This is a genomic window from Aneurinibacillus tyrosinisolvens, from assembly GCF_001015055.1.
GTDB classification, from domain to species: Bacteria; Bacillota; Bacilli; order Aneurinibacillales; family Aneurinibacillaceae; genus Aneurinibacillus_A; species Aneurinibacillus_A tyrosinisolvens.
In genome coordinates, this window is record NZ_BBWZ01000031.1 from 1 (window position 1) to 56,946 (window position 56,946).

Genomic DNA, 56,946 nt, shown 5'->3' on the forward strand with positions numbered 1-56,946 from the left:
TATGTTCTGTTGATTGCGGCTCTTAAATTCTTCCCGGTACGCGGCAATCTCCTGTTGGAGCGCCTCATTCTGCCGTCCGTTAGGCAGAAGTTTCTTCGCTACGCGGTTCAACACGGTCAGCGCCTGTTTCAAATCCGCCACTGCGCCGATGTCCACCGGATAATTTCTTCCGATTTCGTTCGGGTCAATGTCAATGTGAATGAGTTTGGTCGGCGGGAAATTGAAAGTATACGCCGGCTCCCATGAACTGGAATCGGCTTCCGCAAAACGAGTGCCCAGCGCGAAAATATAATCGGCCTGCTTGCACTGGTCATTGATGAATTTCGTGCCCCAGAACCCCGTCATGCCAAGGGTGAAAGGATGGTCATCCGAAACGGCCCCTTTTCCCATGAGCGAATAGGCAACCGGAATGCTGAGATGGTCGACGAATTCCCTTAGTTCTTTGGAAGCGTCGGCCAGCATAATCCCGCCCCCTACATAAAGAAGCGGATGTTCAGCCTTCACCAGCGTTTCAATGATGCGGGTGGCCGTTTCGTCATCAATGGATGGTTTGTGCAGGGTTTTCGTATGGTGAGCCAGCTTCTCAAATAAAGCGACCTCCACCTCTTTCGAGAAAAGATCCATCGGGACCGAAACCAGCACAGGACCCGGTCTTCCGCTTTCCGCTAACTGGAACGCCTTCTCGATAATTTCCGGAAACAAATCCGCCCGTTCCACACGCCAGGCCCGCTTGACAAACGGGCGGTAGATTTCAAACTGGGAAGCATCGGCGTGCAGATTGATTTCCTGGTGCGGGTGTTTTCCGTAATAATGGGTGGGAACATCCCCGGCAATAACCACCATCGGAACGGAATCCAGCGCGGCGTTGGCGACCCCTGTGGCTGCATTCGTTAATCCAGGGCCTAAGTGACTTAAGACAACGGCCGTCTGCTTTTTCGCCCGGGCATAGCCATCCGCCATATGCGCCGCGATTTGTTCATGCCGGACATTGATAAATTGAATGGAGCTATTCTCCAGGGCAGACAGTACGGCAATATTGGTATGTCCGCACAGGCCAAAGATATGTTCAACCCCTCTGTTTTCGAGGTATTTTACCAGTTGGTGAGAAATCAAATCTTTCATTTTCCATCCTCCTTAAAGTTTAAAATGATGTTTCCATCATCTTGCGAGAGAGCGCTTTCAAACAAGCTTTTTTAACTTTTTTAATTGTTTCTTCTTATCTGAATTATAATTTGTTTTAATCTATTTATAAAATGAATAAAAATCATCGAATCGATGATTTTTAGTAATGGTTATCTATGTGAATTGAACTCTCGTTTCCTTTACAAAATTCTTAAAACGTACAAAAGCGGGTGACATGTACCCGTTCGATCGCCAGGCCATTTGTATCACTCTTCTACATTGAGGTTCCCTTATGTGAAGAAGTGAAATTTTTGTCATATCAAGACCTGGCAGGAATGGAATAAGGGCAACTCCAAAGTTAGCGGCTACCAGCCCGGCGATCATCGTATCTTCTGAACCTTCGAAGTACACTTCAGGTTGGAATCCCGCTCTTCGGCATAATTTATCAATAACCTCACGCAATCCCGTTTCATGTTTATAATGGACAAAGGGCTCATGCGCCACCTCGCTCAAATCAACCTCCTTCTTATCTGCCAGGTGGTGGTCTTTCGGAACAATCAGAAATAGTTCCTCGTTAATTACCGGAACCGTACTTATATTTTCCATCTCTTCATTGGGGGAACAAAATCCGAGATCGATTTCTCCGGATTCTAGTTGATTCACGATTTTCCTGGTTGCATCTTGAGTCAATTGAAACTGTATGCCTGGGTACTGTTCTCGAAATGCACTAATTAAATCGGGTACGAAGCTTTTTCCTAATGTGTAAATGAACGCAAGTGATATGGTTCCACGGAATGGGTCTACCATATCCTGAAGCTCTTGTTTAGCTAAAGTCATTTCCATCATGGCTCGATTTACATGTTTAAGGAAAGCTTCCCCGTATCGATTTAAAATCACGCCACGGATTTTCCGTTCAAACAACGGAACCCCTAGTTCCTCCTCCAGCCGGGCAATCGACCGGCTTAGTGCTGATTGCGTAAGAGCCAGTTCATCTGCTGCTTTGGTAAAGTTCTGAACTTTGGTTAATTTTCGAAAATATTCAAGCTGATGCCACTCCAATTAGAATCTCCCCCTCACCATATCGCATCAAGTTTTAAATGGATACTTTCTTAATGTCTCGTGCAGGAGGTATCTGTTCCCATCATAAAAATAAAATAGCAAAAGGCTCGGTATCCCTATCCTATCGATAGAAATGCTGAGCCTTTTTGAAAGTGCGGATACAACAAACTTAACCGATACCTCCCCGCATTTTTATACCGACAATTAGTGTCTTGATGCACGCCCGGTATATCGTTTCGGTTCGGACCGTACATATGCGAATTAAGCGTATTGTTGGTACAGAACGTTTCATATACATGGTGTTCGCATTCAGCATCCGCGTCAACCAGGACAAGAATTTCACCCTCTTCAGTTTGATTGATCGTGGCACTTCGCTGATCTGGGTGGACACCCTCCCTCTACCCTTCTCCTTTTATCTTTAAACAAGCCATTGAGAATAGGATGGCTTGTTTATTGCGGGAGAGCCGTATAAATTCGTTCCTCTTCTACCTTTCCCTGTCTTGAATAAATAAGGAGCCGGCTGGGTTTATTCTTCTCCGCCATATCTTCGGCTAAATGAATCGCTTTGCCTTTCTGTGAACACACATCAATGGTATCGCGCCCATGCTTTTTCTTGAAAATCCATTGATTGTGTGCTTCGTCCTTTGCAACAATATAAACCGTCTCCCTTTCACCGCTCGACCTGTTTCGCAGCAGATTCAAAATGACCTTTCCATCACTGTAGCTGCCATCCGGATAGCCCATAGGAAAAACGGCGAAGAACACAAAGTAAAAGGAAAAATAGACAAATTGATAATACAGCGTCTCGTTTGCAAGCACATGATGCCGCACCAGCAGTTCAACGGCCAGAGCCGAAATGCTATTAAATACAATGCCGCCAGAATAGACGAGGATATTCGTAAAGCGGTTGTTATACCGTAGCCTTTCGTAATGGCATATTCCATACCAAAAATAATATTCTCGAATCTCAAGAGCCCCTATTTTACATACGACATCGCCTGATCCAAGCACCACCTTAATGTTTTTCCCGCCCAGAACCTTTGCGAAAAACACATGGCCGGCTTCATGCAACAAGGTAACAACCGGAAGAACGACAAAAAAAGCAGTTAGAAACTTCATGACGTCGGAGAGACCAAACATCGTATTCCCCTCCTTTGGTTTCCTATACTGTTTTAGCAATTCCTCGGGAGGCTGCGGGTGAAACACCTTTTTTCATTTTGATTTCATTTATTTATTAAACTTACAAGTTTTACCGGTTTATTCTGAGAAGAACTACACGTTATAGTAACACTAAAGAATCTTGTTACATAAAGGTGGAACCAAACTCACGAAAAGGATGTGTAACCGGTGAAAATTCGCTTATGTGCCCGTCGCAAACCGTTCATCGATGAAAGAACAGAAACAGCACAAAATGAAAAAAGACCCCATATCCTGTCGCCCGGTCTCCCAAATAGCAGGGCCCGAACAAAAGGACTTCAGTGCGATGCTGAATCGTATACGTAAAAAAGTCATGAAAAGGATTTTGAAAAGCTGAACAACCAATATAAAGGGGGAAAAGGAATGAAAAACTCCGATTCAAACCATTCGATTCTAAATGGATGTAAAGAGAATATTTCCAGATATGTAAAAATAAAAACAAGAGATAATCAGATATATGAAGGCTATATTACCAATGTGGACCACGAGAATGTTCACCTGGCTATTCCAAAGATAAAAAACCTGGTAGCAAAACTCTACCCTTATTCTTTTCCACCAAAATGCTTTAAACAAGTCGTATTGCCTTTACTATCTGTGGTTAGCGTTTTATCCATTAATTACTTTATATAAAAACGTGGAAAAAAGCCAAAAAGGAGAGGATTCAGATCCCGTCTAATCCTGTCCTTTCTGGCCCTTTTACATAGATGGCAGATGAATCGATATCCATAATGTGATTTGCTTGTACATTTATTCTCTACCGAGTTCCCATTCATGAAATCGCCACCAGGCGCAGAGGTGGCTGTTTTTCATTTCGCAAACCACCGGCCGTTGATTAAATTTGGTTTGATAGGTAGGAGCCAGACCTTTATAGATGTAAAATTCAGTTATTTACAGCGTTCACTAAAAACATGATAATAATGAAAGAAAATTAAATCTAATTAGGAAAGGAGGAAGAAACATGTCCTTTGCTGATTTTAGTGATATTAATATGATTTGCTGTGAATTATGTGAGGAAGAAGGGGAAAAGAGTAGAAAGGATCCAGGGGAGATAACACCTTTCCCGATTTACAGCCAACGTCAAGTGAATAAATCCTCTCTGTTTTTTGAAAATCAACATGATTATCTTTCGTACGATCCGGGTATCAAGATAACCTACTAGATATATAAAGGAGTCCACTTCCTTTACCTTTATGAATGAGAAAGGCACTGAAAACAAATTGGTTATCGATTCGCTTACGTCTTAGGCTCACCTCTTCATGGTGTTATAGAACGAAACGGCTCCACCTTGCTTAACAAAAACGGTTATAAAATGACATTTACAATCCATTTTAAAATTTAAGGTTTACCTAATGGAATTTCCTTTTTATTTAGCCGATGAATCTACGATTCGTATAACTCCCCACAATAGGACCGTAACAATGACCATAAAGTTTTAAAAAAGACAGTAGAAAACCTCATGTGAATAACCACATGAGGTTTTCCTTTGCTTCAGATAGCGAATCGATACACAAGCCGGGGAGTTAAACGGTTTCCTTTTGGGTACCCTTTAATTTTTCTAACTCCTTTTCCACTTCTTGTTGCAGGACAGGGTCAAACGAAAAAGTATGAATGTCTTGTGGATGATGGAGGAGCCGGTTGCTGGCCTCTACTTCTGCTTCCAGCAGTAAGACACGTTCTTCGGCACAAGCAAAGCCTTTGGCGATGTTATCTGTATTGAAGGAGACCACCATATGATTCATTTGCTTAATCGATTGAGCCACGTTGGCTCTTGAAAGTAAAAGGAGTCTTCTGTTTTGCAGTTCACTATACTTGTCTTTTAGCTCGTTTACCTTTTCAACCAGGCTCTTTGTCTGGTTTATAATAGTTTCATATTGTTCCTTATACAGGTTTAGGGTTTTCTCCTGGTTTATTTTTTCTTGTAACGCCATTTTGGCAATGGGTTCTTCCCCCTTATCGACAGCCAGTTTTGCCTGGCGCTCCCTTTTCGCAATGATTGCGTGTGTATCCGCGATTAACGCCATTTGTTTCTTCTCAAGAAAGAGTTGATGAGCATACGCTTGCTGCCCTTTACTGACTTCTTCCTCCATTTCCCGCATCGATTGATTCAACATGCTAATCGGATCCTCCACTTTATCAAGCAGATCGTGTACCTCATTCATTGTAATGTTCTTAATTCGTTTAAAAATTCCCATCTTATTCTTCCTCCTTATGATTTTTTTGGTTTGTTTGCTTTTTTTCCCATTCATCCAAGAAATCCGGCTGGTTCTGGTTTACGGTATAGACCGGATAAGAAATCGGCGTATCGATGATGGATTGGGTAAACGGATGCATTGTTCTTCTTTTTCGCACCCATCTGATTAAAACAACAAGGGCAGCTAATCCAAAAACAAAGGATATAGCAGGTTCAATGAAGTGGAATCCTCCCTCATGATGCTCACGCATCGCATGGTCTCCATGCTGGTGTCCATACATTGAATAATCTCCACGTCCTGGATTATTTCCTTGTACAACCGGGCTTTGGTTATCATTGTAATTTGAGTTTATTATAGGCGGGGCATACCCCCTCTCATGAAAACCATCTCCCAATGTATTTACAGCAAAGGCGATGGCTGCCAGGATTAAGAGTGTAGTTAAAATCCATGGTAAGCCTTTCCTTAGTTTTGCTTTCATCTGTTAGCCTCCTCTTCCTTGTCCTTCTGACAGATTTGAGTATAGAGAAGAAAAGTGAAAAAACGGTGAAAACGAAGTAGGCCGTAAAGGTGTTCCCTTTCCCTAATGAGCTCCTATGATCCATTTAACATAAAATAAAAACAGACCCTAAAATTAGGGTCTGTTTACTGTTTTGTTCCTTATACTTTACGTACGTTTGTTGCTTGGGGTCCGCGTTGACCTTTTTCAACGTCAAATTCAACTTCTTGACCTTCATCTAATGATTTGTACCCTTCGCCTTGGATGGCTGAAAAGTGAACGAATACATCCTCTCCACCTTCACGCTCAATGAATCCAAAGCCTTTTTCACCGTTAAACCATTTTACTTTTCCACGTTCCATTTAAATTGCCTCCTAATTATATAAAAAATAAATTTTTCAAATATTCCTTATTCATTATAGCAAAGATAAACACTTTTTGTAAACTTGAATCGGTATATCTAACCTCTTGAATAAAACAAGTTCAAATTGCCCGTTAGTCAACAAACTAATTTAATAATAGGGGGGTATTTTTCAAATCATTCTTATATTAATCGCTTCAACACAACTCTATCTTTTTTTTCTAGGACCTAAAATTAATTTGATTGCTGTTCTTTTTTCATCATTAATTAAAACATCTGCAAATGCAGGAACAAAAACTAGGTCAACACCGGTGGGAGCTACGAATCCTCTTGCGATCGCAATGGCCTTAACCGCTTGATTTAAAGCACCCGCTCCAATTACTTGAATTTCCACATTACCACTTTCTCTTAATGTGCCTGCAATTGCACCTGCAACCGAATTTGGATTTGATTTTGATGATACTTTTATTACATTACCCATATAAATTGTTCCCCCTATATGTGAATTTTTATTCTCTGCGATAAGTTTAAGCAGCATATTAACTAAATTTTTGGAGGTCCTTCATGAACACAGGTACAGTAAAATAGTTTAATGCAGACAAATTGGCGATTAGAAGTGCAAAATTGTATTCAGTCTATTCTGATTTTTTTAAATAAAATCGATTTATTATCAAGTTCTAAAGAATCGTTTAGCCTGTCATTTTTAGTCATCAAAGTCTTCATTTAAAAAATCAATGGCCTGATTTTCAGTGAATCCTTTGACTAACGCGAGTTCACTAATTAAAATGTTCTTCGCACTGTTCAGCATTTTTTTTTCATTTGGATTAAGTTTTTTTGTTTTGTTCCTACACATTAAATCACGGATCACTTCAGCGCCTTCTTGTATATCACCTGTTTTCATTTTAGCTATGTGTAGGCGATACCTTTGACTCCATGGAAGTGATTGATCGGATTCCCCATGATGGAAAATAAATAATGCCTTCTCCAATGTAGGCATATCAACAACCAGGCGTATGCCTACATCTGATGCTTTCCCCATAGGAACCAGTACTTGCATATTACCAATGGGCATTTTTATGACATAGTATTGCTGCTTCTCTCCCAGGATTTCCTTTTCTTCTGTGGCTTCAATTACACCTGCACCATGCATTGGATAAACAATCTTGTCACCAACTTGGAACAAAAAATCCACCTCCAGTAAGTCTCTTCTTTAAGGATACCACACATAAGTTATAATAGAAAATTTTAAATGTTATCATAAATAAATAAGTGAAGTCAAGAATTTTTTAGGAATAAATATCGATTTATGTGTAGAAATATGTAAACATAAAAGTGAGGATAAAAGAACTGGTTAATTAATTGATTGATACAATTTTTGAATAATAGTTTGTTTTTAAGGAAACAATAAGTTGCTAATGTATTGCGTTATTGGAAAAATATGACAAACGGAGTTGCTATCGTGAGGGCTATAACAATCAATGAACAACAATTTGAAGTAACAGATGAACAATTTCAACTCATTACCTCTCCTCGTAACCGTAATAAATGCATGCAAGCAATCAAAGATTTGGGAGCGAAAGGTAAATCATCCAAAGGAAAGAAATTACAGGTAAAAGGCGTTCCATTTAAAGAGGTTAGTTATTTTACTTATGAAATAGAATATGATGGAGAATTCCAAAAGAGTGTATTTGAATGGCCTGAAGATTAGAATGGAATTATGCTTAGAGATATGACATACACCTTTTATGACAAATAAAAAAGACCGTTTTTACACGGTCTCTCCTGGCTAACGCTGACGCATTTCGAGCTCAGCCAATCTGATCAACCTCTTGACCATTTCTCCACCAACTGAACCATTTGCACGGGCTGTCTGGTCTGCTCCTAATTCAACACCGAATTCCTGAGCGATTTCATTCTTCAGCATATCAAGTGCAGCTTCGCTTCCTGGCACTAATAGTTTGTTACGTGGCATGAAATCAGTCCTTTCAGTCAATCTAACTTAGTATGCGCTAAAAAAACAGATGTTATTCGAGGAAGTTATTTGGGTAAATGTAGTTTTTAATGAGTAATTATGAAATTGATTCATCTATGGTATTATTTTATTTTAATAATTTATCTCCTAAATGGTATCCTAGGAAAGGGTATTCTATTGGAGGTGGATTTTTTGTTCCAAGTTGGTGACAAGATTGTTTATCCAATGCATGGTGCAGGTGTAATCGAAGCCATAGAAGAAAAAGAAATCCTGGGAGAGAAGCAGCAGTATTATGTCATAAAAATGCCCATTGGTAATATGCAAGTAATGGTTCCTGTAGAAAAAGCATCTACTCTCGGCGTACGCCCCGTTGTTGATATGCTTACAATGGAAAATATATTGCTTGGTTTTCATCACGAAGGATCAGAACAATCACTCCCGTGGAATGAAAGGTATCGCATAAACACGGATAAAATGGGAACGGGTGATATACAAGAAGCTGCTGAAGTCGTCCGTGATTTAATGCGTAGGAACGAAGAAAAAAATCCTTAGCTCAAGCGAAAAAAGAATGCTAGACAATGCAAAGAAAATTTTAATTAGTGAACTCGCGTTAGTCGAAGGACTTACTGAAAGTCAGGCAACAGATTTGTTAAATAAAGAGGTCAATGGATAGAGATAACAGACTGAAAAATTGTTTGGTTATAGTGGTGTTTCGATTAAAAAGGTGTTATAATAAATGCCTGAGCCGATATTTGCGCTACGTCTGTTGCAATCGGGTTGTGGAACCTGAATAGACGTAATGAAAAAAAGAACCCTTTTTAAGGGTTCTTTTTTTATTACCTTTAAATTTCCGTAATTTTCTTCGATTGCTTATGCTAGTCAAGCGCCTCCACGATAATAGCTGCAGCAGGACCCCCGCCTGCACACAGAGACGCACAGCCGTATTGGACGCCCCGGCGCTTCATTTCATTGAGCATTGTCACGATTAATCGGACACCTGTCGAGCCAACCGGATGACCGAGGGATACACCGGAACCGTTGGCATTTACGTTTTCGATATCGATCTTTAATTCTCGGTTCACCGCGAGGAACTGAGCGGCAAACGCTTCGTTGATTTCCCAGTAGCCAATGTCTTCAAGGCTCTTGTCCGCAAACTTTAGCGCACGTTCAACCGCCGGAACAACGCCAATTCCCATGATCTTCGGATCGACCGCAGCAGACGCCGTTGCGACGATGCGAGCGAGCGGCTTGAGACCGAGCTCTTTTGCCTTATCTGCAGACATAATGATAAGAGCGGCTGCCCCGTCATTAAGGCTGGATGCATTGCCGGCTGTCACTGTTCCGTCCTTTTTGAAGACGGGGCGCAGTTTAGCCAGGGCGTCCGGATCGGCCTCGGCATTCGGGTGCTCATCGGTATCAATGATGCGCGTTCCTTTTTTCGTTTTCACTTCAACCGGAACAATTTCATCTTTGAATTTCCCTTCTTTGATAGCCTGGCAGGCGCGCTGATGACTGAGCAGCGCATGCGCATCCTGCTCCTCGCGAGAAATGCCATACTGCTCGGCAAGATTTTCAGCCGTTACGCCCATGTGGTAATTGTTGTATGGATCAATGAGTGCATCGTACAGCAGCGAATCGACGATTTCTCCGCCACCCATACGGAAGCCGTCACGTGCTTTGGGCAGCAGGTGCGGCACGTTTGTCATACTTTCGAAGCCGACTGCCGCCCCGATTTCAACCTTACCAAGCATAATCTCTTGCACGAGAATTTCCGTTGCCCGTATCGAAGACGGGCACTGCTGATTGATCGTAGCTGCCACTGTTTCCACGCTGCAGCCCGCTCCGAGTGCGACCTGGCGGGCCGGATTTCCTTTGCATCCGGCCTGGTATACGTGACCGGCGAGCACTTCTTCGATTTGATCGGTGCCAATACCCGCTTTCTCAATCGCTGCTTTCAGCGCAATAATCCCCAGTTCTACCGCAGTCAAGCTTTTTAATGCTCCTGAGAAATCCCCAATCGGTGTCCGAATCCCACTTACAATTACGACTTCACGCATGAAAATCCCCTCCGTTGTTTTATAATCCCAGACTTTTGGCAATGATTGTTTTCATAATTTCGGTTGTGCCTGCATAAATCGCTGCTACCGGAATGTCGCGGTATCGGCGGGCAATTTCATATTCCTCCATATAGCCATAACCGCCATGCAGTTGCATGCATTCTGATGCCACCTGCTTGGCCATGTCAGTTAACCACCATTTCGCCATGGAGACCTGTGTAACGACGTCTTTGCCTTCCATGTGATTCACGATAAGATCATCCAGAAATGTACGGCCAATTTCAATCTGCGTTGCCATTTCCGCAATTTTGAAACGAGTATTCTGGAAGCTGCCGATCGACTGCCCAAATGCTTTCCGATTTTGTACATATTCAATTGTCAGCTTCAGCATTTCCTCCGCTGCGATCTGCGCTGCGATTGCGACAATCAGCCTCTCCTGCTGCAGCTTATTCATTAAGTAGTAGAATCCGTTCCCTTCATCACCCAGCAGGTTTTGCACGGGAACGCGTGCATCATCAAAAATAAGTTCGGCTGTATCCTGACTGCGCAGGCCCACCTTATCCAGCTTTTTGCCGCGTGAGAATCCAGGCGTACCGCGTTCCACGACGAGAAGGCTGATACCTTTATACGCAGGCTTGGCAGCAGGATCAGTTTTGCATACGACAACGACTAGATCAGCGTGAATACCGTTTGTAATGAAGGTTTTCTCCCCGTTCAAGATATAGTGGTCCCCGTCACGCACCGCTGTTGTCCGGATTCCAGCAAGATCTGATCCGGCGCCAGGCTCGGTCATGGCAATCGCTGTGATTAACTCACCACTGATACAGCCAGGAAGCCAACGCTCTTTCTGCTCTTCTGTACCATATGTATCCAAATAGGGCACAACAATATCATTGTGCAGTCCAAGCCCAATCAGGCTTGAACCGACGCGCTCCAATTCTTCATTAATAATGACCTCGTACACAAAATCGGCGTTCAACCCGCCGTATTTCTCATCAATCCACGGGCACAGAAAGCCGTTCTCCCCCATCTTCGTCCAGAATTCGCGGGGGATGATGCCATCTTTCTCCCATGCATCATAATGAGGATATGCTTCCTTTTCTAAAAATTTACGGAATGCATCACGAAATATTTTATGCTCGTCCTGAATGTATCGGCCGGTCATATGAACCCCTCCAAACATGATGTGCTGTTTCTCCACATATAAATAACGCAAGTTCCATGCCAGCCGTGAAACCCCCTATTATGGTGCTTTATCTGCAATTTTCAGTACAAAATGTTGAGAATCCAGACAGTTCTGGAACAAACAGCGTCCTGATTACGGACACTTCGTCTGGTACTTCTTTAATTTTTCGTATAGAACAGATCGGCTAATGCCCAGTAGACCGGCTGCTTTGGATTTATTGCCGTTTGTTTTTTGCAGGGCCAGCTGGATGACATCCTGCTCCGCCTTGTTTAATAAATTTTGCTGCAAAACAGGCGGCTGACTGGATGGCAGAGGCGTTTTTTTCAACACATAATCCGGCAGATCATCCAACTGGATTTTACCTGACTCGGCAAATACCATGGCCCGCTCCAGCACGTTGCGCAGTTCCCGGACATTGCCGGGCCATTCGTACCCAAGCATCACTCTCTCCGCCTCCGGATCCATACCAGTAATGCTCGTCCCGTTTATCTTATTTAAATCCTTAATAAACAAGTCACATAATAAAAGAATATCGCCTTTTCGCAGGCGCAGGGGCGGGATCTCAAAGGAAATAACATTAAGACGATAGAATAAATCTTCTCGAAACGTCCCCTTTTCTGCCATATCCTCAAGCGGACGGTTCGTCGCGGAAATAATACGAACATCGACATGAATGCGATCCGTCCCGCCGACCCGGTAAAACTCCCCTTCCTGTAGAACACGCAACAGCTTCGCCTGCAGCGGAAGGGACATGTCCCCCACTTCATCAAGAAAGAGCGTGCCGCCATGCGCGAGATCGAATTTGCCGACCTTCCCTTTATGCTTCGCCCCCGTAAAAGCGCCTTCATCATAGCCAAAAAACTCAGATTCTAATAGGTGCTCTGGAATGGCAGCACAGTTCACGGTCACAAATGGCTTTTCATCGCGTGGGCTCAGGCTGTGGATTGCATGGGCGAACAGCTCCTTGCCCGTTCCGCTTTCTCCCCGGATTAAAATGGTGGAACGTCCTTTTGCCGCTTTGCTTACACTTCGGATGAGCTTCTCCATCTGATAATCGCCCGTAATGATTTCGTCAAACGTAAACCGGGATGATTCCGACTGCCTCTGCTGCTGCTTAACCATATTGTTTTTCGATTCATGGCTATCAAATCGCTTAAAACGTTCCCGCACTTCCTGCAGCTGGCGGAACATAATTTTTCCGATCGCGCCCACCACCTGTTGATTCTGAAGGACCGGGATGCGATGGACGATATACTGGATGCCGTTTACCTCCATAAAATCGCTTATATCAGCAAGCCCGCTTTTGACGACTCGCGTCAGGCCGAGCTGGGGCAGCAGCTCATCAATCGGTTGATGAATCGCCTGGGATTTATCCAATTCAAACAATTCAATAAGCGACGGACTTAAAAACGATATGCTTCCTTTTTTGTTGATCATCACAATGCCGTCGTACGCCTTATCAATAACCGTCTGGAGCAGTGTCTTCCATCGTTTGACCGATTCGAGCTCCTCGGCCATCCGCTCTACTTCCGAAATATTTTGAAACAAAGCGATGAACCCTTCCTGGCCTTTGACTGTCTTGTATTTGGATAGGCGGACGATGGTGCTGTGGCTTCCGATCTTCAGGCGACGGTGAATATCATGTTCCATCTCTTTCAACTCAGTTGTATGGATACCGGGAATCACATCCTGTATATTTTGCTTGATCATCTCCTCATCTGCACATCCCAGCATGTCACAAAACCGGGCATTCATAAAAATGACCTGATTTTTTTCGTCGGTCATGACTGCCCCTAACTGAGAGGTAGCCAGTATGGCTTCGAGCTGTTCCCGCAGAGAGTAACTTGTGCGAAGAAGCGTCAACACAATATCAGTCGTTGTAATTAAACCGATTGGCCTCTTCTCCTCGTCAAGCACAACACCTGATCCCACGTTGCTGTTTTCGACGACTTTTTCGATGATGGAGTAAGGTGTATCAACCGGGAACGCTACAACATCGGTTCTCATATATGCACCAATTGGGGTGTGCAGTTCGCGGCTATCCAACACCATTTGATAAAGAATACTCCGCGTAAACACACCAACCAGACACCCGGCTTGATTAATTACCGGGACAATGTTCCATTTTTTTCGCTTCATAATCTCGATTGCCTGATACAGCGTACTTTTATGACTCAGACATTCGTTAACAGGGGTCATAATCTCTCGTAGTTGAATCACATGCCATCACACCTATTCTGTCTATTGAAATCGTGATTGTATGTATATACTCTATTATAAAGTAGAAATCACATATGTACCTATTCCTTTTCAGAATAGAATGAAAAAAGCCGTCAGTTCATAATCGACGGCTTTCTTGTGCTTTTTGTTTCTATGATGAGGAAAACTTGATTTCGCCACGCAGCACGGTCTTCAGAACTTTGCCGCTTGCATTTCGCGGTAGTGCACCCACGAATTCTACGATGGCTGGCACTTTATACTTTGCCAGGCGCTCCCGGCAAAAATCGAACACCCGCTCCTCTGCCAGTACACATCCTTGTTTTACTACCACGCATGCCTTCGGTATTTCACCGTATACTTCATGCGGAATTCCCACTACAGCTGCTTCGAGCACTTCTGGCATCTCATATAATACTTCTTCCACTTCAATCGGATAGATGTTTTCGCCGCCGCGAATGAGCATATCCTTCTTGCGGTCTACGACATACAGAAACCCTTCCTCGTCAAACTTGCCCAAATCTCCGCTTAATAGCCACCCATCCCGCATCGCGAGTGCGGTAGCTTCCGGATTTTTCAGGTAGCCTTTCATCACCTGATTACCCTTGACGGCAATTTCCCCGACCTGTCCTGTCGGCATTCCATTTCCCTCTTCATCCACAATACGCACCTCGGTGCGCGGCAGCGGCTTCCCTACCGATCCGACTTTGCTTAATGCATGTTCATCTCCTAATGTGGTCGCACCCGGCGCGTTTTCTGTCTGGCCGTACAGGTTCTGCACCTCGGTCTGCGGGAACAACTGCTTAATTCTTCTAATGAGCTCATACGGCATCGGCGCTGCGCCATACATAAACTTGCGAAGATGCGGGGCTTCCATGCTTTCAATCCCCGTCGTGTTTAATAGAATCATATACATAGCCGGAACCCCAAAGAAGATGGAAACATTATTCTTCTGAAGCGATTCGACTGCTTCTTGCGGATGAAAGCCCGGCTCAATTACAAGGGTGCCGCCCCCGTAAATCCCCGGTAGCATAAAACAGTGCGCCGCTGCGCAGTGAAACAGCGGAGCGACAATCATGACACGATCTTCCTGCTGCATGCCAAGTGCCTCGTGCCAAATGGAGGCTATGGAGACACAATTGCGATGCGTCAGCATAACCCCTTTCGGCTTCCCGGTTGTACCCGATGTATAAAAAATGACAGCGGTATCATCTTCCTGCTGCTGAAGCTTTGGAATCTCGCCTCCGAGCTTGATGGCCTCTGTCAGTTCGAATCCGCCACCACCTTCTCCTACATGAACGAAATGCTGTAGATTCGGAACCTGTGGAATTAGCTGCTCTACCACGTCGGACAGCTCCTGATTATACACAAGCAGTCGGGCTTCGGAATGATTCAAAATGTATTCGATTTCTGGCGGAGCCAGGCGAGTATTAATCGGAAGGACAACGAGCCCAGCCAGTTGACATGCGAAATAGCACGTCACAAACCAGTCCGAGTTATTGAGCAGTAGGGCGACGACATCTCCCTGAACAAGCCCCTGTCTATGGAAATAGCCTCCAAGGCTGCGGCAGTTCTCCTGCATGTGCTGATAGCTCGTTTCACATCCTTGAAAAACGGTAACTGTTCGGTCTGGCTGATTCACAGCGTGCTGCTGCAGTATATCCGAAAGTAGCATATACATTTCTCCTCTCTAGTATGTGTAAAATCCTTTGCCTGTTTTTCGGTCATGATGTCCGGCCCGGACGAGCTTCTTCAAAAGAGGCTTGGCCGATACTTCGAATCGCCTGTCTCCGTATGTAAGGTTTCAATGACCAGCAGCAATGTATCCAATCCGACTACGCGATCAGGGCGGATGACGTCTGCCTGTGCAATTCCACTTCCCATAATTCCTGCGCCTACTACTCCTACTATTTTGACCATAGTTACTTCTGCTCCTTTTAGTCCTTGTCTTTTCTCTGATACTTTGAAGCAAATAACATGCCAGTCTAAATAGTCATAGATTTATAAACTGCATACGAAAAAAATATATAGTGTACGAAATACAGACATACACTAGAACAAAAAGCGTCCTGATAACAGACAGTTAATCAACTTCACTCCGTATCATATTTCGTGCCGAACGGCCTGAGCTATTTATCCAGCTTGTTTATCGGTTCTGGTGCAAAATCTATCAAACTCAGACATACTAATACTGCTACAATGAATAACGCCCTTCTTGCATGTACTCGAAGCAAATGGGCCTTTATGAACACACTCCATCATTGACAGGCAATTATTTATTCATAACGAAGAGCATCAATCGGCCTTAAACGAGATGCTTTATACGCCGGATAGACACCAAAAACTACACCAACAAACATAGAGAAGAAAAAGGCATACAGAATGGGCGCTAGCTGAATGCTGGTCATTAAACTTGTCGTCTTACTCACTAGCATTGCCGCTCCCACACCGAGCAAAATACCAAACAACCCACCTAATAAACTTAATGTTACCGATTCGATTAAAAATTGCTGAAGGATCGCACCCCGTGTTGCTCCGATCGCTTTTCTGATTCCTATTTCACGAGTCCGTTCCGTAACGGAGACAAGCATGATATTCATAATTCCAATGCCACCTACTACTAAAGAAATAGCGGCTATACCAGATAGCAGAGTGGTCATCGTCCCGCTCACGCTTTGTGCTGTACTTAATATTTGGGCTTGCGAATTAATTTGAAAATTATCCTCGTCTTTCGGTGACAAATTGTGCTCAGCGCGTAAAACCTGTCTAATATCAAACTGCGCTTTGTCCATGACAGCAGCAGATGCAGCTGATATATAAATACTTCTTACTTTGGTTTTTCCATATAAACGGTTCATAACTGTAGTAATCGGAATGAGAATGCGATCATCATTATTTGCCATTCCTTGACTGCCCTGGCTTTCTAAAACCCCGATAATTTCGAATGGCAATTGATTGATTAGAATCATTTTCCCTACCGGATTGGCACGTTCATCTCCGAACAAAGCTGCAACAACCTGTGTTCCAACGACCGCAACATTGGACTGTCCTTTGACTTCAAACCGATTAAAAAATCGTCCGGATTGGACCGTGGTATTTCGAACTTCGGTGTAGCTTTCCGTCGTCCCTTCGATTGTCGTGGCACTGTTTTGATTACGCCATACAACCTGTCCCTGCGTTGTTATATCCGGAGCAACTGCGGAAATGGTATTTTGCTTGGCAATCTCATCCGCATCCTTTAACGTTAACGTATTAAGAGAACCTGCTCCTAATCTGACTCCTCCCTGCTGTGCTTGACCCGGTGTCACAATGAGTAAATTGCTGCCAAGTCCGTTAATTTGTGAAGCTACATTTGAAGAGGCTCCCTGTCCAATGGCTACCATTGCAATCACAGCAGAAACCCCGATAATAATCCCAAGCATTGTTAAAAACGAACGCAGCTTATTGGATTTTATACTTCGCAGAGAAATCCGTAGACTCTCCCAAAAGCTCATCCTGTTTGCACCTCCTCGCTTGCGATTCGGCGCTGAACAACAGGCTCGCTTGCGACGATCTGTCCATCACGAAATCGAACCACACGTTTCGCATATTCAGCAATCTCCGGTTCATGTGTAACTAAAATCACTGTTTTTCCTTCATTATTTAATCTCTGAAAAATATCCATAATTTCAATGCTTGTTTTTGTATCTAACGCGCCCGTAGGCTCATCCGCTAATAAAATAACTGGATTGTTTATACGTTCTTTTGACATATTGTCTGGCATAACAAAAATCGCTTTGTACCCTTTAGCAGCCGCGTTCATGGCAAGACCAATGCCGGTGTTTCCACTTGTCGGTTCAATGATGGTATCACCCGGTTGAATTAAACCCTGCTCTTCTGCAACTGCGATTAGATTATAAGCCGCGCGATCCTTTACACTACCTGAAGGATTAAACATCTCTAATTTTACAAATACATCCGCAGCTCCTTCTGGAACAATACGACGCAAATGAACAACAGGGGTTTTTCCTACCAATTGTGTAATATTCTGATATACGTTCATGACATCCTCCTGGTGATATCTCGTTATGTTAAGAATGTGATGCCCAAGAAACAAAACGTTTCTTAAGTGGTTTTAATAATATAAATTCAAAAAACATGGCTAATACCCCAATCGTAATAATTCCTACCATGACAAGTGAGGAATTACCGATCTGTCCAGTTGAAGCAATGAGCCAACCAATCCCTTCATTGCCCCCAATCATTTTCACCAAAATCGGGAAAAATGCAGCAAGCACAATGACCGCAATCATGGGAGCATTCCCTAAATCAAGCATTAAAATCAAAAGAGGCGCCCATGCCATCGGTGGTGTTGCTTGAAAAAACATAACCATCGGACTCAAAAATTTACGAAATGGTTCACTTACACCCGCCAAGGTGCCTATCAAAAAGGCACTTGCTGCTGCAATAGCAAATCCAATGGCAAGGCGGTATAGACTGACCCCGATATGATGATAAAATTCAAAGGAAATCAATTGCTTTTGCATTTCCTTAAAAACTACCAAAGGACCTGGAAAAATAAGGGCGGTATAACGACTCGAAATGACCATCCATACCAGAATAATAAAAGGGATGGACAAAATACCCCCTTTAAATTGCTTCATATCTTACCACCTTACATCAGTGGAACATTAAATGCTTTGGCAAGAATGTCAGCTGCTTGCTTTTTATCTTGCTCAACAAACTTAATCGAATCACGGTGTCCTTGTGTAAATTTCTTTACTGCACCCGGATGTTGTTGTAAAAATTCACTGCGTGCAACGACAATAATCGCTGGATCCGGCAATTCTTTTCTTCTCGGCAATGATAGCAATGGACAGCAACATTCCCACCAGTCGGTTTTATAAATCCTGCAACCACATTTAACAGCGTACTCTTCCCACAACCACTGGCACCAATAATGCTGATAAATTCACCTTTTTCAACAGATAATGTGATCCCTTTCAATATTTCTTTATTTCCATCATAAGAAAGAGACAGATTATTAATCTGTAAAATAGAAGGTGATGTAATGGCATAAGCCTGATGAGTAGAAGTATTTTCTTTCACTGTGTTTTCCATATTACCCCCCTCTATTCCTAATAACGGTACAGGAATATTTAATTTCCCTCCTGTTTACAGCAGGGAAATCCTGGCCCTGTAACCCAAACAATAAAACCCCCCCTTCTGAAACAGAAGAGGAGGTATAATAATCAATTTCCATCTTCTTATCCGCCAGAAAACCTTTCTGCTGGAAGTAGCACCTTGTATATACCTACAGGTTGCTGAGATTTCATTGGACCAGAACCCTCAATCTCTCTTGATAAGAATTAATTTAGTATTAAATTATTTATAATAGTAAACTCATTATTTCTAGCTGTCAATTTTATGTGAAAGGTAGGGATAGAAACCATAAATAACTACAAATAAATCAAATTGACAACCCAAGGCATCGAGTTTTATCGAATCAATTCAAAGGATTCTGTCACTTGGATACTGTCTTTAACGGATTGCACCATGGCACAGTTTTTCCGAGTTAGTTCCAAAACTCTCTCCATCTTTTCCACTGGGATGTTTTCCCCTTTAATAATAAAATGCAAATGAATTTTTTCAACCCGGTTCGCTTCTTTTTCATTTCTTTCTACATTTGCAGTCACTTTAATATCGTCATATGGAATACGCATTTTTTCCAGTACTTTTCTTAATACACCCCCACTGCATACTGCAACGGAAGACACCAATAATTGGTAGGGGCGGAATCCATAATTTTCGTCTCCCGAAATATGTAGTTCACCATATGAAAAATTTGTCGCAAATCCGTTTTCTTTCATATTAAATTCCATAATTTTATTTACTCCTTTTTCATCACATAAGTTCAACTATGGCTATTGCCTTGCCTTAATACCAAGCAAGACCTAAGTTTTCTACTAATCATAGCAATACTTTTTATAGATGTCACTATTACATCATGCAGAATAATATAGATGACAGCCAAGGTTTTATATAAACACCAAATCAAACCATTTCCTTTCCCATTCGCTCTTATAGTCTCCTTTTTATGCCGGCTTATGCTTTAGGACTTGGAGTCACCATTACATTTTTTATTTGTGCCTACTGTATAGTGAAACTACTTTTATTTTGTGTTTATTTTTCCATTCTACGCACAAACAAGAAATTTACTTTTACCAAGTTAAAATGTTATTTATATTCATCCCATTTATAACTCTTTACCCCAAAATATCAATCCATATCTTTATGGCGGTTAAACTAATTAATAAGGCTAATACGATCCTTAAACCTTTAGCACTGATACGGCGACTTAGATACGAACCGATGGGGGAACCAATAAGACTTCCTACAATCGCGTAAAATGTTGCCCAAACAGGGATATGATCAGCAGTCAATTTCCCAACAATACCAGCTGCCGCCGAGATAAACACGATGGCTAAAGAGGATGCAATGGTTACCCTGGTAGGGATTTTAAGTACCGTTAGCATAATGGGAATTAAAATAAAAGCTCCCCCTGCACCCACAATTCCAGAAACCACCCCTACCAGAAAGGCAGAAACAGAAGCGATCCATTTATTGAAAGGAATGTCATTTATCTCATTGTCTTCCCGGGAGCCACGGTTTGGAATGAGCATTAAAATAACAGCAACAATAGCAAGCATTCCATAAATAATATTAATGAGATAACTCGGTAAAAGTGCAGAAACCCATCCACCTAATAAGCTTCCAAATAAAATACTTCCTCCCATAACTAGAACGAGTTTTTTATGAACAAGGGAATTGCCACTCTGTTTTTGTTTACGAAAAGCAAGGACCCCGGCTAGGGATGCAAAGAAAACTTGAAACATGCTGATCGACGAGACTTCTTTAGGCGTAAATTCAGTTACCTGAAACCAATGGGGTACATATAATAATAAAGGATAATTAATGATGCCGCCGCCTATACCAAGCAAACCTGAAAAAAACGAGCCGACAAGTCCAATAAATAGCATCACAATACGCTCTAATAATGCCATAAGGGCTACCCCTTTCCACAAATTAGAAAAATCTTCCTAGCTGAAAAAAATACATTGTATAAAGATCAAAAAGTAGAGTATAATACCAAGTAAACAAATGCGAATTTAAGGAGGTATTTATGCTCCGTTCACTAAAGAAATTATTTACTGATGATTGCCCTGAGTGCAACCAATCTTTGGAATATAGTAGCAATCATCTTTATTATACTAAATCCTGCCCCAATGGGCATTTTTCAGAAGAAACCTATCCTCATCTTGGGGTAAGTATTATCTATAAAAATTAACAAAAGAAATTCAAGCACCCCAAACAATGGGGTGCTTGGTTATTTACAATCAGCATTGGGCAAGCAAGCCCTTTCGCATCAAGTACCTTATCACTTTTCATATTTGCTCCTCCTTACTTATCATTTATCGTGTATAGCACAGCGGTTGGGCCCGATTTCCATTTCGCGCTGTTCCTCTTCGCTTGGGTCCAGTTTCCCCATATTGGTTTGGCGAATTTCCTGGTATGCATTAGGTTGGGGAGGTAAGTTTTCCGTGACAGCTTTTCTAAAAGCAGTCTCATCAGGAATATTAAGTCCAGGATTTTGTTGATAAAGGTCCCCTAAGCTTGCTGACACTTTTCCATCTTCACCTAATTCATTAATATTACCGAAATGCGCAGGAAAGACTTCAAGGTCTTTGGACAGTGAGGCGTACAAGTTGTAAAGGGTATTTCTTAAATCTCCAACCCAGTCTTCTGCCTTTCCTGCCAAATCCGGGCGACCAATGGAGCTAACAAACAAGATATCTCCGGTTAAAAGATAACGTTCATCCACAATTAACGATGTACTTCCAATGGTATGCCCTGGCGAATAAATCGGATAAATTTTCACTTGGGTATTTCCCACCGTAATTTCATGACCTTCTTCAAGCTTGTCAAAGGCAAAGGTCACCTCGGTTGCATCTTTAGGGGGAAGCCAGTACGAGGCTCCTACTTTCTCTGCAAGTTTTCTACCGCCGGAAATGTGATCCGCATGAAGATGGGTGTCAATCGTATGCTTAATTTTTGCATTGTGCTGTTCGGCAAAGGATTCATACGCATCCATCATTCGCATGGTGTCCACAATGGCTGCCTCTCCATTCGACAGGATTACATAAGATAAACAGCCTTTACCAATCCGTACAAATTGGTAGATTTCTCCGCCATCCTTTAAATCCCCAACTTTAACAGGCTCTAGGTGCTCGCTCCATGCCTTCATTCCACCTTGAAGGTAATAAACGTTCCCCCTGCCCGCTTCGGCAATTTGCTCAGCTATGAATACGGAGGAACCCTCTTTCGCACAAACCACAAGGAGTTTTTTATCCGCTGGGATTTTTTCTAAAGCTGGATCAACACCATCTAATAAATCAAAGTAGGGAATGTTAATAATTTCAATACTTTCCCCTTCGATTTTCCAATTGTCAAAATCACTCTCATTACGAACATCAAGGATAAACAATTCCTCTTTATTTAAAACAATCCGAGTCAATTCCCCGGCGGACATCCCTTTTATTTCATTGTTATCTGCCATGAATCATTCTCCCCTTTTCTCTTTAGAAAGTCGCAATATTGAACACTTTATAGGCATCAAACAAACTTCCGTTACTTGCAATAATCGCTACTTTTGTGCTCATTTCGATTTCCTCCTTGGTTAGTTAATCTTTTTCGATGTTTCCTTTCCACTCTGACATCCCAGGTAGTACATTTTTTACACGTTGGAATCCCTTTTCACTTAATAACTGAGATGCTAAATCGCTACGGGTTCCTGTACGACAAATCACGTGTATTTCTTCTTCTGGGTTCAGTTCGTGGATGCGTTTTTCTAATTCACCTAAAGGAATGGATTTTGCACCCGGAATCCGACCGAAAGTGTATTCAGCAGGCTCACGAACATCCACTACGGTGATGTTTTCATTTCCCTCAAGTTTTTGTTGCAGCTCTTCATTTTGAATCGTATGCGGATATTTCGTTTCTTCTTTTGTTTCCCCTGGATTCGCCTTTCGAAGGTAGTGTTTTAAAACATCTCCCTCTTCTCTTGTACCTAAATATTGATGTCCCGTGTTTTTTGCCCAACCTTGAATATCAGCCAGGGAACCTCTATCGGTAGCCTGCAATTCTAAGACTTGTCCAGGCTCGATTCCATCCATGGCTTTTTTTGTTTTTACAATGGGCATCGGACAAGCAAGCCCCTTGGCATCAACCGTTTTATCTACTGTGATTTGCATATTCTCCCCGCCTTTACTCTGTTTTTGTTTGACCCTTCCAATTCAACATCCCGCCGGTCATATTCTTTAGCCGTGAGTGACCAAATCCAGAAAGGTATTCACATGCTTTTTTCACATCTATATTTCACACATATACCCCTATAGGTATTGAGTAAACCAAAAAAATAATGTGCTGAATCTGTTAAATAAATAAATTGACTTGTCCCTCTTCTGCATCAGCTAGATAAGCAGCGACACCTGCATACACAATATCATCCAGCAACTCCTCTTCTTGCAATCCAAGAAGGTCCATGGTCATGGTACATGCTACAAGTTTAATCTCCTGTTCCTGTGCCATTTTAATTAATTGGGGAAGCGTCAGAGCGTTGTGCTTTTTGATGACATGTTTAATCATTTGTGGACCCATTCCTGCAAAGTTCATTTTTGAAAGTGCCATTTTATCTGCACCACGAGGCATCATTTTCCCAAATATCTTTTCAAGGAATCCCTTTTTTACAGGGACCAATTCATCTTTACGCAAGGCATTTAATCCCCAAAAGGTGTGAAAAATCGTTACCCCATGATCGTAGGCTGCTGCACCGTTTGCGATAATGTAGGCTGCCATTGCCTTATCATAATCACCGCTAAACAAAATAATGTTTGTTTTTTTCTTATCTTGACTCACCTTGTATTCTCCCCTTTATATACCCTAGTAGGTATTAATAAAAATAAATTTTTTAAAGATGTTTTTATCCTTTTTTAATCCAAAATGTAAATACTCCGCCTTCTTCTTTAAAATCTAACAGCTCATGTCCGCCAGATTTCGCCCATGCAGTAAGGTCACTTTTTGCACCTTTATCTGTCGTCTGTACTTCTAACACTTGACCCGATGTTAATCCATCTATTGCTTTTTTTGTTTTTACGATGGGCATCGGACAGGCTAAGCCTTTTGCATCTACAATTTTGTCAACATTCATTCAAATACCTCCATCACTTTCACCTATACCCGTATAGGTATTAAATGTATTAAAAAACTTTTTAATCAATACTTTACACTTGTTACTTAACCTTCATCCAAAATACCCTCAGGGGTATAATATAGGATAAATAAAAATTTGTCTGGCTAGAAAATTAATGGCTGTTATTTATCTGCTTTTTACAAGCAAATTAACTGCTTCTTTAATCAGTTGTTCTGTGTCCTCGCCTTTTTCAATTTGCTCCCGAATACATTGTTCAAGGTTCGAACTGACAATGACACCAATTGTACGATCAATTGCGCTACGTGCAGCTGATAATTGGGTCACAAGATCTCTACAGTCTTTCCCTTGTTCCATCATGCTTAAGATACCTCTGACTTGTCCTTCAATCCGCTTCAACCTATTTTTCATTTGCTCATTATATTCCATTCATAACTCCTCCTTCCATACAGCATTTATTTAAAAACTGTTGTTTATTGTCCCCAATGAATGAATATCCTACAACATGGAATCCCTTCCGACGAAGAAATCGAATCCCTGTATTTTTTGACATTTCATCCGCAACAAGGATGATGATATCGTGATTCTTAATCGTACGATAATGTCTTTTCAAATAAGCAGACGGTAAATTATACGCTTCATTTATAGGCTCTTTTGCCGCCTCATTATAATCCCTCAAATCGAGTAATACGAGATTTTTATCTAATACCACGTTGCCCATGTTAATGCAACGTACACCTCGAATTGAAACATATCGTTTATAAAACATATTCACCATTGTGATTGCTATTATAAGGGTTAGGAAGTACAGCATGCTCCTCACCTCTTCTTTCTATACCCCAGGGTGTATTATAATCCGATTGTATACTCCCAGGGGTATAATGTCAAATACCTAAATATAAGTAATTACTAAAAAGAAGTAGAAGATTTTTTTACAAAGCGTGAAATTGAAACCTTTTTTCTAGAAATACGTAATAAAACAATAACAAAAAATTAATTTCTGTCGGAAAAATAACAGAGAAGGAGAGATAAATATTATGAGAAAATTGATGTTACTATTTTTAATTCTTTCATCCATGATGTTGAGTGCGTGTTCTTTAATAGAAGGAGCAAATAACTCATTAGAATATGTAAATCAAGCTACGGAACACATAAATAAATTGAGTAATTTTGCTGAACAAGCACCGCAAATGATGAAAGATGCCGCTTTGAATCCAGAAGCAAAGCAGGAACTTGAAAATCAATTAAACGGATTAAAAAAGGAAATCGAACAATTTAATCTGATAAGTCCCCCTTCGATTGCAAAAGATATTCATCAACAATTGGTAGACAAAAATGAAGTATTGTTACAAGAGATAAATAAAGTGGTAGAAAACGGTCACCTAGCACTCGATAAACTTGAAAATTCACAGCTAGTTAATACAATTAATGATATAACAGGTTTAATTGATCGAATTAAAAATCTAGGGTTGTAAGTGCTCCACCAATAGGTGGAGTTTTTTTAATTGCTTAAAAAGCAGCATCAGTTTTTTAGTAAAGTACATATAATTTCCCTCCAAGGAAACACTTTATTTAGTTGCGAATATGGAGGGGAAAGATGAAGACAGAAGCAAAGCATCATACACACCATGAAACGAAACATAATACAAAATTAACATCAGCAGAAATAGCAAACCTTTGGAGTACATACCAAAGTGACAGTATGGGGAGATGTGTCCTTTCTTATTTTTTGGAGAAAGTTGAGGATACCGAAATCCGTCCTGTATTGGAATATACTCGGAGTAATTGTGAAAAACACATAAAAATGGTGACAGAAATTTTCCATCATGAAAAGTATCCAATTCCTCATGGTTTTACAAATGAAGATGTACATGTAGACGCACCTCGGCTTTATTCTGATGTGTTTTTTCTTTATTACGTTAAACAAATGGCAAGAATGGGATTAGTGGCGTGTAGTCTAGCTTTACCTATGTCTGCTCGTTCTGATGTCCGTGATTTTTATAATGAGTGTCTTTCTTCATCAGCAGAACTTGAAAATAAAGTAACAAAGATTCAGTTGTCCAAAGGACTTCTTGTTCGCCCACCGTATATTTCAACTCCTAAAGAAGTGGATTTTGTTGAGAAACAAAGCTTTCTACAAGGTTTCTTTGGAGACCAACGACCATTAAATGCAATCGAAATTACACACCTTTTTGGAAACATACAAAAAAATACATTAGGAAAAGCCCTACTTATTGGATTTGCTCAAGTGGCAAGAACGAAAGAGGTTCGTGAATACATGCTGCGAGGAAAGGAAATTGCGATGAAACACATTGAAGTATTTAGCTCCACTTTAAGGGATGAGGATTTGCCTGCCCCCATGCCATGGGATGACCTGGTAACAGATTCTACTATGCCTCCTTTTTCAGATAAATTAATGATGGCACATACAAATGCGTTAAATAGCGCAGGCATAGGTAACTACGGGGCTGCTATAGGCATGAGTATGAGAACGGATTTATCAACAAATTATGTGCGCCTTACAGCTGAGATTATGAAATATGCTGAGGATGGAGCAAATATTATGATTGATAATGCTTGGTTGGAGCAACCACCTCAAACCGTAAACCGTGATGCTCTTACAAACCTATAAAATAAGCAGTTAAACCAAGAATCTTTGATAAAGTAATAAAACTGCAAACCAAAGCGTCCAACCTGGTTTTACCCAGAATGGGTGCTTTTTTTGTAACAAAAAAGGTCGTTTACAAAAATGATAAGTAACTGCTTTCGTTACTATCTAAAGTAAAATAACCTCATTATTCAACTGTCTTGCCAGTTAGTTGAGCAAATAAAAAACGACTGCCGTAACAGCCATACTTCACTAACGATTCCCGTCGCAATAAAAAAAGAGTCGAATGTAATCACCCGACTCTTCTATTTTACTTAATGAGTTGTAACTGTATCTGGAGTTGCTGTTGTAGTTACATTATCAACTGAAAGCTCATTACCTAGTGAAAATTCTCCGCCACTGAATGAGCAAGTCCGCATCTTATACATCTTTTTGTCTTTAGTGTAAGTCAACTTTGTTTTTCACGTTCACCCATACTCTTATTTTATTGTTATAGATATTTATCTAATCGGACTGGCACCAACCATTTAACATCTAAATGGTTCATTTAATAAAAGACTATTAGGTTACTAACTTTAATGTCAGGTTACCGACTTTAATGTTAAACAACAACATGTAAATTTCATTATTTTTTGTCATAAAAAACCAAATATTACTTAGTATACCTTCAAGAAATTCGCTTGCTAAACTGTGAACCGTATTATCTCTATAATGACCTAATTCATGGCATAGAATAAGCATTACATATTGTTCGAATGATTCTGCATACGGCAGACCCTCTTTGTGATGCATATATAAATCTCTAATCGCATTAATATTGAGTTTAATTACTCCTTCTTTACTCTCATGGCGCCCTAAACTTCCATCCCATTCTACGACTGGTATATCGATTGCAATTGATCTTACAAACTCGTTTGCTGATTTAATCAATTCCTCATTGATTGTCATTATATCGTCTCCCATCAATTAATTCGGCAGGAGGTATATTTCCCCTTCTAATCCGCACAATAATGGTTGGATAAAACTTAAATGATGGAGGTAACCATAATGAGTTCATCTCATCAAATATGCTCAAGTTGCGGAAGGATATGGGATATTGAAGAAATGGAGTATCCGATGAGAAATAAATGCAGCTGCGGAGCTTCACTTGTTAGCTGGAATAGTGCTGAATATTATACTTCTCGCCTAACAGATGATGAGTAGATTTTTCTACTCTTTTTTATTTCCGCTTCTTCCACTTACTCCAGTACCGTTGCTGAGAGCGTGCCTTTTGATAATCAAGCTGTCTGTCAATTATGATTGGCTTAATAGGATAAATCCTCGGTAAAGGTGAAATTCCAAGTCTAAGTTCATGTACAATCTGACTTTGTTTTTCTTCAACAAAAAAGCCCGGCATTTTTTGCCGAACCGCTTCATCATTTTAAGCATGCCGTTTTCACTCCTTAATGAGTAGTGCTTTGCCTGGTCCCTGTAGTGAGGGGTAAAACTTTACATCACTGAGGCTGAAGTGGTAAAGAACGATGAATTTGTCTTTCAGGTCTTCTTCAAAGGAATCCTTCCTTCATTTGTCTTTATCAGTATCAATCACAGCCATATATTTGCCCTATCTTTTTCGGAAGTTTGGATGTTGTCTCCTATAATCTCGGCTATATAAAAACGAACCAGCGTAAGGTGATTCTAAAATGAGGGGGAATGTTGCCTGTCCGACTCCACGGGAATGTTTAGACAAAAACCTGGAAAATTCTTCATTTACATACACTAACGTCCTAAAAAGCAATTTTTTATTATACTCGGAAAACAATGGCCTGGACTTTTCTCCCTGTGTTCTCTCCTCTTTCTCTTCTTGTATGTTTATAAACTGGGTACATGCTCTATCTCTATTATGCCTTTTTCAACATACTATGATATGGGACGCATTCGTACAAAAGAAAAAGGAGGTGGTTTGTCATGAAAAAGAAGGTCAGTCCAAATCGGAGAAAAGAACTGCATATCATCAACCAACGATTATCAGGAATGGAAAATACGTTGCATGAAATAGAAGACGATGTTAGGGAGACAAAGAACAATGGGGAAAAAATCGAAAATATTCTGGTAGAACTAGCGGAGGTGAAACAGCATCTAGCCGAAAGAAATAATAGACGGCCCAGGAAACGGCGCGATAAGAGCGAAGCAGAAGCGGCAACTACTCCCAATGGTACGATAACGAGCAAAAATGATGGCTCCCTAGAGAATTTAATTGGGAATTTAGATTTCGCCCAGATTATGAAGCTTTTGCAAAGCCCGATGGTGCAATCACTGCTAAAAAACAGCTTATAAAAACAAAAAAACACATGTCCTTTAAAAAGGTACGTGCTCAGAGTGGGAGACACTCCATTTGTAACAATATTATCTGTTCTTTCATTTTCATCCTCCCCTTTCGAATTTTTATTGACTTTCTAATCAAAGATTGAAGGCTTCTGCCCCATACTTTTGACGAGTACTCATCATGATAATCACGGTGATATAAAAGCCCACTTTTGGGTGGAACAAAAGTGGGCAAAAAAGGCTGGTCATGGTGACTCAGAAAAGGTTCCTGCAAGGTTTCCTTGTTATCATTCATCCCTTAAAGGGTATTCTGTTCTTGCATAATGAAAGTTGCGATTCTTCATTGATGGTCTTAGTAAAATCACCTTACTTTTTATCGATGACGGATTTGACCTCTCATTTCACCGTTAGGATTTTGCCTGGTGTGTACATTGACATAGGCATTTCCCAAACGCATTTGACGGATTAATGTTCGTAGAGAGTGCCCCTGTAACGGACCTACTAAGTTCTCTCTTGTGATTGTACCTGTCACTGTTGCTGCTCCTTTTCTAACAGAGATAGGATGTCGAAGCGGGCCAAAGAGAAAAACCACAATCGGGCCGTTAACTCCTCTACGTCCTAAGTGAATATGACCCACAAAGGCATTTCGAATCTCTTCAATTTCTAAGGTAAACGCTAAGCTTCTTCCATCCTCAAGTAAACGTGCAAAAAATTTTCCTTTTGCATTCGTGGATACGGGTGGAACTTCTTCTGCCCCTCTTAAACGTGCCGAAAAGATTCTTATTTGAATTCCTCCTTCCGATATGTTAGTTCAAGTTATGATGAAGGAGAAATTGCTGATTGTTCGATTAACCATAGTCAATAAAATTAATCTTTCATAATCGATTCTCTATAAAAACAAGGATTTCTTTGGGTGCCTTTTTTATCTTTCCTATACTCGTGGATACAAGAAGAAAGACACCCTTATCAAGAGTGCCTTTCATACTCTTCTTGGAGGACAAACGATGCAATGATGACTGTCCGTTAGCCACCTACACCGTGGATGCAGCACGACACATGACGGAAGATTTGCTGTTCTTCCAGGGGAGACAACCATGCCGCGTAGTTACGGCACCATCAAAAGGATGAAATTATTAACACTTAGGATAGCTTGATAGGCATGTGGCGCTACCCTCATATTAAAAACAAAGGAAGAAGAAAATTAACATGACCTTATTGGAGCTTGCCAGGAGAAATGTCTCCCATTCAGCCCCATTAAACTGGTTTACCTATCCCTCCATTTTTGACATCCGATCTCTCTATTCTCTCCGCATCCACCATGACTCTACGATTGGCCAAGCGGTTGGATAATTATATCTCTTCCCCATTAAAATAGAGCAACACTCCTCTCTCCTGATTTTAGCTTATCAATTACCGTATAGCGGTGATGCCATCCGTAAATATTACAAAACATCCAACATGAGCATTCGTAACAGACGTTCGCTTTTGATTCGCTGTATACAAACATTTACCAGCCAAAATTCGTTTACATGTATGTTAGGATGGAACATGAGTTAGCCAACACCAATTTTCAGATTAGGAGTGATAACATGAAAAAATTGCTAGGAGCTGCTCTTCTCGGTGCATCTCTGCTGGGATTCAACGTAGGTACCGCAAGTGCAGCTAGCACCTGCCCCTTCGCCAACGGAGCACAAAATTTCGGTAGTAACATTGGAACACAACAATTGAATCCCGCTAATAATCAAGGATTAAATAATTTAGTTCAACAAGCTCTGGGCAATAAGAGTCAAGGAGTACCGGCGAAGCCGTCTACTTGTCCGGCTCAAAACGTTACTATGCCAGCTTCACAGCAAGCAAAAGCACCGGTACTATCTTTTAATGAATTCCCATCTTTCGTGACCTGTTTCAAGTAATAAAGACCGAAACGGAATGAAATACCCTAATAAATAGACAATCGTAAAAGTTTTCGTAACGTCTAGGTGAAACAACAACTAAGCTTTTTTAGTGATATGCAAAAAGGACAGCGAAAATGGTATTATCCCCTTATGGTTGACAGTGCAAAAAAGTCTATTTGATACAATAGACTTTTTTGCACTGATTACTGGAGGGGATTTTTTATGGCTAAAAAGGGACAAAACTTCAAGACCTATACCCCTGAATTTAAAGCCGAGGTGGTTCGTCTTTATGAGGAGGAGGAACGGTTAGGCTATATCGCCGTGGCAAAACGGCTCGGCATTCCAAGCAACACACAGGTAGAACAGTGAGTGAGGAAGCACTCATAGAGGATCTGGTACATCTCGCTCACAACAAGGCGCCACCTTTCATTTTTTCTCAAAAAAACACCTTCTCAAAAAAAGAATTGGGGGAGAACCCCTGCAATAGTGTATATTAGTTGATGCCTATTTGCTAAAAAAAATCGTATGTAATCATTCTTTTATATACGCTAAAGACACATAGCTCAATAACAAGTATGTTATGATAACCTTTGCTATGTCGCCTTCTATCATTTCAAGCACTATTAGGTGCACTATCAGAAATAATTTAATAAGTCCAATGGACAAACGCCTATACAACTTTTTCATCCTCCGCATATGCTTAATTTTGTAACGAAGAAATTCATGGGGAGGAAAAAGAATGCGTGAATTAAAACATCACCTAAAGAAAGCCGAGTTGTACGGATTATTAATGAAAAAGTATGAATATGTGGACCCGGCTTTGCATATGCACTATTACCAAAAACATTTTTATCATACACAGGAGGTTGATCGGTTATATAGGATGAAACATCATTGGGGTGCTCATCCTGGAGCTGCTTATCCTACAGGTGCTTATTCAGCTCCTATGGGTTCAGGCTGGCGAGATTCAAGTTCTTCTGCTACCTGATCTTATTTTTATTCAAGCTTAAGAATTTTTGTTAAAAAGGTACATTTTTTGTCACGGGACAACGGGCACAAAGTTTTCCGTCCGTCATTAAAGAACTGAATGAACGGGGTCATGAAATTGGAAATCATACCTTTTCTCACCCCTCCATGAGAAAAATTACTTCACTGCAACTACAGGAAGAAATTGAAAAGGCAGATAATCTTATCCATTCTTTAACAGGAGAATACCCTGTTCTCTTTCGCCCTCCTGGAGGCATACAAAACGCCGCTATTTTTAATGCAGCAAAAAAGAAAAATCATATGGTTGTGATCTGGTCAAAAAATCAAGACCCAAAAGATTGGGCAAATCCCGGGGTTCAAACAATAATAAGGCGAGTTACACAGCACGCTCAGTCCGGACAAATTGTTTTACTGCACGATTCTGGGGTGAATCGAACCCAGACGATAAAGGCTTTGGATAAAACTCTCCATATCCTTTCTAAACAAGGATATAAATTTGTTACAGTTTCTGAATTAATCGAGCAGCATGTAAAAGAAAATACAAGGTGGATAAACTATCCTTTCATCTCCAGCTTATCAAAATGAAAACAAAAACAAAAAATGCTTCATGTAAAACCTAATGTAGGAGCGATTTTATAAGGACAACCCAAATCAAAACGTTGGAGATGTACAGAAAGATGAGAAAAGGAGGAAAGAAGAACTCCTCTAGGACTGATTACAATAGCATCTATGCTAAAAATCACGATACCTACATTGATATGAAAAGGGATAGCGAGGACTTAGGCTAAAAGGTCGGTTCCGCCTGTACTCGTATCCTATCTGAGTATGATACCGATACCAACATTCCATAGAGACTATTGTAGAAATAACCTCGAGATATTCACTCTATTGTCTTCACTTACTTTGTGGAGGATTCCCTTGCTCCTGCGTAAGAAACAAAGGAATCCTTCCTTCATTAGTCTTTATCAGTTACATGCACATGCGATAATCACGAGTAGGATGAAGAGTACAAGGATAATCCCGATTTCCTCCTCAAAGCCGAAACCTGCCATTTTTCCATCCCCCTTCCATTTAAGCAAGAGATAGTATCAGATTATGTGAAGTGGTTTGGACAAGTGTTGGGCAATCACCCTTTTTTTGTCGAAATGTACAATAGGATTCATTATATATCCCATAGGGGAAATTGCTTAGGCAATACTCAATGCTCAAATGCCAGCAGACTTTCACATTGAGGTAGCAGTGGATTTTCCAAATATACATCAGCATGTAACAAAGCAACCCACCTAAAATCTAGTAAGTTGCTTTGTTATATCGACATATTATCTCAATTGTCCGTTAGTTCTATTCCAAGCAAACCAGCGGTGGACAATAAAATGTAAATACTCCTGGCGGGATAAAAGAAGCTTTATGATCGTTTTTTTCTTACGATAAGATAAAATCGACGAAGGGATCGATTTGACTATCTTCTTGATTTTATATTTAGGAATCCTTTGTATCTGTTTTACATAAGGAGACAGCTGCTGATAGCTGTAAATGTACGAGCGTAGTCCTTGAACATAGTGTCGATTGTACTTGGCTACCTCATCCCAATAGGGGGAATACCATGGGGCCCTTCTCCATTTCATGGCCCCCAGCAATGCCAGACCATGATCAATCAGGTAAAAACTATATTTGTTTCCTTTTGGATATGCAATCAAATTGTCCCCGTGTCTATCTACATTACATATCCAAACATCAAACACAAAGGTTTTTAGAAGACGTTCCGGCTTCCTAATATGCTTCATAATAGGGCTGTTTAACCGTTTGCAAAGCTGGTTCCAATGGTAGTGACGACGGGCAGGTCGAACAAGGGAAACAACTCCTCGCTGTCCTCCTTTTAATACGCGACCTCTTATTGTCCAATGGATGAAGAAATCCATGGCAAATAAGATACACCACCGCCTATTAAATAAAGAAGAAAGGGAACAAGAAGAAGCTAAAGGGGAAGAAAAAGCGACGGAAGAAAAAGCGTCGTCTGCGTCTAAAAAATCCTTGCACCGCAAGAATATCTTCTGCTTTCGCGTTTACGTTCTGCTCCACGAGCTTAACGGAAGGATCATTCACCGTATAAGAAGACGGGAGTAATACAGTGACACCCTTGTTATTTACACTTTCAATTTTTACATGGAGAGCACCGGCCTTTGTATTGACTACCGTCCATTTCCCTGTGTTTTCTTTCAACGTTTGACGGAGATCAGGCATTCTTTGTTTCCTCCTTTCTTGAGGATTTCACCATAGGATATGGAAAACAAATTACTCTTGTCCTAGTTACTTGACTTATTTTCCTTATCAGAAGGAATCCAAATTGCAGGCCAGGAGGTAAAAGCTGTCTGCCCCTGTTTTCATTCCACGGAGAGAACATCGATGAAGATACCAGCAACAGGATAAAGAAACGAGACGGAGATTCCTAAAGCTCCCCTTCCTCCTTTTTGAGTAAAGAGTCATGATATTTTAATAAAGGTGGCAGGCACCTGTGGCGTTTTACAACGGAGGGCTTTCTTTATATAAACCGGAGTCGCGCAGCTTAGCCACAAACTCATTGAATTGCGGAATGTTGATTTGCTGTTTCGCATCAGACAAACGTTGTGAAGTAAAAAAGGCAAACCCTACCATATGTCTTTTTGTCTATCCCCCTACATAGAAAGAATAACCCCACAACTCTCCGCCTCACAAAACCTCTTTTTCAGAAGAGACTTTTTGTGTGTTTAACCCGACAATATAAGATTTATCACCTCCCTGATAGGTAAAACGAAAAGAGACCTTCTCATTCCCTTCTGTATCGATTTCCATCATGTAAACTTGCCTATCCTACTCCCCTAAAAAACTCTACATACCGATTTTTACCTGCTCAGAATAATTATCTACACATAAAAAATGACAGGACATATTCTGTATGTAACAAATAAGAAAAACATTATTCTTATAGGAAAGCAAAGAGAAGTTATACGATGGAGTCAAAACATACCTCCAATCAGCAGCCGGAAAACGTTTCAAATACAGACATCCCCCATATCGAACAAAAAGGAAGGGGAATCGTAATTCAGGTGAAGCTGCCAGGGGCCATGCGAAAAGAGGCAAAAGTTGAAATCTCGAACGACTTGGTATCCATTATAACCGGATCTACACCGGAAAGGATCCTAAAAATCGTTCGACTACCAGCCAATGTGGATACGGAAAAGACGAAGGCAACCTACCACGATAACGTGCTGGCCGTTTCGATTCCACTGAGGAGTTCAGAACAAATGAGCGTGCATATTTGGCATAGGTCACGTGTCATTCCAATTGAAGGAACCTAAACGTAATGCCTATACCCTCTGTATTGAGCAAAAAAACGCTATGGCTTTTTTTTCATAGCGTTTTTTACAATTCAGAAATGCCGGACGAAAAAAAGTCCTTTTGGCCATTAGGTACATTCTTGTGTTTTCCCCCTACTTATCACGTAGAAAGGAAGTTTCCCATCCCATATTTCCCCTGCTTTACATACGAGTTTCAACCATTACCTGGAGAGGGGAGAAAGTTCAAGAAGACCATGGCCGTACTCTCGTCGTGGCCCAAGGGGTTGATTTAGCTGTACCAAATACCGCTGCGCCCTCACACTGTTCATACCCGGATTACGGCCAAGTACAAGAGCGGCTCCCCCGCTTACATGTGCGGCTGACATGGATGTACCGCTCTCTACCTTATACCCGCCTCCTTTCTAGGCACTTCGGATGTCCACGCCAGGTGCCATGATATCAATGCGGCCTCCCTTGCTGGAGAAGGATGCCCGCTTCATATCACGGTCAACAGCTCCGACCGAGAGGACCCAGGGAAAACGAGCGGGGTAGTCGATCGTGCCGCCACGTTCCCCGTCGTTCCCTGCGGAACCGACCAGGATGATGCCCTTTTGATGGGCCTTCCCTGTCGCGTGTTCTAAGGCGGCATTGTACTTGCTATCTCCAAAGCTCATATTCAGCACCTGTATCTGATTATCAATCGCCCATTCCATTCCCTTAATGACATCGCTGACCCTCCCGTTGCCGTCCCGGTCCAAGGCTTTAATTCCGTATAAATGCACACCCGGGGAAACGCCGTATAAGCCACCCGATCTTCCGGTAGCGGCAATAATCCCGGATACATGGGTCCCATGTCCGTTATCATCCTTGAAATTTTGGTAACCTCCTTATTTACATCGTAATAGCAGTATATGAAAAGCGGAGAAAAAGAGGGTGTACAGGGAGCAGGAGGAATACCTAAATTACTGCCATATTCTACAAAAGAAAACAATAGAAAGGATGACGTGTAAAATTTCAAGACAGGGTTATTCAAAATTTATGCGTTCGCCTTGTCCCCTCTCGAAATCTTGAACCATAAACTATACTATCTTATGTAAAGGGAGAGGATTTCGTATGGATGTGAATACGATTATCAAAATTGTAAAAGGGATTCCGAAAGACAAATGGAACGATGAAAAAACGATTCGAAAGGCAATAAAAGAGGCCGGAAAAGCCCATGGAAAAACATTCTCAGAGGCTGAACTTAGCAAATACGTTCAGCAGTTTAGAAGTTTTTCGAAAGGTGGAGGCATTCTTTCCTTGATGTCGAAGCTTCTGCAAAGCGGCATTACTAAGGGCCAAATTGATGAAATTAAAAGGAAGATGGGCAATAAATAATTCATAAGCAGAAAAGGAGAGAGCGTCCCATTCTCTACCTTTAATTTTAACGACAATCATAAGGGGAGAGGAAAATTTAAGTAATAAGTAAGGTGATGGCCATGCCTCCTCTATCGCCCCCTTGCTATACAGCGATAGGAGACTCAATTACCGCAGGGGTTGGAGCCTGGTTTCATTATGGATATGCGCAGCGGTATCGAGATTTTATAGAAGAAGATCGAAAGACGCGTGTTATTTTTCGCAATGTAGGGAAGCCAGGCTGGACAAGTCAGCAATTGTTACACGGACTTAAGACGGATACAAGATTGATCAAAGCCATACAGACAGCCGACATTATTACCTGCTCCATTGGTGGCAATGATTTACTTCAGGCAGCCCGTGTTTATGATAAAAGGAACAATAAAAAAGCGGGAGACTTGGCCCTTCGTGCTTTTCACCATCATTTTCTTTCCATCCATCAAAGCATAAAAGACATAAAAAAATCTTCGAGTACCCCCTATATGATCCGCTACATCGAACTGTATAACCCACTGCCCGAACTGGCTCTCGCTCGACAATGGGTGAAAAAATTCAATCAAATTCTCCATAAAGCAGCCGACTCCCATACAAAGATTGCCCCTGTATATACCGCCTTTTTACATCATGAGCATACACTGTTATTTATCGATGGCATCCATCCCAACGATAAGGGCCATCGACGCATAGCAGAAACCATTAGAAGCTTGGGTTATCAATCTGAACACTTCTAGACCGCCTTTGTCTGGACAAAAGCGGTCCTTTACATCATCCGAGTGCGAAGAGGATCGTCACAGGTTCGCGCCCGAATAAACGGTCCCCGAACCTAAACAGGCACTTTCCCTTTTAACGGAGCGTTGCTTTTTGGTTTTTATCCGGTTTTGCTCAGCATCGATTTCAGCATCGATTGGACCATCGGGTTTTGCAAAAGACTGGTAATCTGGGCAAAATCTACATTGCTAAGAAACCCTGAAGGAAGCCCCCTTTTCTCCCCGTTCCCGTTCCGTTTTTCAGTTCTTCTGTCGGTGTAGTTTGAATGTCCGCTTCACCCTTCCTGCGCTGCTTCCTCCCAAAACGAGGAGCGCGCTGACGCCTGGGCTGTTCACTGTTTCTTTGGACTAAATGCCGTTTAACATCCCCCAGTTCTACCAGGATGTTTTCAAGGTTTCCCCTATGTTCCTTGGTCTCCAACACGTGCTTTTCTATTTTACGAAGGGTATTTTCAAGGTTTTCCCTATACTCCTTGGTCTCTATCACATATTCTTCTATTTTTCGCAGCCTATTTTCAAGGGTTCCTCTATCCTCATGGCTCCCAATCGCGTGTTTTCCTCTTTTATTCCATGTAGTTTTACTTGCTGATATTCGTTGGCTGATGGCCCCTCGTTCCTTTCTCCGGTTTAGACTGTTCTTCTTCTTGATGACAAAACACCTCCTTTTTTGTACTCATGCATTCCTTCCTTATTGTATGTTGAAAAAGACATAACAGAGATAAGGCATGTATCCAATTTATAAACGTCCGAGAGTTGCATGGTAAAATGCAGGAAGAACATTGACAACTGGAGGGGATTTTTATGGCCGAAAAGAGGCGGAAATCTCAGACGATTTAAATTACGGTTTACATCGTATCGAACATTCCAATACAAATAAATTATAGTTCTGTCGTATTGCAACTACCTAATACAAGTACCTCATGTCCAAACGTTTGAAGAACAGCAAGCGCTTTTTTTACTCTTGTTTCAGATATACCAGCTTCAGCTTCAAGAAAAAAACGATACGTTCCCAATTTCTTCTTTGTTGGGCGAGATTCAATCCAAGTAGATTAATGGAAAGCGCAGAAAATACATTTAAAATGGTAGTCCGTACACCTGGACAATCCTCACAAGGTGTGACCACCAGTATTGTCTTATGTAGGTTGGATGTTGTACTATCCCCTCTGTTCACGATAACAAATCGCGTGTGGTTTTCTAGATTATCTTGAATATTTCTCTTTGTGATGTGTAAATCAAATACACGAGCCGCTGACTCAGAAGCGATAGCGGCAACATCATGTCTTTGCTGCCGCTTTAGAGTTTCTACCGCTGCTGAAGTGCTGTCAAATTGTCTGCTCTTTGCCCCTAATTCCTTAATATAGTTCCTACATTGTGCAAGAGCGGGGAGAATCGACCAAACCTCTTGAATGTTGTTCAAATCATTTCCCGCTATCGTTAGAAGATGGAGAGAAACGGGAAAGATTAATTCTCCTTCAATATGTATATTATGCGGCAGCGGACCATCCACCGTTACATTAAGGATAACTCTTCTAGATACTAATTGGTTAAAGTATGATACATCAAAAATTTGTTGTACAAATAAAAGTTCTTCTACAATTGGAATGGTAAATATACTTGTATTTTCCTTTAGCCACTCCATTAACCTATCCTTTTCTGAATAACTCTTTATCTCAAAGGGTTACCCCAAAGTTGATTCTGGTGCACCCTTTTTCCTTATGCTTTATGGCTTGTTTTAAATTCTTTCATTTTGTTTTTGACCGTGGATTTTATTGCCTCTTTACTTGGTGTGATAATAACTCGAGGCTCATACACTTTCTCGTCGGAGGCTAAAACCTCACGAATCGCTTGGGCCCACGCTTGTATACATTCTGTATTAACATTAATTTTCGCATGCCCGAGTTTAATTGCCTTCTGGATTTGATATTCAGGTATTCCCGAACCTCCATGCAGGACAAGCGGAACACCCGTCAATTCAGAGATTTCTTTCATTTCATCAAAACCAAGTTTTGGTTCACCCTGGTATGGTCCATGGACCGAACCAAGGGCGGCAGCCAGGGCATCTACTCCTGCTTCCTTTACGATTCGCAAGCATTCATTAGGATTGGCATACTTAATTCCGCCCACAAGGCCATCTTCCATACCGCCGACTGTTCCTACTTCCGCTTCTACAGACACTCCTCTTGAATGTGCATAGTCAACTACTTGTTTCGTCATGGCAATATTCTCATCAATCGAATAATGGGAACCGTCAATCATAACGGACGTAAATCCGGCGTCAATTGCCTTTTTGCATCGCTCAAAACTCATACCATGATCTAAATGCAATACAACCGGAACGGTTATCCCCATTTCTTCCACAAGGCCTTTCATCATTGCAGCAATCGTTTTAAATCCTCCTAAATAATCGACAAGCCTGTCAGAAGCCGCCAGTATGATAGGAGCCCGTTCCTCTTGTGCAGCCTCTAAAAAAGCTTGTGCCGATTCGAGGTTATTGATGTTGTACTGGCCGACAGCATAACCGCCTTCCTTCGCTTTGAGCAGTACATCTTCCATAGATACTAAAGTCATTAATACCGCTCCCTTTCACAAAGATATCAATACTTCTACTTATACTGGTTGTATATCGTAATACTTAGATACCACTTTAAGTGTTGTTTCTTTTGCAGTCTTGATCGCTTCTTCAGCATCCAGTTTATAATATTCCGGACGGAATAATTCAACGGAGACAACGTCTGAGAACTCAATTTCCTTCAGTGTTGATAAAATGCTGTCTAAATCAATCGCACCAAGACCAGGCCATACGCGATCCTCATCTGTCAAGAAGCCGATAGGAAAATCTTCCGTATCATCGATATGTAAAATAAAGATCTTAGACCCATCAGCTTTTTTAAGATCTTCTAGCCTGGACCCCATTGCGTGAAAGTGAAAACAATCAAGTACTAATCCGACGTTCTCACGATTGACTGTTTCAACAATATCATAAGCCTGCCTAAATGTATTGACGGTGCATTGCGGATGTCCGACAAATTCGACTGCAATTTTCACACCATACGGCTCTGCGATATCTGACAGCTCTTTCAGCACCTCTACACAGCTAGTTTTGATATCCTGTTTCAATATCTTCTGTTCCGTTACAAGCGGCACTGCTACAACATATTTCACACCTAGTTTTTTAGCTGCTTCCACCATTTCTTTAAATTCGTTGATGATTTCCTTATATCCGGCTTCGTCGCGGTTATTGAAAAACACTAAAGCATTAAATGCTAACGGCTTAATATGGTGTGTATTAAAGAATTCAGCTAAATCATCAAGAGACTTCTCCTTCAAATACTCAGGCAATTTGTCCATTGTACGGATTTCGATATAGTCGTAGCCATGTTTATTACAGTATTCCAAATCTTTGGCTAGATTGGAGTTTTCCAATGTGGTAGCTTGGTTAAAACAAAGTTTCATATTAGTTCCCCCATTATTTTTTATAAGACCTCTGAAAAGCTGCAGCGAACTAAAAACATTATGCTTTAAAAAAGACTCTTATTCTAAACCTAGTCCTTTTTTCACTTCGCGCAGCATAAATCTGCTTGATTCATCTGCTCGCTCTTCTTCCCCGAACACTGCAACCGTTGCGATGCCATCGAATTTGATTTCACGCAATTTTGTCCAAAGTGCATCCCATTTGATATCTCCTTTACCGATATCCATGTGCTGGTGCACCGTTGCATGGACGCCAGGAGGGTTCACAACATATCTAAGGCATGAAGATGCTCTGTGATTATAAGTATCAGCAATATTAATGTGCTTCAGCTTATCGCCTGCATAATCCACCATCGCAGCGATATCACCTTTACCATTGTCATAGAAGAACGTATGCGGCACCGCATAGAAGTAACCAACAAAGTCTTTGTCAAGTCCGCGGATAAGATCTACCGCCTCATTGTTGCGCTCAATAAAATCAAATGGGTGCGCTTGGATATGAAGGTTAATTCCTTCTCTCTCAATAATAGGAAGAAGTTCTTCCATGGAACGCATAAACATCTGTTCACACTTATACGGTTTATCTGAATGACCTGTAAATTCCGTGTTTAAAACGTCAACACCCATCTCAACAGCGATTTCGATACAACGCTTCCAGTTTCTAACGGCCGCTTCTCTGTCTTCTTCTTCCGGTCCAGCCCAATGCTGCATCGGCAATAAAGATGATAATTGTACACCTGTTTCACGCAACGCATTTTTGAATTCTCTAATTCTAACCTTATCTACGCGAGGGTATTTATAGAAAGGAAGAAAATCTTCCCTCGGCGATAGTTCAATATACTCGTAGCCTAATTCAGCCACTTTCTCCACCATTTTTGGAATTGGTAAATGTCTATACATATATGGATCTAGTGCTAATTTCATTTTCATCCCTCCGTTGTTCTTAAATTCTTTATATAAACTTGTTAATAAAAGTTTTAGACTGTTTCAGCTACTTCTTTTTCAATTTTGTAAAAGGCTGGTTTTTCCGTTAGAGCAACAGTCTCTTTACCTCCTGTTTGCTGCGCTTTCACACAAGCATCCGCTGTTACAGCTGCAACATAACCATCCCATGAAGTCGGGCCATTAGGCTCGCCCGTTTTCTTGATTGAGTCCATGAAATCCTGTAACTCTTTGTCATAAGCATCGATAAAGCGGTCTTTCCAGTCCGTTAAAATGCTTGTACCAAGTCTCGCATCCTTACGAGTAGTGATACCAGAGAATTCCGGAAGATATGCAACGCCTTCTTCCCCAATAACTTCACATTGAATGTCGTAGCCGTACTTGCAGTTTACAAATACTTCTGCCGTAATGATGATACCGCTCTTTGTTTCTAGCGTAATGAGTTGCGGATCGCACAAGTGGGCTAATGCACGTTTTGTTTTCTTCGGAAATGCTACTTGTACAGATTTATACTCATCGTTGATTAACCAGTGCAAAACATCAATTTCATGAATCAGCGTATCGTGAATGGCCATGTCTGTCGTATAGCTCTCTCCAACGTCCGGGTTTCTATGTACACACCGAACCATTAATGGCTCACCGATATAATTGTTGTCAATTGCTTGTTTTAATTGTACATAACCGCTGTCATAGCGACGCATAAATCCAACCTGGACCAAACGCTTACCATATTTCATCTCTGCTTCAACAATTCTCATGCACCCTTCTGCTGTTGTCGCTAAAGGCTTTTCACAGAACACATACTTTCCAGCTTCAATGGCAGCCAGTACGCTTTGTTCATGAGCCGGTCCCCAGCTTGTGACAAGCACGGCGTCAACATTCTTATCAGCGACAAGTGCTTTGTCATCCGGATATATAACTGCGTCCAGCCCAAATTGCCTAACAGCACTTCTTGCTGATTCCTCGTTCACATCCGTTACAGCAACGATTTTTCCTCCAGATAAATTGTTTGTGATTCTTCTAATATGTTCTTTACCTATCGCACCTGTTCCGATTACACCAAATTTTAAAGTCATAGTCATTTTCCTCCAAATTTATTTAATGGTTACTGCCTTATCGCTTTTGGAAAGGACAAGTAAGTTTTTATCTATATAATTTCGGGTTAGCAATGCATACTCCAATGGATGAGCGATAGACGGGTCCTGCTCAGCTTCGATCACAATCCATCCTTTGTAATCGTACTCAAGCAACTTCTTATACGGCTCTGTAAAATCAATGCATCCATCGCCCGGTACTGTAAACATGCCGGCTAAGAAGGACTGCATGAACGATTTGCCTTGCTTCTTGCATTCTTCCATCACGTTTCTTCTCGCATCTTTAAAGTGAACATGTTTAATGCGATCAATATACTTGTTTAATAGAGTCATATAATCACCGTCAGAAACGTAAATATGGCCCGTATCATATAGCAGATGCACATAGTTTAAATCCGTGTTTTCCATGAGGCGGTCAATTTCTGTCAATGTTTGGACACCTGTTCCCATATGGTGGTGGTACACTAATTTCAAACCGTATTGTTCGGCAATCTTTCCTAGTTCATTTAAACCTTCGCATAAAGTTTTCCATTCAGCATCCGTGAAGTGAGGTTTTTCAGAAAAGACATTTTTTTCAATCCCCTGCACACTGTAAGTTTGCTCTGATACAACCACCACTACAGCATTGACCTCTTGCAAATATTGACAATGTTTGTGGAAAACTTGAGCTGCTTCCCCAATTCCATCACGAATGATAAAACTGCTGAACCATTGGCCTGCTATTTTTAAGTTTCTTAATTTCAGTTCTTTATTTAATATTTTTGCTTCAGGGAAAAAACCACCCACTTCGGTTCCCTGGAAACCCGCTACTACAATGTCGCTCAATAGGTGAGATAATGTATTCTCTGCACCGATTTCCGGTATATCATCATTGCGCCAACCGATGGGTGCGATTCCCCATAAAATATCCTGATTACTCATGGCTACCATCCCCTATTAGTATTGCTTCGCTTCTTTAAGTTTTTCTTGCTTTAATTCATATGCCTTCTGAACGCCTTCCTGGTTCGACACTTCAGGCACTCCGAGATTCCACCAGCTGCCTTCATAGCCGTCTGTCATTGTTTTCGGGAGCACTTTTATTTCAATTAAAGTAGATTTGTCTTGTTTTTTCGCGTCTTCCAAAGCGGCTTTTAATTCTTCTACCGTATTGGCACGATACGCTTTCGCTCCGTATGCTTCTGCCAATTTTGCATAATCAATATTTAAAATTTGATTGTCATCTGTCCTGAATTCGCAATAGTAACTGCCGTTCCCGAAATCCATTTGTAAGTTGTTGATGCAACCATATCCAGAGTTATCGAACAGAAGTACGTTAATCTTTTTATTGTACTGAATGGCTGTGACGAATTCGGAGTGCAGCATAAGGAAACTTCCGTCTCCAACGATGGTGTATACTTCTTTTGCCGGATCAGCCAACTTCAACCCTAATGTCCCTGATACTTCATATCCCATACAGGAGTAGCCATATTCAAGATGGTACGTGTTCGGCACATCTGAACGCCATAAACGCTGCAGGTCTCCCGGAAGCGAACCAGCTGCACAAATGATGATGCTGTCAGGATCGATTGTGTCATTAATGGCAATCAATGCAGTCGTTTGTGGCAATTCCGTATGTAATGCATCCGCGTATTCATTTAACACTTCTTGTGAAAAATGATTTTTAATTTCAGGAGTAAAGTGTTCTCTATTAAATACAACTTTGCTTAAACGATCGCGTTCAGCTGACCACTCTTCTTTTAATTCCGCAATCGTGCCGCCAAACTCACTCTTGTATCCTTCCAGCATAGGAATTAATGCCTCAAACGTTGATTTCACATCGGCTACAACCGGGAAGGCATCTAACTTATATGCTTGCATGCGGCTCACATTGATATTTAAGAATTTAGTTGTTTCAAAATTAAAAATCGTTTTCGAAGAGGTCGCGAAATCTGTAAATCTTGTGCCGATGCCAATGATTAAATCTGCCTGCTGGGCTGCCTTATTTGCTGCCAGCGTTCCAGTGATTCCAAGTCCGCCCAAGTTGTTTTGAAACGAAGACTCGACCGTTGATTTACCGGCTTGAGTTTCGACTAACGGAATGTTATATTTTTGTGAAAATTCAACTAAAATCTTGCGTGCTTCTGAATATTTAGCTCCGCCGCCCACAACGACTACCGGTTTTTTGCTTGCTTTAATTAATTCGGCTGCTCCGTTTAATTCACGGTCATTTGGCAATTTACGATCAATATAATGAACCCGTTTTTCAAAGAATTTCTCATTGTAATCGAAGGCTTCACCTTCCACATCTTGTGAAATACAAATTGTGGCGGGACCTGCTTTTGCCGGATCTGTCATCACTTCAAATGCCCGAATTAAACTGGACATCAATTGTTCTGGGCGAGTAATACGATCCCAATACCTTGACACTGGCTGGAGCGCATCATTCGTTGTAATCGCAATACTATGTTCTTGTTCCAGTTGTTGTAATACTGGGTCCGGCTGGCGTGTAGCATATGTATCAGCCGGCAACAACAAAATAGGAATATTATTAGCAAGCGCGGTTCCTGCTGCTGTTACTAGATTGGCTGAACCCGGTCCGTTTGAAGTCGTCACCGCATAGATTTTTTTGCGAAGCATTTGTTTGCTGTAAGCAATAGCTGCATGGGCCATTCCTTGTTCATTTTTCCCCTGAATGACTTTCAAATGACCAGAATCTTGCTCGAGCGCTTGTCCAATCCCCAATACATTTCCATGTCCAAAGATATTGAAGATTCCTTCTACAAACGGTGATTCCTGTCCATCAATATGAACATATTGCTGGTTAAGAAATTTAATTAAAGCCTGGGCTGTTGTTAATCTGATCGTTCCCATTAGTTGCTCCCTCCTACCCCGATGGCTTCATTACAGGAGCTTCCAGCAATTAATTGCTCGATTTCTTCTAATGTCGGCATCGCTTCTGAAGAACTATGTTTGCTTACAACGATAGAAGCGGAGGCACTGCCGTATTTTAAAGCTGTTTCAATCTCTTTTCCGCTGATTAAGGCATATAAGAAAGCGGAAGCGTAGGAATCTCCAGCGCCGAACGTTTTCAACACTTTCGTGCGGTAAGCTTGGCCTTTGAATGTTTCTCCTGATTTCGTATAGGCATAGGAACCTTCTACTCCGTGTTTAATCACGACCAGGTCAGGAGAATGACTGAACAAGTAGCGGATCGTATCTTCGTTTTTCCCACCTTGCTTGCTTTCCATCACATCGTATTCATCGCGTGTTCCGATGACGATATCTGCCTGCTCGGCAACCAATGAGCAATACAACGCAGTTCCTCAAGCGAATTCCACGAGTACGGGCGATAATCTAATTCAAACACCACTTTTACGTCATGTTTCTTAGCAAGGCTGACGGCTTTTAGCACCGCTTCACGGGACGGGCTTTTTGACAGGGCTGTTCCTGACACAAGCAGGATTTTGGATTGCTTGATGTACTCCTCATTTACTTCAGAAGGAGACAGATAAAGATCTGCCACATCCTGTCGGTACATTAAAATGCTGCACTCTTCCGGACTCTTGATTTCTGTAAAGGCTAATCCTGTTTTATGTCCCTCTTGGTCTACCACCATATTAGAAGTGTCAATTCCGACACCGCGCATATATTGCTCAATGAAGCGTCCGTGCTGATCATCCGAGATTTTGCCGATAAATCCGGCTTTTAAACCTAGTTTGGAGCTGCCAATTGCAATATTCGCAGGCGAGCCTCCTACATACTTTGTGAACGTCATCGTTTCTTCCATTGGACGGTTATACTCTGTTGCATTTAAATCGATGCATGCACGGCCAACCGCAATAATGTCATATTCTCTTTCTGCATTAAATTCGTATTTCATCCCTTAGCTGCTCCTAACATTTTTTATTAACGCTTTAAAATCCATTCGTGGTCCGGGTCATTGTAGAATTTCCAAATGCGTGTCGGCCCTGCCATGACATTTAAATAGTAAGATGTATAGCCATCAGGCACCCCAACTGGGTGATAACCTGCCGGCACGAGTACAACATCTCCGTTTTCAACCGTCATCGTTTCATCAAGAGAACGATCATCCGTATAAACTCGCTGGAATACAAAACCTTGCGGTGGATCCATTTCATGATAATAAGATTCTTCTAAAAACGACTCTTCTGGCAAGTTGTCCTGATCATGCTTATGCGGCGGATAACTTGACCAGTTTCCGCTTTCCGTATACACTTCAACGACAAGCAAACTGTTGGCAGTTGGATCCGAGTCCGGCAAAATGTTGTGGACGAGACGCTTGTTATTCAATATTCCTCTATTTTCAACGCCGTTATCTGAAGCCTTAATCAATCTTGTCGGCAACTGCTTGTGAGAAGGTGAGTAGCATAATGCGACGCGAGCCTGACTAACTCCCTCGACTTCAAAACGGCGATCATTTGATACATACACACTGTCGGTTGGAACACGCTCGAATACGCTTTCACGAGTGCCGAGGTTACTGAATTTTTCTTCACGGTCTGTCACATTGATTTTTCCTGTGAGAGCGACGATGCAGCACTCCTGTTTTTCTAATGATTCCGAGTATTTAGCACCTGGCGCCAAATCAACAATTTTAAATCCGACGTATTCCAACGGAGAGTTCCCTGCGGATACTTCTTGAACAACAGTCACTCCTTTGGAAATTTCATTTTTTTCGGGTTTTCGGAGCAATTTACTCATATGTACCTCCTTACTTATTTGTCACACTGTAACAAATTACCTTGACATTCTACTAGTCTTTATAAATCGGTCCCTTGTAATACAAGGGACCGGTTGTTTTACTGTATAGTAAAATCCACTAATTTAATGGATAAATTAAATAATTAAGACAACGATAATTTTCACTCAAATATTGGGGCAGCGTAGCGTGCTGTCACCACTTTTTTACGTGTATAGAAATCTACGCTGTCCTTTCCGTTCGCATGTAATGTACCATAGAAGGATGATTTCCAGCCTGAGAATGGGAAGAATGCCATAGGAGCTGGTACCCCTAAGTTAACCCCTAACATACCTGCATCAATGTTTTCACGGAAGTAGCGGATGGATGCAGCATTTGTTGTAAAGATACAAGCTCCATTCGCAAATTCTGATTTGTTCGCAATTTCAATTGCTTCTTTTAAGTTCTTCACACGCATTACAGATAATACTGGAGCAAAGATTTCTTCTTTCCAGATGGTCATATCTGGTGTTACATCATCGAAGATTGTCGGGCCGATGAAGAAGCCTTCATCTAATGAACGGTCTCGGCCATCGCATACAACCGTTGCTCCCTCTTCAATTCCTTTTTCGATATAACCGATTGTACGCTTTCGGTTCTCTTCTCTGATAACGGGACCAAGTAACACACCATCATCTAAACCGTTACCTATTTTAATATTGGCTGTTCTTTCTCTCAGTCTAGCTAAAAATTCATCAGCAATTCCTTCTTCTACTGTTACAACTGAACATGCCATGCAACGCTCACCCGCTGAACCGAATGCGGAAGAAATAACATTTGTGATTGTGTCATCCAAATCAGCGTCATTCAAAACGATCGTATGGTTTTTAGCACCTGTTAATGCTTGAACACGTTTTAAGTTTTCACTGCCCCGTTTAAATACAAATTCACCAACAGGTTTTGAGCCAACAAATGAAATCGCTTTAACTTCAGGGTGGTCTAAGATACCGTTTACAACATCATGTGCGCCGTGAACTACGTTGAACACACCGTTTGGAAGTCCCGCTTCTGTAAATAACTCGACTAATTTTCCTGTTAAGAGCGGTGTTCTTTCAGATGGTTTTAAAATAAATGTATTACCAAGCGCAATCGCCATCGGGAACATCCAGCAAGGTACCATCATCGGGAAGTTGAAGGGGGCGATACCGCCAACAACCCCGATTGGATAACGATAGTTTGTTGCTTCAACATCTGTTGCAATCGAGGATAGTGAATCTCCCATCATTAAAGAAGGTGCTCCCGCTGCAAATTCAACATTCTCGATTCCGCGTTGAACTTCTCCTAGTGCTTCGGTAAGGCTTTTTCCATTTTCCTTTGTAATCAAGTGAGCCAATTCTTCTTTATGCTTTATTAATAATTGCTGGTAATTAAATAGAATTCTTGCACGACGTGGCACTGCAACGTTTTTCCATTTTTCAAACGCTTTTGCAGCCACCTCTATTGCATAGTCAACATCCTCTTTTGTTGAAATTGGAACCTGGCCAATCACTTCTTTTGTAGCCGGATTATAGACATCTTCATATTTTGTTGTTTTACTTTCAACCCACTCACCATTTATGTAATTTTTCAACTTTACTACTTTCGTTACTACTTCTGGCATGTTTTTTGCCTCCTTAAAATATGTTTTTATTTCTACAAATCTTATAAATCAGAAGGACAACGCTTACAAATTCAGCAAATCTATAAACACAGTGTCCTCCATGCAAACAGCAAAAAATTTTTTTCATTGTTGTTATTTTAAAGTTGCCCTTATTAATTAATAGATGACTTCCTTACATTTACGATTTTAATATCAGTTAATATAAAATCAGGGTTATCGTTTTCCTTGAAAACCTTAAAAAAATATATGGGAATTCAACAAATTACCCTAATATACAGCTTAATATCCTCCCTTTTTATCTAAAAATATTAAATTGAACTGAATTATCTCCTCTAATTCAGGGTTATCGATTACCTTAAGTTGATTTCATTTTATCTTATACTTCATGATATTTCAATAACTTTTTAAAAAGGTTATATTCAGATTACTTTTTGATTGTAGTTTTGAATAAGGTCCTGAGTGTAACTATTATGTATATTAACTAACCTTTATCTTTCCCTTAGGTGAGGTCGTTGTTTCTTGTATAACAAGTTCCGGAGAAAGGAGAGCGCATTGTTTAGCCCTGTAACCTTTTTCAATTTTTTCTATCAAAAGATCTGTAACTCTCCTCTACTTTGCAGTTCAATAAAAAAATAAACAAAATTGTTATGAAAATATTCTTTTGGTTTCCACTTAATCTTATTTGAATTAACGCGAAATGATTATGAAAATTAACGTAACTATTTTTAAATAAAAAGCGGCAAGAAAGTCGAGTGAAACTACGATTTTCTTGCCGCTTTTCTATAGAACTGACCCATACACTTTAAAAAGCTTAATTTTAAGCCGCATTAACGGACAGTAAAGCCTTTACTTCAAGACCTAGAAAATTTAAGAAGGATGGATAAGGGCTATGTTTGAATAAGAGTAAACTGGGCAATATCTGTGTGACCGCATCACCAAAGCCTTAATAAACCATCAGGTGAATGGAAGTGCCCATACTGATACAAATTTCACTTTATATTTTGCTATTTTTCATTTAGTTCTGCTGTTGATTGACGAATAACAAGTTCCGGCAAAAGAGAAATACGTTGCTTCATGTTGTCCTTTTTTTGAATTCGTTGAGCCAACAGTTCCATCGCCTGTTTTCCCATTTCGTGTATCGGTATAGCTACGGATGAAAGCTGAGGTTCTACGATTTTACACATAACCGTATTATCAAATCCTATAATAGACAATTCATCCGGTATCCCGATACCAAGTCCCTTCGCTGCTAGCATCGTCCCAATAGCTAGTATATCATTACAACCAAAAATCGCCGTAGGCCTTTGTCCGCTATTAAGCAATTCTTTAGCCTTCACCTCTGCTCCTTCAATGGTTGGTTCATTAATCGTAATGACTAAGTTTTCATCAACCTTTATTCCGGCATTTTCCAGAGCCTTTTTATATCCCTTTATTCGTTCCGTCCCACTTATGGTTGCTTCCTCCGCAATAATTCCAATTTTGCGGTGTCCTAAAGACAACAGATGTTCAGTTGCAATATAACCTCCTAAATAATCATCGCCGGTTACGCTGCCTACAGGAAGTTCAGGCCGTTGAAGAGAAATAAGTACTATCGGGAATTCTTCCTCAATTAACTGTTTTAAAACCGGTTCATTTTTAAATATCGAAGCTATAATAAATCCGTCCACATGTTTCTGCCTTAATAATGTAATATGCTTAGCTTCCTTTTTAGGGTCACCCCCCGTGCTGCACATGACAACACTAAATCCCAACTCTTGTCCATATTCCTCTATATGTTTTAAGTATTGGGCATATATAGGGTTAGCCGCATCAGGAATTAATAGTGCAATAGTGTAAGTGGATTTTCCTTTCAGTGCAGAAGCCAACACATTGGGCTGGTATTGAAACTCCTCTATGATTTGCATTATTTTATTTTTTGTTTTCTCACTTATCCGTCCCTTATTATTAATAACCTTGGAAACCGTAGTTGCAGATACTCCCGCTTCCTTCGCAATATCGTGAATGGTTAATTTCATTTCTCCCTACTCTTTCAACTGATGTGTATTTTTCTCACAACGAAGTGGTATACCCTTCTGCCAGCTGTCTTACTGGTATATTATTTGATAATTATATCACAACCGCTTGAATACAGTATATCCCTTCTCACTCTTAAGAAATTCGCTTCTATAGGGCAGCTTTTTCTTTCCTCAATCTTTTAATTACTATAGGATATTGCGCAGATGATTACGAAATATAACAGACTGCAAAGCTTTCACTAAGAAATCCTTTGCAGTCTGTTGACTTATTTCTATACCGATAATGATATCCTTTTCCAGTTATTACCAACCTTATTCCAGGGATTTATAGAAGAGTTGCAGCTATATTAATTTTCCGAGTCCGGAGCCAAACTATTGGTTTCTGCCATATTAATTTTTAAAATTACAATCGTCTTCCTCTTAGTTTATTTATTTTGCTTGGGCGTCAACCTGTTTCAAGTATGCCTGATTATCTTGCCCATCATGATTACGGAAATTAAGTTCCAACTGTTCAAGTGTAAGTCCTTTGGTTTCCGGCAAATATTTCTTTACAAATCCGATTGCCGCAAGTCCCAAAGCTACGAAAATAAAGAACGTTGTGGATAAACCTACCTTATCGAGTAATACTGGAAATACTAAACCAATTAAACCATTCACTACCCATAAGAAAAGTACTGTAACACCCATACCTAAACCACGTAAACGAAGTGGGAATATCTCCGAGAGCATCAACCATGTTACCGGTGAGATCGCTCCCTGTTGAAAAGCAAGAAACGTAACTGTTAAAGTAAGTACAACATATGGAAGTGCCGCGGATCCTTCAAATATAAGCGAGAATAACCCAATAAGTAAAAGTGACGCCGTAGTTCCTAACAAACCAGTTATCAACATTGGACGACGGCCGACCTTGCCAAGAAGCCAAATACCAACAAAAGTTGCTAAAACCGAAATGGCACCGTTTGCAACATTACCAATAAGAGCCGCCTTAGTTTCAAAACCAGCATCTTTAAGAATTTGAGTACCGTAGTACATGATTGAGTTAACACCTGTAAGTTGTTGAACAACAGCAATTCCAATCCCAAGGAATAGGATACGACGGATCCAAGGTACATTTAAATCTTTAAATGTTGCTTGCTTAGCTCCTGCCTCTTCGGCAAAAGTTTCCTTAATTTTATTAAACTCTGATTGAGCTTGTTTTTCCTCACGTATCTTTCGGAGGACACTTAGGGCATCTCCATTTTTCCCTTTTGATACGAGCCAGCGCGGGCTTTCTGGTACTTTAAGCATACCAAAGAATAAGAAAATAGCTGGAAGTGCTGCGATAGCAAGCATGTAGCGCCAAATATTTTCATTATGAGACATTGTACTGCCTAAAATAGCATTGATAACGAAAGCAAATAGTTGTCCAGTAACGATCATCAATTCGTTCTGAGTAACCATTCGGCCCCTTCTGTCTGCAGATGACATTTCCGCTAAATAAGCTGGAACTGTTACTGACGCTCCCCCTACAGCAAGTCCTAAAAAGAAACGAGAAATAACCATAACTGTTACGTTAGGAGCAAGTGTACATCCAAGTGCAGAAAAAAAGAACAACACTGCGAGATAAAGAATGTTTGTGCGGCGGCCATTAATATCTGATAGCCGGCCGCCAAATACTGCACCTAATGCTGCCCCAAAAAGAAGTGAACTTGTAATGAGACCTTCAGTGAATGAATTAAGACCAAGTGCTTCAGACATAAACGGTAAGGCTCCATTAATGACACCCGTGTCATACCCGAAAAGAAGCCCGCCGAATGTCGAGACTAAGATAATAGTACGTAAAAACGACCTTTGATTTCCCTGTTTACTCATTTGAATTTCTCCTCTCTTCTCCTTTTATAAATAGATAAGTAATTTTTTACCTATGTATTTCTGGATCAACGAATTACATTCCAATAGATGAGCAAGAATTGAAGTGTGTTCAATTCTTGCAATCATCTCGCGTATCCACCATATAGATAACGCTTACATTTTTAACATATTATTAGTACTAATTGTTCTCTATACAGCTGGCGGATCACACCTATAATATGTTTTTCTATTAATTTAAAAATAAGGGTTATCGATTATTCAAAAAAGGCAGGTATTTTATTATTTTTTGCAAAAAGCCTCCTTATCATCCTTCTTTTTACGTTGATTTTTTACAATAAACTAGGTTAAAGCGCTTTCAACCCCACTTTTAAATAGGTTATCGATTACCCATTTATTGATTTTATTTTATCCTGTCCTTAATAAGATTTCAACACCTTTTTAAAAAACATTATATATATTCCGATATTTCTTAACTTCTTTATTACAGATACACATTTGGAAGTATTAGGACAAAAAAGAGAAGGTTGATTATCAGTTAACCATTAGTGAAAGATGAGAAAAACAACCTGATGCTCCAATCTTTTAATTCATTCGATATAAATAAATGTGAATTGACGTCTTAATTGGGAAAAATTTGTCCAACTGATTCCTAAGAAAAAGTCAAAGGAGCGGAATTTATGGGAAAACTCACGGTAACACAAACCCATGGTTTTATACCGGAAAGCTTACCTGTAGAAGAATGAAAAATACAAGACGCTTTCTTTAAGCAACGCCTCACGGTGGTGTGACTCGTCACGGAAGGATACTCTGCTACGGATCCCGGAAACATCTTAGACATTTGCCGTTAATCCGTTTCTAGGTATGTAAAAATGTTTAACTGAAGTGGGCTGACTGAGCTTTTTCATCATAATTTTCCGCCAGGAAGCAAACCCTATTTGTCCGAAGAACAGCACACAGAGTTGGAGTGTGTCATACTGGAAAGTAGACCAAAAGAAGAAGGAATGGAACCATTTGCTTCATGAGATACACACATTTTGCAGTTGTTTATTCAAAATCGTTTCGGTGTCTCAATGTCCAGAACCGGCATCTTACGCATGTTGTATCGGATGGGATTCCGTTATCAGCGTTCGGGGTATAAACTGGTCAAAGCCAACGCAGCTTATATAAGCTTTTTTGATACTTTTTCTTTAACTAAACATTTTTGCTAATTAAGAAAAAGATATAGATATCCTTGTGAAATCAAGGATATCTATATCTTTTTCCTGTGACATTTTAAATTGAAATCATATGACAAATTAAGATGAAACGTGTGACAAAATTAAATGAAATCGACATCATACTCTTAATTTTTTTATACATTATATTGGCTTTGGCTACTACCAACCTAATATCCAAATGCGTTCATTTAATAAAATACTATTAGGTTACCAACTTTAATGTCAGGTTACCGACTTTAATGTAAAGCAACAAACATATAGAACTTCCAAACCAGTATTACTCTACAGTCAAACTCTTCGCCAGATTCCTCGGCCGATCCACGTCATGTCCACGCACCGTACCCGAATAATACGCCAGCAATTGAAGCGGAACCGCCGCTAAAATCGGCATTAACAGTGGGTGTGTTGACGGAATATACATCACTTCATCCACCTCCTCTGCCAGCAAATCATCTCCTACAGTTGTAATCCCAATCACAAACGCATCCCTTGCTTTAACTTCTTTAATATTGCTGATTGTTTTTTCTAAAACCTCCTGCTGCGTCGCCAGCGCGATAACCGGCACACCCGGTGTAATCAAAGCCATTGTACCGTGCTTCATTTCTCCGGCAGCATAGGCATCCGCGTGTATATACGCCACCTCCTGCAGCTTTAACGCACCTTCCAGTGCAAGCACATAATCCAATCCCCGTCCAATAAGAAAAATGTTTTCCTGATCATATGTAAGCTGTGCGAACTGGTCAATTGCATCCTGCGTCATAATAAGAGTCGACTCTACATCGCCCGGCAGGCGTTTTAGCCATTTAAGCAATTCCGGAATTTGTTCGGCGCCGTGCCAGCCTCCTTTTTCCGCTAACCAAATCGCAAGCAATACGAGAATGGCCAGCTGGGATGTATATGCCTTTGTAGATGCTACCGCCATTTCCGGGCCGGCCTTTGTGTATAGTGTGCAGTCTGCTTTTCTGGAAACCGAGCTTCCTGCCGTATTCGTAATAGCTATTACAGGACAACCGTACTTTTTTGCTTCCCTGAGGGCGGAGAGGGTATCTGCCGTCTCCCCTGACTGGCTTAATATGATAACTAGATTTTGTTCTGTAAGCTCCGGATGCTCGTAACGAAATTCTGATGAAAAATTCACTTCAATGGGGAGATTAAGCAGCTTCTGCAATACCTTTCTGCCAATCATCCCGGAGTGATACGAAGTACCGCTCGCTACAATCGTAATTCTTGTTAAACTTTTGATTTCCTCTTCGTTCCATAGTTCATCCAATTCAGGAAGAAAAACACGGTCTTCTTTTAACCTGGCGGATAGTGTTTCCTGAATCGCTTTTGGCTGCTCAAAAATTTCCTTCAGCATATAGTGCTCATAATCCTGCAGCATTACGTCCTGCAAACCCCATTCAATCAGAGTGTGCCCGGGCTCGATAGCAGTTCCGTCCATATTTTTGAGCGTTACTTTTCCTTCTGACAGAATCGCGATTTCCCCATTCTTTATCGGCCGGATTTCACGGGTAAGTGGCAGAAGTGCGGGGATATCGGATGCTAGAAACGCTTCGCCCTTGCCAAAGCCCAAAACGAGCGGATTATCCTGCGAAACGGCGACAATGATACCAGGCTGCTCTTTTGACATAATTGCCAGGGCAAATGACCCTTTAAGCATAGGGATGATTATCCGTACTGTCTCCTCTAAATCACCAGTGTCATGCTCCTCTAGCAGATGGGGAATGACCTCTGTATCGGTCTCCGTTGCGAAATCATGTCCCTGTTTAATTAATTTTCTCTTCAAATAGGGATAGTTTTCAATGATGCCATTATGGACGACAATAAACCGTTCATCGCAGCCGGTTAACGGGTGTGAGTTTGTAACGGAGGGTGTCCCGTGTGTCGCCCAGCGTGTATGTCCAATTCCGAGTGTGCCTTTATGCAAGGGCTCACGGATAAGGAGAGAACGTAAATCTCTAATCCTCCCTACTGTTTTCCGCAGTTCAATATGTTCTAAATTGGATACAGCCACACCTGCCGAATCATATCCACGATAATCTACCTTATCTAAACAATCCAGAAGGATGGGCAGCGCATTTCTTTTTCCCAAATAACCAACGATGCCGCTCATGCCTTTCACCTCACTAAATTCGCCATGTATCTTTCTATTATACTTAACTTAACACTTTCCGACGAGCCTCCGTGTTAGATATTGTAACGTCTAATTAGCATCTCTCTTAAAAAAGAGGCCTAATTATTCACCTATCGTCTATTTTGTATATTATATAATATCTTTATTACTATAAATATATTGTTATTCAGTTAATACGCTTTCTAACATCGAAAAAATTAACTTTTGATGAGAATTATGCAGTGGTTATGGACAGGGACGTAGAATCCGGTCGGGCGAAAGGGGACGGGTTATGGGAATTGAGACTGTGTTTGCGCATAAAGAAATCGCCTATGTTTTAGATTTAATTGGAGAAACTGACGGAGAAAATCCTCACTGAATCTTCTAGCCGTAATGCTGCATTTGTTATTTTTGACTTCACTGGAACAACTAAACAATTCTTTGCTTTCTCTTTAGTATTTCCGTACTCATTTTCTTTATTATAATTTAAAAGGAAGTTCAGTCTTGTGATTCCCTTTTAGTTTTATCAA

55 protein-coding genes, 7 pseudogenes and 1 riboswitch are annotated in these 56,946 nt (G+C 40.9%); of the genes and pseudogenes, 16 read left to right on the forward strand and 46 right to left on the reverse strand.

All coding sequences use genetic code 11. The features are described 5' to 3' along the window. From MBEAL2_RS20635 to MBEAL2_RS20645, 3 genes are all read right to left on the reverse strand, one after another. The coding region (locus MBEAL2_RS20635; protein ID WP_047154144.1) for a thiamine pyrophosphate-binding protein at positions 1-1,122 on the reverse strand (1,122 nt) is incomplete at its 3' end. A gap of 174 nt (positions 1,123-1,296) precedes the next feature. Further along, entirely contained in the window at positions 1,297-2,181 is an 885-nt protein-coding gene (locus tag MBEAL2_RS20640; RefSeq protein ID WP_047154145.1) for a LysR family transcriptional regulator, read from the reverse strand. Positions 2,182-2,631: 450 nt separating this feature from the next. Beyond that, complete coding sequence (locus tag MBEAL2_RS20645) at positions 2,632-3,321, reverse strand: DUF2188 domain-containing protein (RefSeq protein ID WP_047154146.1); 690 nt, start codon at positions 3,319-3,321, stop codon at positions 2,632-2,634. Between the two features lie 420 nt (positions 3,322-3,741). On the opposite strand from MBEAL2_RS20645, the gene MBEAL2_RS20650 reads away from it, so the two are divergent. After that, the gene (locus MBEAL2_RS20650) at positions 3,742-4,008 is read left to right on the forward strand and encodes a hypothetical protein (RefSeq protein WP_047154147.1); all 267 of its coding nucleotides are present in this window, start codon (positions 3,742-3,744) and stop codon (positions 4,006-4,008) included. 328 nt (positions 4,009-4,336) lie between these two features. After that, positions 4,337-4,537, forward strand: a complete 201-nt coding sequence (locus MBEAL2_RS20655; RefSeq protein ID WP_047154148.1) for a hypothetical protein — start codon at positions 4,337-4,339, stop codon at positions 4,535-4,537. A gap of 361 nt (positions 4,538-4,898) precedes the next feature. Here the strand turns inward: MBEAL2_RS20655 and MBEAL2_RS20660 are convergent, their stop codons facing one another. The 5 genes from MBEAL2_RS20660 to MBEAL2_RS20680 all read right to left on the reverse strand — a co-directional run bounded on the left by MBEAL2_RS20660 (position 4,899) and on the right by MBEAL2_RS20680 (position 7,625). Next, positions 4,899-5,570 (reverse strand): PspA/IM30 family protein, encoded by a 672-nt coding sequence (locus tag MBEAL2_RS20660; RefSeq protein ID WP_047154149.1) that lies wholly within the window; start codon positions 5,568-5,570, stop codon positions 4,899-4,901. Between the two features lies 1 nt (position 5,571). Continuing rightward, entirely contained in the window at positions 5,572-6,048 is a 477-nt protein-coding gene (locus tag MBEAL2_RS20665; protein WP_047154150.1) for a hypothetical protein, read from the reverse strand. A gap of 179 nt (positions 6,049-6,227) precedes the next feature. Beyond that, on the reverse strand, positions 6,228-6,428 hold the full coding sequence (locus MBEAL2_RS20670) for a cold-shock protein (RefSeq protein WP_047154151.1): 201 nt from the start codon (positions 6,426-6,428) through the stop codon (positions 6,228-6,230). A gap of 207 nt (positions 6,429-6,635) precedes the next feature. Further along, the gene (locus MBEAL2_RS20675; protein WP_047154152.1) at positions 6,636-6,908 is read right to left on the reverse strand and encodes a stage V sporulation protein S; all 273 of its coding nucleotides are present in this window, start codon (positions 6,906-6,908) and stop codon (positions 6,636-6,638) included. Between the two features lie 222 nt (positions 6,909-7,130). Further along, positions 7,131-7,625 carry a CarD family transcriptional regulator gene (locus tag MBEAL2_RS20680; protein WP_047154153.1) on the reverse strand — a complete coding sequence of 165 codons (495 nt, stop codon included), beginning with the start codon at positions 7,623-7,625 and terminating at the stop codon, positions 7,131-7,133. A gap of 261 nt (positions 7,626-7,886) precedes the next feature. Between MBEAL2_RS20680 and MBEAL2_RS20685 the strand changes: the two genes are divergently transcribed. Beyond that, positions 7,887-8,135 carry a hypothetical protein gene (locus MBEAL2_RS20685; RefSeq protein WP_047154154.1) on the forward strand — a complete coding sequence of 83 codons (249 nt, stop codon included), beginning with the start codon at positions 7,887-7,889 and terminating at the stop codon, positions 8,133-8,135. Positions 8,136-8,213: 78 nt separating this feature from the next. Here MBEAL2_RS20685 and MBEAL2_RS20690 read toward each other — a convergent pair whose 3' ends face one another. After that, the gene (locus MBEAL2_RS20690) at positions 8,214-8,399 is read right to left on the reverse strand and encodes an alpha/beta-type small acid-soluble spore protein (RefSeq protein WP_047154155.1); all 186 of its coding nucleotides are present in this window, start codon (positions 8,397-8,399) and stop codon (positions 8,214-8,216) included. Between the two features lie 177 nt (positions 8,400-8,576). Here MBEAL2_RS20690 and MBEAL2_RS20695 point away from each other — a divergent pair. Continuing rightward, a pseudogene (locus MBEAL2_RS20695) lies at positions 8,577-9,072 on the forward strand (CarD family transcriptional regulator). 202 nt (positions 9,073-9,274) lie between these two features. Here the strand turns inward: MBEAL2_RS20695 and MBEAL2_RS20700 are convergent. The 18 genes and pseudogenes from MBEAL2_RS20700 to MBEAL2_RS20775 all read right to left on the reverse strand — a co-directional run bounded on the left by MBEAL2_RS20700 (position 9,275) and on the right by MBEAL2_RS20775 (position 24,826). Continuing rightward, positions 9,275-10,456: a thiolase family protein gene (locus tag MBEAL2_RS20700; protein ID WP_047154156.1), complete on the reverse strand. Its 1,182-nt coding sequence runs from the start codon at positions 10,454-10,456 to the stop codon at positions 9,275-9,277. 19 nt (positions 10,457-10,475) lie between these two features. Next, positions 10,476-11,621: an acyl-CoA dehydrogenase family protein gene (locus MBEAL2_RS20705; RefSeq protein WP_047154157.1), complete on the reverse strand. Its 1,146-nt coding sequence runs from the start codon at positions 11,619-11,621 to the stop codon at positions 10,476-10,478. A gap of 153 nt (positions 11,622-11,774) precedes the next feature. Beyond that, the gene (locus MBEAL2_RS20710) at positions 11,775-13,862 is read right to left on the reverse strand and encodes a sigma-54-dependent Fis family transcriptional regulator (RefSeq protein ID WP_047154158.1); all 2,088 of its coding nucleotides are present in this window, start codon (positions 13,860-13,862) and stop codon (positions 11,775-11,777) included. Between the two features lie 151 nt (positions 13,863-14,013). After that, the gene (locus MBEAL2_RS20715; RefSeq protein ID WP_047154159.1) at positions 14,014-15,534 is read right to left on the reverse strand and encodes a class I adenylate-forming enzyme family protein; all 1,521 of its coding nucleotides are present in this window, start codon (positions 15,532-15,534) and stop codon (positions 14,014-14,016) included. 15 nt (positions 15,535-15,549) lie between these two features. Beyond that, positions 15,550-15,698 (reverse strand): annotated as a pseudogene (locus MBEAL2_RS34395) (3-hydroxyacyl-CoA dehydrogenase family protein); the annotation flags it as partial. A 437-nt stretch (positions 15,699-16,135) separates the two neighbouring features. Then, on the reverse strand, positions 16,136-17,353 hold the full coding sequence (locus MBEAL2_RS20720) for an ABC transporter permease (protein ID WP_047154160.1): 1,218 nt from the start codon (positions 17,351-17,353) through the stop codon (positions 16,136-16,138). Positions 17,354-17,589: 236 nt separating this feature from the next. Then, positions 17,590-17,901: pseudogene (locus tag MBEAL2_RS30485) on the reverse strand (PLP-dependent cysteine synthase family protein); the annotation flags it as partial. Positions 17,902-17,929: 28 nt separating this feature from the next. Then, positions 17,930-18,502, reverse strand: coding sequence for an ABC transporter permease (locus MBEAL2_RS20730; RefSeq protein WP_047154162.1), 573 nt, complete (start codon positions 18,500-18,502; stop codon positions 17,930-17,932). A 115-nt stretch (positions 18,503-18,617) separates the two neighbouring features. Beyond that, positions 18,618-18,959: an ATP-binding cassette domain-containing protein gene (locus tag MBEAL2_RS33845; protein WP_047154163.1), complete on the reverse strand. Its 342-nt coding sequence runs from the start codon at positions 18,957-18,959 to the stop codon at positions 18,618-18,620. 143 nt (positions 18,960-19,102) lie between these two features. After that, positions 19,103-19,207: riboswitch (SAM riboswitch) on the reverse strand. A gap of 129 nt (positions 19,208-19,336) precedes the next feature. Further along, positions 19,337-19,720 carry an OsmC family protein gene (locus tag MBEAL2_RS20740; RefSeq protein ID WP_047154164.1) on the reverse strand — a complete coding sequence of 128 codons (384 nt, stop codon included), beginning with the start codon at positions 19,718-19,720 and terminating at the stop codon, positions 19,337-19,339. Between the two features lie 384 nt (positions 19,721-20,104). Beyond that, on the reverse strand, positions 20,105-20,902 hold the full coding sequence (locus tag MBEAL2_RS20745; RefSeq protein ID WP_047154165.1) for a sulfite exporter TauE/SafE family protein: 798 nt from the start codon (positions 20,900-20,902) through the stop codon (positions 20,105-20,107). A gap of 404 nt (positions 20,903-21,306) precedes the next feature. After that, the gene (locus tag MBEAL2_RS20750; RefSeq protein ID WP_047154166.1) at positions 21,307-22,455 is read right to left on the reverse strand and encodes an MBL fold metallo-hydrolase; all 1,149 of its coding nucleotides are present in this window, start codon (positions 22,453-22,455) and stop codon (positions 21,307-21,309) included. A gap of 28 nt (positions 22,456-22,483) precedes the next feature. Further along, positions 22,484-22,558, reverse strand: a pseudogene (locus MBEAL2_RS33085) (DsrE/DsrF/DrsH-like family protein); the annotation flags it as partial. Positions 22,559-22,579: 21 nt separating this feature from the next. Beyond that, positions 22,580-23,149 carry a sulfurtransferase TusA family protein gene (locus tag MBEAL2_RS20755; RefSeq protein WP_047154167.1) on the reverse strand — a complete coding sequence of 190 codons (570 nt, stop codon included), beginning with the start codon at positions 23,147-23,149 and terminating at the stop codon, positions 22,580-22,582. Positions 23,150-23,330: 181 nt separating this feature from the next. Further along, positions 23,331-23,813 (reverse strand): DsrE/DsrF/DrsH-like family protein, encoded by a 483-nt coding sequence (locus MBEAL2_RS20760; RefSeq protein ID WP_047154168.1) that lies wholly within the window; start codon positions 23,811-23,813, stop codon positions 23,331-23,333. A 64-nt stretch (positions 23,814-23,877) separates the two neighbouring features. Further along, positions 23,878-24,105, reverse strand: coding sequence for a sulfurtransferase TusA family protein (locus tag MBEAL2_RS20765; protein ID WP_047154169.1), 228 nt, complete (start codon positions 24,103-24,105; stop codon positions 23,878-23,880). Positions 24,106-24,273: 168 nt separating this feature from the next. Then, positions 24,274-24,534 (reverse strand): metal-sensitive transcriptional regulator, encoded by a 261-nt coding sequence (locus MBEAL2_RS20770; protein WP_047154170.1) that lies wholly within the window; start codon positions 24,532-24,534, stop codon positions 24,274-24,276. Then, entirely contained in the window at positions 24,524-24,826 is a 303-nt protein-coding gene (locus MBEAL2_RS20775; RefSeq protein WP_152667875.1) for a rhodanese-like domain-containing protein, read from the reverse strand. Before MBEAL2_RS20775 ends, MBEAL2_RS20770 begins: the two co-directional genes overlap by 11 nt. A gap of 316 nt (positions 24,827-25,142) precedes the next feature. Here MBEAL2_RS20775 and MBEAL2_RS20780 point away from each other — a divergent pair, with 316 nt between their 5' ends. Then, positions 25,143-25,580, forward strand: a complete 438-nt coding sequence (locus MBEAL2_RS20780; RefSeq protein ID WP_052947874.1) for a DUF6376 family protein — start codon at positions 25,143-25,145, stop codon at positions 25,578-25,580. Positions 25,581-25,702: 122 nt separating this feature from the next. Beyond that, positions 25,703-26,737, forward strand: coding sequence for a DUF3231 family protein (locus MBEAL2_RS20785; protein ID WP_047154172.1), 1,035 nt, complete (start codon positions 25,703-25,705; stop codon positions 26,735-26,737). Positions 26,738-27,274: 537 nt separating this feature from the next. On the opposite strand, the gene MBEAL2_RS20790 is transcribed toward MBEAL2_RS20785, so the two are convergent. Further along, a complete protein-coding gene (locus tag MBEAL2_RS20790) occupies positions 27,275-27,661 on the reverse strand; it encodes a hypothetical protein (RefSeq protein ID WP_047154173.1) in 387 nt (128 codons plus the stop codon). 999 nt (positions 27,662-28,660) lie between these two features. Here MBEAL2_RS20790 and MBEAL2_RS20795 point away from each other — a divergent pair. Next, a complete protein-coding gene (locus MBEAL2_RS20795; RefSeq protein WP_047154174.1) occupies positions 28,661-29,029 on the forward strand; it encodes a hypothetical protein in 369 nt (122 codons plus the stop codon). Positions 29,030-29,390: 361 nt separating this feature from the next. On the opposite strand, the gene MBEAL2_RS30490 is transcribed toward MBEAL2_RS20795, so the two are convergent. Continuing rightward, positions 29,391-29,795 carry a CHRD domain-containing protein gene (locus tag MBEAL2_RS30490; protein ID WP_173427732.1) on the reverse strand — a complete coding sequence of 135 codons (405 nt, stop codon included), beginning with the start codon at positions 29,793-29,795 and terminating at the stop codon, positions 29,391-29,393. Positions 29,796-30,223: 428 nt separating this feature from the next. On the opposite strand from MBEAL2_RS30490, the gene MBEAL2_RS31960 reads away from it, so the two are divergent. From MBEAL2_RS31960 to MBEAL2_RS34075, 5 genes and pseudogenes are all read left to right on the forward strand, one after another. Then, positions 30,224-30,367 (forward strand): hypothetical protein, encoded by a 144-nt coding sequence (locus tag MBEAL2_RS31960; protein ID WP_161798261.1) that lies wholly within the window; start codon positions 30,224-30,226, stop codon positions 30,365-30,367. A gap of 239 nt (positions 30,368-30,606) precedes the next feature. Next, entirely contained in the window at positions 30,607-30,930 is a 324-nt protein-coding gene (locus MBEAL2_RS20800; protein WP_047154175.1) for a hypothetical protein, read from the forward strand. Positions 30,931-31,134: 204 nt separating this feature from the next. Beyond that, entirely contained in the window at positions 31,135-31,281 is a 147-nt protein-coding gene (locus MBEAL2_RS31965; RefSeq protein ID WP_047154193.1) for a transposase, read from the forward strand. A 370-nt stretch (positions 31,282-31,651) separates the two neighbouring features. Further along, positions 31,652-31,900 carry a hypothetical protein gene (locus MBEAL2_RS29550; protein WP_052947875.1) on the forward strand — a complete coding sequence of 83 codons (249 nt, stop codon included), beginning with the start codon at positions 31,652-31,654 and terminating at the stop codon, positions 31,898-31,900. A gap of 47 nt (positions 31,901-31,947) precedes the next feature. Beyond that, positions 31,948-32,484, forward strand: a pseudogene (locus MBEAL2_RS34075) (polysaccharide deacetylase family protein); the annotation flags it as partial. A 734-nt stretch (positions 32,485-33,218) separates the two neighbouring features. Here MBEAL2_RS34075 and MBEAL2_RS20815 read toward each other — a convergent pair. Together MBEAL2_RS20815 and MBEAL2_RS32310 are read right to left on the reverse strand one after the other, a co-directional pair. After that, positions 33,219-33,818, reverse strand: coding sequence for a hypothetical protein (locus tag MBEAL2_RS20815; RefSeq protein WP_052947877.1), 600 nt, complete (start codon positions 33,816-33,818; stop codon positions 33,219-33,221). A 25-nt stretch (positions 33,819-33,843) separates the two neighbouring features. Next, positions 33,844-34,140 (reverse strand): hypothetical protein, encoded by a 297-nt coding sequence (locus MBEAL2_RS32310; RefSeq protein ID WP_047154176.1) that lies wholly within the window; start codon positions 34,138-34,140, stop codon positions 33,844-33,846. A 746-nt stretch (positions 34,141-34,886) separates the two neighbouring features. On the opposite strand from MBEAL2_RS32310, the gene MBEAL2_RS20825 reads away from it, so the two are divergent. Beyond that, positions 34,887-35,234: an Hsp20/alpha crystallin family protein gene (locus MBEAL2_RS20825; RefSeq protein ID WP_047154177.1), complete on the forward strand. Its 348-nt coding sequence runs from the start codon at positions 34,887-34,889 to the stop codon at positions 35,232-35,234. Positions 35,235-35,434: 200 nt separating this feature from the next. On the opposite strand, the pseudogene MBEAL2_RS29555 reads toward MBEAL2_RS20825, so the two are convergent. Next, positions 35,435-36,079: pseudogene (locus MBEAL2_RS29555) on the reverse strand (S8 family peptidase); the annotation flags it as partial. A gap of 247 nt (positions 36,080-36,326) precedes the next feature. Here MBEAL2_RS29555 and MBEAL2_RS20835 point away from each other — a divergent pair. Both MBEAL2_RS20835 and MBEAL2_RS20840 read left to right on the forward strand, forming a co-directional pair. Then, positions 36,327-36,590 (forward strand): hypothetical protein, encoded by a 264-nt coding sequence (locus tag MBEAL2_RS20835; RefSeq protein WP_047154178.1) that lies wholly within the window; start codon positions 36,327-36,329, stop codon positions 36,588-36,590. Positions 36,591-36,691: 101 nt separating this feature from the next. Beyond that, complete coding sequence (locus tag MBEAL2_RS20840) at positions 36,692-37,339, forward strand: SGNH/GDSL hydrolase family protein (protein ID WP_047154179.1); 648 nt, start codon at positions 36,692-36,694, stop codon at positions 37,337-37,339. 217 nt (positions 37,340-37,556) lie between these two features. Here MBEAL2_RS20840 and MBEAL2_RS20845 read toward each other — a convergent pair whose 3' ends face one another. The 13 genes and pseudogenes from MBEAL2_RS20845 to MBEAL2_RS20905 form a co-directional block, all read right to left on the reverse strand. Beyond that, a complete protein-coding gene (locus MBEAL2_RS20845; RefSeq protein WP_047154180.1) occupies positions 37,557-37,862 on the reverse strand; it encodes a hypothetical protein in 306 nt (101 codons plus the stop codon). Positions 37,863-38,330: 468 nt separating this feature from the next. Then, entirely contained in the window at positions 38,331-39,014 is a 684-nt protein-coding gene (locus MBEAL2_RS20850; RefSeq protein WP_052947879.1) for a prephenate dehydratase domain-containing protein, read from the reverse strand. 74 nt (positions 39,015-39,088) lie between these two features. Next, on the reverse strand, positions 39,089-39,943 hold the full coding sequence (gene fba, locus MBEAL2_RS20855) for a class II fructose-1,6-bisphosphate aldolase (protein WP_047154181.1): 855 nt from the start codon (positions 39,941-39,943) through the stop codon (positions 39,089-39,091). Positions 39,944-39,982: 39 nt separating this feature from the next. Next, a complete protein-coding gene (gene iolI, locus MBEAL2_RS20860; RefSeq protein ID WP_047154182.1) occupies positions 39,983-40,828 on the reverse strand; it encodes a 2-keto-myo-inositol isomerase in 846 nt (281 codons plus the stop codon). Between the two features lie 78 nt (positions 40,829-40,906). Then, a complete protein-coding gene (locus MBEAL2_RS20865) occupies positions 40,907-41,770 on the reverse strand; it encodes a sugar phosphate isomerase/epimerase family protein (RefSeq protein WP_047154183.1) in 864 nt (287 codons plus the stop codon). 53 nt (positions 41,771-41,823) lie between these two features. Beyond that, complete coding sequence (iolG, locus tag MBEAL2_RS20870; RefSeq protein ID WP_047154184.1) at positions 41,824-42,864, reverse strand: bifunctional inositol 2-dehydrogenase/D-chiro-inositol 1-dehydrogenase; 1,041 nt, start codon at positions 42,862-42,864, stop codon at positions 41,824-41,826. 18 nt (positions 42,865-42,882) lie between these two features. Beyond that, a complete protein-coding gene (gene iolE, locus MBEAL2_RS20875) occupies positions 42,883-43,803 on the reverse strand; it encodes a myo-inosose-2 dehydratase (RefSeq protein ID WP_047154185.1) in 921 nt (306 codons plus the stop codon). Between the two features lie 15 nt (positions 43,804-43,818). Then, on the reverse strand, positions 43,819-45,732 hold the full coding sequence (gene iolD, locus MBEAL2_RS20880; protein ID WP_047154186.1) for a 3D-(3,5/4)-trihydroxycyclohexane-1,2-dione acylhydrolase (decyclizing): 1,914 nt from the start codon (positions 45,730-45,732) through the stop codon (positions 43,819-43,821). Then, a pseudogene (gene iolC / locus MBEAL2_RS20885) lies at positions 45,732-46,741 on the reverse strand (5-dehydro-2-deoxygluconokinase). Before iolC ends, iolD begins: the two are co-directional and overlap by 1 nt. Before the next feature lie 26 nt (positions 46,742-46,767). After that, positions 46,768-47,583 (reverse strand): 5-deoxy-glucuronate isomerase, encoded by an 816-nt coding sequence (gene iolB, locus MBEAL2_RS20890; RefSeq protein ID WP_047154187.1) that lies wholly within the window; start codon positions 47,581-47,583, stop codon positions 46,768-46,770. A gap of 161 nt (positions 47,584-47,744) precedes the next feature. Further along, on the reverse strand, positions 47,745-49,220 hold the full coding sequence (gene iolA, locus MBEAL2_RS20895; protein WP_047154188.1) for a methylmalonate-semialdehyde dehydrogenase: 1,476 nt from the start codon (positions 49,218-49,220) through the stop codon (positions 47,745-47,747). A gap of 1,004 nt (positions 49,221-50,224) precedes the next feature. Further along, positions 50,225-51,235, reverse strand: a complete 1,011-nt coding sequence (locus tag MBEAL2_RS20900) for a LacI family DNA-binding transcriptional regulator (RefSeq protein ID WP_047154189.1) — start codon at positions 51,233-51,235, stop codon at positions 50,225-50,227. A 429-nt stretch (positions 51,236-51,664) separates the two neighbouring features. Further along, positions 51,665-53,086, reverse strand: coding sequence for a sugar porter family MFS transporter (locus MBEAL2_RS20905; protein WP_047154190.1), 1,422 nt, complete (start codon positions 53,084-53,086; stop codon positions 51,665-51,667). 1,034 nt (positions 53,087-54,120) lie between these two features. On the opposite strand from MBEAL2_RS20905, the gene MBEAL2_RS34080 reads away from it, so the two are divergent. Next, positions 54,121-54,294, forward strand: a complete 174-nt coding sequence (locus MBEAL2_RS34080; protein WP_082130074.1) for a winged helix-turn-helix domain-containing protein — start codon at positions 54,121-54,123, stop codon at positions 54,292-54,294. Positions 54,295-54,580: 286 nt separating this feature from the next. On the opposite strand, the gene glmS is transcribed toward MBEAL2_RS34080, so the two are convergent. Then, on the reverse strand, positions 54,581-56,416 hold the full coding sequence (gene glmS, locus MBEAL2_RS20910; RefSeq protein ID WP_047154191.1) for a glutamine--fructose-6-phosphate transaminase (isomerizing): 1,836 nt from the start codon (positions 56,414-56,416) through the stop codon (positions 54,581-54,583). Between the last annotated feature and the right edge of the window lie 530 nt (positions 56,417-56,946).

Bases quoted from the DNA above. Each gene is read 5' to 3' on its own strand.
- MBEAL2_RS20755 (WP_047154167.1), bottom strand. From the start codon at position 23,149: ATGCAAATCACAGTAGATAAAACGGTTGATGCCAAGGGGCTTGCTTGT.
- MBEAL2_RS20770 (WP_047154170.1), bottom strand. From the start codon at position 24,534: ATGGAATATAATGAGCAAATGAAAAATAGGTTGAAGCGGATTGAAGGA.
- MBEAL2_RS20825 (WP_047154177.1), top strand. From the start codon at position 34,887: ATGGAGTCAAAACATACCTCCAATCAGCAGCCGGAAAACGTTTCAAAT.
- iolG (WP_047154184.1), bottom strand. From the start codon at position 42,864: ATGACTTTAAAATTTGGTGTAATCGGAACAGGTGCGATAGGTAAAGAA.
- MBEAL2_RS20790 (WP_047154173.1), bottom strand. From the start codon at position 27,661: ATGACAATCAATGAGGAATTGATTAAATCAGCAAACGAGTTTGTAAGA.
- iolA (WP_047154188.1), bottom strand. From the start codon at position 49,220: ATGCCAGAAGTAGTAACGAAAGTAGTAAAGTTGAAAAATTACATAAAT.
- MBEAL2_RS20865 (WP_047154183.1), bottom strand. From the start codon at position 41,770: ATGAAATTAGCACTAGATCCATATATGTATAGACATTTACCAATTCCA.
- fba (WP_047154181.1), bottom strand. From the start codon at position 39,943: ATGACTTTAGTATCTATGGAAGATGTACTGCTCAAAGCGAAGGAAGGC.
- MBEAL2_RS20740 (WP_047154164.1), bottom strand. From the start codon at position 19,720: ATGGAATTTAATATGAAAGAAAACGGATTTGCGACAAATTTTTCATAT.
- MBEAL2_RS20765 (WP_047154169.1), bottom strand. From the start codon at position 24,105: ATGAATGTTGACAAAATTGTAGATGCAAAAGGCTTAGCCTGTCCGATG.
- MBEAL2_RS33845 (WP_047154163.1), bottom strand. From the start codon at position 18,959: ATGGAAAACACAGTGAAAGAAAATACTTCTACTCATCAGGCTTATGCC.
- MBEAL2_RS31965 (WP_047154193.1), top strand. From the start codon at position 31,135: ATGGCTAAAAAGGGACAAAACTTCAAGACCTATACCCCTGAATTTAAA.
- glmS (WP_047154191.1), bottom strand. From the start codon at position 56,416: ATGAGCGGCATCGTTGGTTATTTGGGAAAAAGAAATGCGCTGCCCATC.
- MBEAL2_RS20715 (WP_047154159.1), bottom strand. From the start codon at position 15,534: ATGCTACTTTCGGATATACTGCAGCAGCACGCTGTGAATCAGCCAGAC.
- MBEAL2_RS20900 (WP_047154189.1), bottom strand. From the start codon at position 51,235: ATGAAATTAACCATTCACGATATTGCGAAGGAAGCGGGAGTATCTGCA.
- MBEAL2_RS20675 (WP_047154152.1), bottom strand. From the start codon at position 6,908: ATGGGTAATGTAATAAAAGTATCATCAAAATCAAATCCAAATTCGGTT.
- MBEAL2_RS20835 (WP_047154178.1), top strand. From the start codon at position 36,327: ATGGATGTGAATACGATTATCAAAATTGTAAAAGGGATTCCGAAAGAC.
- MBEAL2_RS20800 (WP_047154175.1), top strand. From the start codon at position 30,607: ATGAAAAAATTGCTAGGAGCTGCTCTTCTCGGTGCATCTCTGCTGGGA.
- MBEAL2_RS31960 (WP_161798261.1), top strand. From the start codon at position 30,224: ATGACCTTATTGGAGCTTGCCAGGAGAAATGTCTCCCATTCAGCCCCA.
- iolI (WP_047154182.1), bottom strand. From the start codon at position 40,828: ATGAAACTTTGTTTTAACCAAGCTACCACATTGGAAAACTCCAATCTA.
- MBEAL2_RS20775 (WP_152667875.1), bottom strand. From the start codon at position 24,826: ATGGGCAACGTGGTATTAGATAAAAATCTCGTATTACTCGATTTGAGG.
- MBEAL2_RS20670 (WP_047154151.1), bottom strand. From the start codon at position 6,428: ATGGAACGTGGAAAAGTAAAATGGTTTAACGGTGAAAAAGGCTTTGGA.
- MBEAL2_RS20850 (WP_052947879.1), bottom strand. From the start codon at position 39,014: ATGGAGTGGCTAAAGGAAAATACAAGTATATTTACCATTCCAATTGTA.
- MBEAL2_RS20660 (WP_047154149.1), bottom strand. From the start codon at position 5,570: ATGGGAATTTTTAAACGAATTAAGAACATTACAATGAATGAGGTACAC.
- MBEAL2_RS20730 (WP_047154162.1), bottom strand. From the start codon at position 18,502: ATGAAGCAATTTAAAGGGGGTATTTTGTCCATCCCTTTTATTATTCTG.
- MBEAL2_RS20650 (WP_047154147.1), top strand. From the start codon at position 3,742: ATGAAAAACTCCGATTCAAACCATTCGATTCTAAATGGATGTAAAGAG.
- MBEAL2_RS20645 (WP_047154146.1), bottom strand. From the start codon at position 3,321: ATGTTTGGTCTCTCCGACGTCATGAAGTTTCTAACTGCTTTTTTTGTC.
- MBEAL2_RS20705 (WP_047154157.1), bottom strand. From the start codon at position 11,621: ATGACCGGCCGATACATTCAGGACGAGCATAAAATATTTCGTGATGCA.
- MBEAL2_RS20795 (WP_047154174.1), top strand. From the start codon at position 28,661: ATGAAAAAGAAGGTCAGTCCAAATCGGAGAAAAGAACTGCATATCATC.
- MBEAL2_RS20720 (WP_047154160.1), bottom strand. From the start codon at position 17,353: ATGAGCTTTTGGGAGAGTCTACGGATTTCTCTGCGAAGTATAAAATCC.
- MBEAL2_RS20750 (WP_047154166.1), bottom strand. From the start codon at position 22,455: ATGGCAGATAACAATGAAATAAAAGGGATGTCCGCCGGGGAATTGACT.
- MBEAL2_RS20745 (WP_047154165.1), bottom strand. From the start codon at position 20,902: ATGGCATTATTAGAGCGTATTGTGATGCTATTTATTGGACTTGTCGGC.
- MBEAL2_RS20690 (WP_047154155.1), bottom strand. From the start codon at position 8,399: ATGCCACGTAACAAACTATTAGTGCCAGGAAGCGAAGCTGCACTTGAT.
- MBEAL2_RS20840 (WP_047154179.1), top strand. From the start codon at position 36,692: ATGCCTCCTCTATCGCCCCCTTGCTATACAGCGATAGGAGACTCAATT.
- iolB (WP_047154187.1), bottom strand. From the start codon at position 47,583: ATGAGTAAATTGCTCCGAAAACCCGAAAAAAATGAAATTTCCAAAGGA.
- MBEAL2_RS20655 (WP_047154148.1), top strand. From the start codon at position 4,337: ATGTCCTTTGCTGATTTTAGTGATATTAATATGATTTGCTGTGAATTA.
- MBEAL2_RS20780 (WP_052947874.1), top strand. From the start codon at position 25,143: ATGAGAAAATTGATGTTACTATTTTTAATTCTTTCATCCATGATGTTG.
- MBEAL2_RS20700 (WP_047154156.1), bottom strand. From the start codon at position 10,456: ATGCGTGAAGTCGTAATTGTAAGTGGGATTCGGACACCGATTGGGGAT.
- MBEAL2_RS20665 (WP_047154150.1), bottom strand. From the start codon at position 6,048: ATGAAAGCAAAACTAAGGAAAGGCTTACCATGGATTTTAACTACACTC.
- MBEAL2_RS20815 (WP_052947877.1), bottom strand. From the start codon at position 33,818: ATGGATTTCTTCATCCATTGGACAATAAGAGGTCGCGTATTAAAAGGA.
- MBEAL2_RS32310 (WP_047154176.1), bottom strand. From the start codon at position 34,140: ATGCCTGATCTCCGTCAAACGTTGAAAGAAAACACAGGGAAATGGACG.
- iolD (WP_047154186.1), bottom strand. From the start codon at position 45,732: ATGGGAACGATCAGATTAACAACAGCCCAGGCTTTAATTAAATTTCTT.
- iolE (WP_047154185.1), bottom strand. From the start codon at position 43,803: ATGAGTAATCAGGATATTTTATGGGGAATCGCACCCATCGGTTGGCGC.
- MBEAL2_RS29550 (WP_052947875.1), top strand. From the start codon at position 31,652: ATGCGTGAATTAAAACATCACCTAAAGAAAGCCGAGTTGTACGGATTA.
- MBEAL2_RS20905 (WP_047154190.1), bottom strand. From the start codon at position 53,086: ATGAGTAAACAGGGAAATCAAAGGTCGTTTTTACGTACTATTATCTTA.
- MBEAL2_RS20785 (WP_047154172.1), top strand. From the start codon at position 25,703: ATGAAGACAGAAGCAAAGCATCATACACACCATGAAACGAAACATAAT.